This is a genomic window from Nakamurella aerolata, assembly GCF_013002705.1.
GTDB lineage: Bacteria > Actinomycetota > Actinomycetes > Mycobacteriales > Nakamurellaceae > Nakamurella > Nakamurella aerolata.
Genome location: NZ_JABEND010000001.1, coordinates 403,701 through 461,371 on the forward strand (window position 1 = coordinate 403,701; position 57,671 = coordinate 461,371).

Annotated in this window: 45 protein-coding genes and 1 pseudogene (2 of these 46 cut by a window edge); 12 read left to right on the forward strand and 34 right to left on the reverse strand. The window is 69.3% G+C overall.

Features of this window, described 5'->3' with window-relative positions; translation table 11 throughout:
• The 13 genes from HKD39_RS01785 to HKD39_RS01845 all read right to left on the reverse strand — a co-directional run.
• Nucleotides 1-531, reverse strand: partial view of a nitroreductase family protein gene (locus HKD39_RS01785; protein WP_212753775.1) — the 5' portion only. It extends 168 nt beyond the left edge of the window; 531 of the gene's 699 nt are visible here — the first part of the coding sequence; the start codon lies at nt 529-531; its stop codon lies beyond the left edge, outside the window.
• A 9-nt stretch (nt 532-540) separates the two neighbouring features.
• Complete coding sequence (locus HKD39_RS19905) at nt 541-1,275, reverse strand: DUF4333 domain-containing protein (RefSeq protein WP_212753776.1); 735 nt, start codon at nt 1,273-1,275, stop codon at nt 541-543.
• A 283-nt stretch (nt 1,276-1,558) separates the two neighbouring features.
• On the reverse strand, nt 1,559-4,444 hold the full coding sequence (locus HKD39_RS01795) for a DEAD/DEAH box helicase (protein WP_171198102.1): 2,886 nt from the start codon (nt 4,442-4,444) through the stop codon (nt 1,559-1,561).
• A 41-nt stretch (nt 4,445-4,485) separates the two neighbouring features.
• A complete protein-coding gene (gene tatC / locus HKD39_RS01800; protein WP_343074522.1) occupies nt 4,486-5,787 on the reverse strand; it encodes a twin-arginine translocase subunit TatC in 1,302 nt (433 codons plus the stop codon).
• A gap of 177 nt (nt 5,788-5,964) precedes the next feature.
• The gene (locus HKD39_RS01805; RefSeq protein ID WP_171198103.1) at nt 5,965-6,972 is read right to left on the reverse strand and encodes a helix-turn-helix transcriptional regulator; all 1,008 of its coding nucleotides are present in this window, start codon (nt 6,970-6,972) and stop codon (nt 5,965-5,967) included.
• On the reverse strand, nt 6,969-8,261 hold the full coding sequence (locus tag HKD39_RS20225) for a helix-turn-helix transcriptional regulator (protein ID WP_212753777.1): 1,293 nt from the start codon (nt 8,259-8,261) through the stop codon (nt 6,969-6,971). The genes HKD39_RS01805 and HKD39_RS20225 overlap by 4 nt, the downstream gene beginning before the upstream one ends.
• A gap of 100 nt (nt 8,262-8,361) precedes the next feature.
• On the reverse strand, nt 8,362-9,720 hold the full coding sequence (pafA, locus tag HKD39_RS01815; protein ID WP_171198104.1) for a Pup--protein ligase: 1,359 nt from the start codon (nt 9,718-9,720) through the stop codon (nt 8,362-8,364).
• A 51-nt stretch (nt 9,721-9,771) separates the two neighbouring features.
• Nucleotides 9,772-10,866, reverse strand: a complete 1,095-nt coding sequence (locus HKD39_RS01820) for a hemolysin family protein (protein ID WP_171198105.1) — start codon at nt 10,864-10,866, stop codon at nt 9,772-9,774.
• On the reverse strand, nt 10,863-12,281 hold the full coding sequence (locus HKD39_RS01825) for a hemolysin family protein (protein ID WP_171198106.1): 1,419 nt from the start codon (nt 12,279-12,281) through the stop codon (nt 10,863-10,865). The genes HKD39_RS01820 and HKD39_RS01825 overlap by 4 nt, the downstream gene beginning before the upstream one ends.
• Nucleotides 12,282-12,398: 117 nt before the next feature.
• Entirely contained in the window at nt 12,399-13,334 is a 936-nt protein-coding gene (gene prcA, locus HKD39_RS01830; RefSeq protein ID WP_171198107.1) for a proteasome subunit alpha, read from the reverse strand.
• Between the two features lie 70 nt (nt 13,335-13,404).
• On the reverse strand, nt 13,405-14,289 hold the full coding sequence (prcB, locus tag HKD39_RS01835) for a proteasome subunit beta (protein WP_171198108.1): 885 nt from the start codon (nt 14,287-14,289) through the stop codon (nt 13,405-13,407).
• A gap of 8 nt (nt 14,290-14,297) precedes the next feature.
• Nucleotides 14,298-14,492 (reverse strand): ubiquitin-like protein Pup, encoded by a 195-nt coding sequence (locus HKD39_RS01840; RefSeq protein ID WP_171198109.1) that lies wholly within the window; start codon nt 14,490-14,492, stop codon nt 14,298-14,300.
• 204 nt (nt 14,493-14,696) lie between these two features.
• The gene (locus HKD39_RS01845) at nt 14,697-15,032 is read right to left on the reverse strand and encodes a MerR family transcriptional regulator (RefSeq protein ID WP_171198110.1); all 336 of its coding nucleotides are present in this window, start codon (nt 15,030-15,032) and stop codon (nt 14,697-14,699) included.
• Nucleotides 15,033-15,173: 141 nt separating this feature from the next.
• On the opposite strand from HKD39_RS01845, the gene HKD39_RS01850 reads away from it, so the two are divergent.
• The gene (locus tag HKD39_RS01850; RefSeq protein ID WP_171198111.1) at nt 15,174-16,121 is read left to right on the forward strand and encodes an aldo/keto reductase; all 948 of its coding nucleotides are present in this window, start codon (nt 15,174-15,176) and stop codon (nt 16,119-16,121) included.
• 33 nt (nt 16,122-16,154) lie between these two features.
• Here the strand turns inward: HKD39_RS01850 and dop are convergent, their stop codons facing one another.
• Both dop and HKD39_RS01860 read right to left on the reverse strand, forming a co-directional pair.
• Complete coding sequence (gene dop, locus HKD39_RS01855) at nt 16,155-17,663, reverse strand: depupylase/deamidase Dop (RefSeq protein ID WP_171198405.1); 1,509 nt, start codon at nt 17,661-17,663, stop codon at nt 16,155-16,157.
• 605 nt (nt 17,664-18,268) lie between these two features.
• Nucleotides 18,269-19,096, reverse strand: coding sequence for a hypothetical protein (locus HKD39_RS01860; RefSeq protein ID WP_212753779.1), 828 nt, complete (start codon nt 19,094-19,096; stop codon nt 18,269-18,271).
• A gap of 7 nt (nt 19,097-19,103) precedes the next feature.
• On the opposite strand from HKD39_RS01860, the gene HKD39_RS01865 reads away from it, so the two are divergent.
• A complete protein-coding gene (locus HKD39_RS01865) occupies nt 19,104-19,577 on the forward strand; it encodes a hypothetical protein (protein ID WP_171198113.1) in 474 nt (157 codons plus the stop codon).
• 130 nt (nt 19,578-19,707) lie between these two features.
• Here the strand turns inward: HKD39_RS01865 and HKD39_RS01870 are convergent, their stop codons facing one another.
• From HKD39_RS01870 to arc, 8 genes are all read right to left on the reverse strand, one after another.
• Nucleotides 19,708-20,304, reverse strand: a complete 597-nt coding sequence (locus HKD39_RS01870) for a SigE family RNA polymerase sigma factor (protein ID WP_171198114.1) — start codon at nt 20,302-20,304, stop codon at nt 19,708-19,710.
• Between the two features lie 196 nt (nt 20,305-20,500).
• The gene (locus tag HKD39_RS01875) at nt 20,501-21,256 is read right to left on the reverse strand and encodes an SDR family oxidoreductase (RefSeq protein WP_171198115.1); all 756 of its coding nucleotides are present in this window, start codon (nt 21,254-21,256) and stop codon (nt 20,501-20,503) included.
• A 136-nt stretch (nt 21,257-21,392) separates the two neighbouring features.
• Nucleotides 21,393-22,502: an ABC transporter ATP-binding protein gene (locus HKD39_RS01880; RefSeq protein WP_171198116.1), complete on the reverse strand. Its 1,110-nt coding sequence runs from the start codon at nt 22,500-22,502 to the stop codon at nt 21,393-21,395.
• Nucleotides 22,502-23,329, reverse strand: coding sequence for an ABC transporter permease subunit (locus HKD39_RS01885; protein WP_171198406.1), 828 nt, complete (start codon nt 23,327-23,329; stop codon nt 22,502-22,504). Before HKD39_RS01885 ends, HKD39_RS01880 begins: the two co-directional genes overlap by 1 nt.
• 47 nt (nt 23,330-23,376) lie before the next feature.
• Nucleotides 23,377-24,408, reverse strand: a complete 1,032-nt coding sequence (locus HKD39_RS19165) for a carbohydrate ABC transporter permease (RefSeq protein ID WP_212753781.1) — start codon at nt 24,406-24,408, stop codon at nt 23,377-23,379.
• The gene (locus HKD39_RS01895) at nt 24,401-26,020 is read right to left on the reverse strand and encodes an extracellular solute-binding protein (RefSeq protein WP_212753782.1); all 1,620 of its coding nucleotides are present in this window, start codon (nt 26,018-26,020) and stop codon (nt 24,401-24,403) included. Before HKD39_RS01895 ends, HKD39_RS19165 begins: the two co-directional genes overlap by 8 nt.
• Nucleotides 26,021-26,178: 158 nt before the next feature.
• Nucleotides 26,179-26,937: a hypothetical protein gene (locus HKD39_RS01900; RefSeq protein ID WP_171198117.1), complete on the reverse strand. Its 759-nt coding sequence runs from the start codon at nt 26,935-26,937 to the stop codon at nt 26,179-26,181.
• 101 nt (nt 26,938-27,038) lie between these two features.
• The gene (gene arc / locus HKD39_RS01905) at nt 27,039-28,883 is read right to left on the reverse strand and encodes a proteasome ATPase (RefSeq protein ID WP_171198118.1); all 1,845 of its coding nucleotides are present in this window, start codon (nt 28,881-28,883) and stop codon (nt 27,039-27,041) included.
• Between the two features lie 221 nt (nt 28,884-29,104).
• Between arc and HKD39_RS01910 the strand changes: the two genes are divergently transcribed.
• On the forward strand, nt 29,105-29,599 hold the full coding sequence (locus HKD39_RS01910) for a hypothetical protein (protein WP_171198119.1): 495 nt from the start codon (nt 29,105-29,107) through the stop codon (nt 29,597-29,599).
• Between the two features lie 60 nt (nt 29,600-29,659).
• On the opposite strand, the gene HKD39_RS01915 is transcribed toward HKD39_RS01910, so the two are convergent.
• Entirely contained in the window at nt 29,660-30,463 is an 804-nt protein-coding gene (locus tag HKD39_RS01915) for a tRNA (adenine-N1)-methyltransferase (protein ID WP_425488409.1), read from the reverse strand.
• 348 nt (nt 30,464-30,811) lie between these two features.
• Nucleotides 30,812-31,825, reverse strand: coding sequence for a M50 family metallopeptidase (locus tag HKD39_RS01920; RefSeq protein ID WP_171198120.1), 1,014 nt, complete (start codon nt 31,823-31,825; stop codon nt 30,812-30,814).
• A 133-nt stretch (nt 31,826-31,958) separates the two neighbouring features.
• Between HKD39_RS01920 and HKD39_RS19910 the strand changes: the two genes are divergently transcribed.
• Complete coding sequence (locus HKD39_RS19910; protein ID WP_212753783.1) at nt 31,959-32,999, forward strand: thioesterase family protein; 1,041 nt, start codon at nt 31,959-31,961, stop codon at nt 32,997-32,999.
• Nucleotides 33,000-33,168: 169 nt separating this feature from the next.
• Here the strand turns inward: HKD39_RS19910 and hisG are convergent, their stop codons facing one another.
• The 4 genes and pseudogenes from hisG to uvrA form a co-directional block, all read right to left on the reverse strand.
• Nucleotides 33,169-34,017 carry an ATP phosphoribosyltransferase gene (gene hisG, locus HKD39_RS01930; protein WP_171198121.1) on the reverse strand — a complete coding sequence of 283 codons (849 nt, stop codon included), beginning with the start codon at nt 34,015-34,017 and terminating at the stop codon, nt 33,169-33,171.
• A gap of 77 nt (nt 34,018-34,094) precedes the next feature.
• A complete protein-coding gene (locus tag HKD39_RS01935) occupies nt 34,095-34,358 on the reverse strand; it encodes a phosphoribosyl-ATP diphosphatase (protein WP_171198122.1) in 264 nt (87 codons plus the stop codon).
• Nucleotides 34,359-34,372: 14 nt separating this feature from the next.
• Nucleotides 34,373-35,212: a HEAT repeat domain-containing protein gene (locus HKD39_RS01940; RefSeq protein WP_171198123.1), complete on the reverse strand. Its 840-nt coding sequence runs from the start codon at nt 35,210-35,212 to the stop codon at nt 34,373-34,375.
• 666 nt (nt 35,213-35,878) lie between these two features.
• A pseudogene (gene uvrA / locus HKD39_RS01945) lies at nt 35,879-38,809 on the reverse strand (excinuclease ABC subunit UvrA); the annotation flags it as partial.
• Between the two features lie 204 nt (nt 38,810-39,013).
• Here uvrA and HKD39_RS01950 point away from each other — a divergent pair.
• From HKD39_RS01950 to HKD39_RS01970, 5 genes are all read left to right on the forward strand, one after another.
• Nucleotides 39,014-39,850 carry a maleylpyruvate isomerase family mycothiol-dependent enzyme gene (locus HKD39_RS01950; protein ID WP_171198125.1) on the forward strand — a complete coding sequence of 279 codons (837 nt, stop codon included), beginning with the start codon at nt 39,014-39,016 and terminating at the stop codon, nt 39,848-39,850.
• Between the two features lie 73 nt (nt 39,851-39,923).
• Entirely contained in the window at nt 39,924-40,604 is a 681-nt protein-coding gene (locus HKD39_RS01955) for an MBL fold metallo-hydrolase (protein WP_171198126.1), read from the forward strand.
• Nucleotides 40,605-40,668: 64 nt separating this feature from the next.
• Nucleotides 40,669-41,931, forward strand: coding sequence for a metal-dependent hydrolase family protein (locus HKD39_RS01960; protein ID WP_171198127.1), 1,263 nt, complete (start codon nt 40,669-40,671; stop codon nt 41,929-41,931).
• 314 nt (nt 41,932-42,245) lie between these two features.
• Nucleotides 42,246-43,883 (forward strand): DHA2 family efflux MFS transporter permease subunit, encoded by a 1,638-nt coding sequence (locus tag HKD39_RS01965; RefSeq protein ID WP_171198128.1) that lies wholly within the window; start codon nt 42,246-42,248, stop codon nt 43,881-43,883.
• Between the two features lie 170 nt (nt 43,884-44,053).
• On the forward strand, nt 44,054-44,653 hold the full coding sequence (locus tag HKD39_RS01970; RefSeq protein WP_171198129.1) for a DEAD/DEAH box helicase family protein: 600 nt from the start codon (nt 44,054-44,056) through the stop codon (nt 44,651-44,653).
• Here HKD39_RS01970 and HKD39_RS19915 read toward each other — a convergent pair.
• A complete protein-coding gene (locus HKD39_RS19915) occupies nt 44,636-46,834 on the reverse strand; it encodes an alpha/beta fold hydrolase (RefSeq protein ID WP_171198130.1) in 2,199 nt (732 codons plus the stop codon). The genes HKD39_RS01970 and HKD39_RS19915 overlap by 18 nt on opposite strands.
• Before the next feature lie 889 nt (nt 46,835-47,723).
• Between HKD39_RS19915 and HKD39_RS01980 the strand changes: the two genes are divergently transcribed.
• The 3 genes from HKD39_RS01980 (at nt 47,724) to HKD39_RS01995 (ending at nt 53,933) form a co-directional block, all read left to right on the forward strand.
• Nucleotides 47,724-49,028: a DUF222 domain-containing protein gene (locus HKD39_RS01980; protein WP_171198131.1), complete on the forward strand. Its 1,305-nt coding sequence runs from the start codon at nt 47,724-47,726 to the stop codon at nt 49,026-49,028.
• 241 nt (nt 49,029-49,269) lie between these two features.
• Nucleotides 49,270-52,992: an alpha/beta fold hydrolase gene (locus tag HKD39_RS18590; protein WP_212753785.1), complete on the forward strand. Its 3,723-nt coding sequence runs from the start codon at nt 49,270-49,272 to the stop codon at nt 52,990-52,992.
• Nucleotides 52,989-53,933 (forward strand): ABC transporter permease, encoded by a 945-nt coding sequence (locus tag HKD39_RS01995; RefSeq protein ID WP_171198132.1) that lies wholly within the window; start codon nt 52,989-52,991, stop codon nt 53,931-53,933. The genes HKD39_RS18590 and HKD39_RS01995 overlap by 4 nt, the downstream gene beginning before the upstream one ends.
• 57 nt (nt 53,934-53,990) lie before the next feature.
• Here the strand turns inward: HKD39_RS01995 and HKD39_RS02000 are convergent, their stop codons facing one another.
• The 4 genes from HKD39_RS02000 to uvrB form a co-directional block, all read right to left on the reverse strand.
• Nucleotides 53,991-54,851, reverse strand: a complete 861-nt coding sequence (locus HKD39_RS02000; protein ID WP_171198133.1) for an alpha/beta fold hydrolase — start codon at nt 54,849-54,851, stop codon at nt 53,991-53,993.
• Nucleotides 54,852-54,895: 44 nt separating this feature from the next.
• Nucleotides 54,896-55,552 (reverse strand): sialidase/neuraminidase family protein, encoded by a 657-nt coding sequence (locus HKD39_RS02005; RefSeq protein ID WP_171198134.1) that lies wholly within the window; start codon nt 55,550-55,552, stop codon nt 54,896-54,898.
• Complete coding sequence (locus HKD39_RS02010; protein ID WP_171198135.1) at nt 55,518-56,399, reverse strand: beta propeller repeat protein; 882 nt, start codon at nt 56,397-56,399, stop codon at nt 55,518-55,520. Before HKD39_RS02010 ends, HKD39_RS02005 begins: the two co-directional genes overlap by 35 nt.
• Nucleotides 56,400-56,540: 141 nt before the next feature.
• Nucleotides 56,541-57,671 carry the 3' portion of an excinuclease ABC subunit UvrB gene (gene uvrB / locus HKD39_RS02015; protein WP_171198136.1) on the reverse strand. 1,086 nt of this gene lie beyond the right edge of the window, so only the last 1,131 of its 2,217 coding nucleotides appear in the window; its start codon lies beyond the right edge, outside the window; the stop codon is at nt 56,541-56,543.

Sequence of the window (57,671 nt, forward strand, 5' to 3'; positions counted from 1 at the left end):
TTCCACCGGCACTCCGAAGAACAGCGCGCCAAGGCCGGCGTCCTGCGCGGCCAGCAGCATGATCATCGCCGCCATGCCGGTATCGACGTCCCAATAGGGCACCGGCCAGTGCGACTCCGAGCCGTCCTGGAAGGGTTTGTCCGGCTCGGTGTAGCGCTGCAGGTAGACGTTCTTGTCCGAGCAGCAGACGATCAGCACCGGTGCCGCCATCACGCCGGCCAGCCAGTCCGTCGGTACCGGCGCATGCTCGGCCGCGTCATCGGCATCGCGCGCGTCGCCGCCCGGTTTGGTCAGGCTGGCGTCCCAGAAGCGTTGCCGGGCGGCCGGTTCGTCCAGCACCACAAAATCCCAGCCCTGGCTGAACCCGGCGCTCGGAGCCCGTAATCCGAGCTCGACGATGGTGCGCACGGTGCCCGGGTCGACGGGACGGTCGGTGTACCGCCTGATCATCCGCCGCCGGCGCACGATGTCGGCGAACCGGCCACGTTCGGCGGCGGCCGCTGAACCGGCCGCCGCCGCGGGTGTCGTCACGGTGGGCGGTTACGGTGCGGAGACCTGGTAGGTGCCGTTGTCGTCGCCGACCACATGCACCTTGACCTGCTGCTGTTGGCCGTCGATGGTGGCGGTGCAGGTGAAGTCGTTGGCCTCGTTGGCCTTCTTGCCGCTGGGGCAGGACACGTTGCTCGCGGTGATGCCCTGATCGCCGAGCACCTTCACCACGCCGTCCTGCACGGCGGCCGGGTCGAGAGTCTTGCTGCGCAGGAACCCTGGCCAGGCGAACAGCAGCACCGCGACCACCGCGATCACCACCGCGGCGCCGATCACCGAGAAGATCAGAGCCTTGTTGTTCTTCGGCTGCGGCTGGTCGTAGTTGTTGTAGCCACCCTGCTGGCCCCACTGGCCGGCGCCGTACTGCTGTTGCTGGCCCCAGCCCTGCTGGCCCTGTTGACCCCAACCCTGCTGCTGGCCGTAGTCGGGCTGGCCCTGTTGGCCCCAGTCCTGCTGACCCTGTTGGCCCTGTTGGCCCCAACCCTGTTGGCCCTGTTGGCCCCAGGCCTGCTGGCCCTGGCTGCCCTGGGCCGGCTGGTTCCACTGCTGGGTGGGCGCGGCCGGCTGACCCCAGCCCTGCTGGCCGCCCTGCTGTCCATATCCGGCTGCCGATCCCGACTCAGCTCCCTGCCCGTAGCCCTGCCATTGGCCGGCGTCGGGCTGGGACCCCTGCCCAGGGTTGTAGTTGGGGTTCGAATCTCCACCCGAACCGAACGGCGTGCTCATCCGTGCCTCCCATGTCCCGTGCGGCGGCCGCGCGGGTTCTGCGAACCGTGTGTGCTGATCCAATCATGACCGCTGGTACCCGCCCCGACGTCTGGTGACTCACGCTGCCACCACCGTCACCTTGACCGTTACGGACGGTACGCCAACAGGTCTGCAGCAGCAGGGTATCCGGTGCAACTGGGCTGCAGCGGCATGAACAGCCGAATCAACGGCGCATGTCGGGCGGCTGGTCCGGGGCTTCGCTGCGGCGTCGGCACTCGCTGACCAGCCCGCCGATGGCCGCTCACACCGCCTCGAGCGCGACGACGCCGTGCCGTACCGCGTCGATGCCGGCCCGGCAGGCATCGGCCAGGTCGGGGTGCGCGAGCGGTACCAGTTGGTCGAGCAGGTCGACCACCTGGCGGCACCACCGCACGAAGTCGCCGGCGGACAGCTCCTGCCCCGCCGCCGTCGCGGCGTCCAGCGCCTGACCCAGCGTGCCGCCCTCGGCCCACTCGCGGACCGCGGTGGCGAACCCGACGTCCGGCTCCCGGCTCACCCGCAGGTCGCGGTCGCGTTCCGCACCGGCCAGCTCAGCCCACAGCCGCATGGTTTTGCCGATGGCCCCGCCGGCCGGACCGCGCACCGGTCGGTTCGGGCCGGCCTGTTCCCGGCGTGACTCGTAGACCAGCGCGGACACCGCGGCCACCAGTTCGGCGGGCGGCAGGTTGTCCCACACCCCGGTCCGCAGGCACTCGGCGGCCAGCAGGTCGCTCTCGGACCAGATGCGCGCCAACGTTTTTCCGTCCGCGGTCAGCTTGTCGCCGTCAAGAAACCCGCGTTCGGTGAGCAGCCCGGCGATCCGGTCCAGTTGATCGGCCAGCGAATGTCTTGCCCCGTCGACCTTTCGCCGCATCTGCTCGATCTCGTCCTGCAGCCGGCGAATCCGCCTGGCCCACTGCAGGTGCCCATCCCGGTCGGCGCAGCCGTGCACGGGGTGGGCCCGTACCGCGGCGCGCAGCGCGGTGAGCTCGGCCTCGGCGGCGCTGGTGCTGCTGTCGGCCCGGCGCCGGCTCAGCGGCTGGATGCCGGCGTTGCGGATCGATGCCGCGATGTCCTTACGGACCTGCGGCGAGCGGTAGTTGACGTGCTTGGCGAGCCGGATCCGGCCCAGTGCCGGTACCGGCCCGCGGAAGTCGGCCTCGCTGAGCCGTCCGGCCCAACGAGCAGCGGTCACCACCAGGGGGCGGATGGTCGGTTCGGCGGGGTTGACGCCAGGGTCGAGTACAACGGCCAGACCCGCGCGCCGGCCGTGGGCCACCTCGACCACGTCCCCGCGCCGCAGCCGGCTGAGGTCGATGGCGGTGGCTGCCCGACGTTCGGCTGCCTCGGCCTCGGCGCCCGCCTTCTCGGCGGTGGACAGCCGGGTCAGCAGATCCAGGTATTCGAAGGTGTCGCCGCGGTCGCAGTCGGCCTTGCCGATGTCGCTGGCCATGGTGCGCTCGCTGCGCTGCACCTGGCGGGCCATCCCGACCACGGACGCGTCGGCCTGGTACTGGGCAAAAGACTGCTGCAGCAACTCCTTTGCCGCCTGACGACCAAGGTGTTCGGTGAGGTTGACCGCCATGTTGTAGGTCGGCGCGAACGACGACCGCAGCGGGTAGGTCCGCTTGGAGGCCAGCCCGCCGACCTGCCGCGGGTCGACGCCGGGCGACCACAACACCACGGCGTGACCCTCGATGTCGATGCCGCGCCGGCCGGCGCGCCCGGTGAGCTGGGTGTACTCCCCCGGCGTCAGGTCGACGTGGCCTTCGCCGTTGTACTTGACCAGCTTCTCCAGCACCACCGTCCTGGCCGGCATGTTGATGCCGAGGGCCAGCGTCTCGGTGGCGAAGACTGCCTTCACCAGCCCCGCGACGAACAGTTCTTCTACGGTCTGTTTGAACAGCGGGAGCATGCCGGCGTGGTGGGCGGCGACGCCGCGCTCCAGCGCTTCCCGCCACTCCCAGAAACCCAGCACGCCGAGGTCGGCCTCCGGAAGCTCGGCGGCCCGCCGGTCGACGACCGCGCGAATGCGCTGCCGCTCCTCGTCGGTCACCAACCGCAGGCGCGAGCGCAGGCACTGGGCGACGGCGGCATCACAGCCGGCCCTGGAGAAGATGAACGTGATGGCCGGCAGCAGCCCGGCCGAGTCCAGCCGCTCGATCACCTCGACCCGGCTCGGCGGCCGCCACTGCGGGGTGTGGTAGCCACGGCCCCCTCTCGGGACGCCGCGGCCGCGCCCGCCGCCGCGCCGCCGGTCGTCCCGGCCGCTGGTCCAGCGGGCATCCGCCTCGGCGACGGCCCTGGTCAGGCTGGGGTCGATGCGGACGTGCGCCGCCGGCTCGCGGCGGCCGGTGCCGGCGCCGGGCTGGGAATCGGCACTGAACAGGTCGTACAGTCGCCGGCCCACCATCATCTGCTGCCACAGCGGCACCGGCCGGTGTTCGTCCACCACCACCGTGGTGTCGCCACGGACCTGTTGCAGCCAGCCGCCGAACTCCTCGGCGTTGGATACCGTCGCCGACAGCCCGGCCAGCTGCACGTCCTCCGGCAGGTGCAGGATCACCTCCTCCCACACCGGACCGCGGAACTTGTCGGCCAGGTAGTGGATCTCGTCCATCACCACGGCGGTGAGCCCGGCCAGATCCGGCGAACCGGCGTACAGCATGTTCCGCAACACCTCGGTGGTCATCACCACGACGGGGGCGTGCGAATTGATCGAGGTGTCGCCGGTCAACAGACCGACGTTCTCGGCGCCGTGGGCGGCGCACAGATCGTTGTACTTCTGGTTGGACAGCGCCTTGATCGGCGTGGTGTAGAAGCACTTCCCACCGGTGGCCAGCGCGCGATGAACGGCGAACTCCCCCACCACCGTCTTGCCGGCGCCGGTCGGCGCGCAGGCCAGCACGCTGCGGCCTTCCTCGAGGGCGCGGCAACCGTCGATCTGGAACTCGTCGAGGACGAACGGCCGGGTCACGGAGAAGTCCGCGAGCAGCGGGTGCGCGGCAACGTCCCTGGAGCGCTGGTAGCGCTCGGCCGGCGAAAGATGCTCGTCCGGGTAGGTGATCTCGCCGTCGGCGGCAACTCCTGCGGCTGCCGGTTCGCCTGCCGGAACTGACGGAGCTGACCGAACTCGGGACCGTGCCATGCCGCCAGGTTATGCGTTGGCGGCCCGGCGGGCTCCCGATGTCAGGTTGCGTCGATGTCCCACAGCTGCCCCGACACCGGGTGGGCAGGTGGGGGCGATGCCGGTTGGGCGGGTGGGGGCGGTGCCGACTGGGCGGGTGGGGGCGGTGCCGACTGGGCTGGTGGGGGCGGCGCCGGCTGGGCGGGCGGTGTCGCACCCGGCGCGGCCGGAGCCGGCAACGGGGCGGCTGGTGTCGGCAGCGGCTCGGCGCTCGGTACCGGTGCACTGCTCGGCGCCGGTTCCGGTCCGGCGGCTGGCTCGGGGCTCGCCTGCGGTCGGCGACTCGGGATCGGCTGGGGTGCGGGGATCGGGGTGGCGCCGACCTCGGGAGCGAACGGGTCGGCGGCGATCGGTTGCTGGTCGGCGGTGACGGCGGCTCCGGCCATCGGGGTCGGGGACGCCTCGTCGTCGGCCAGGTTCGCCATGCCCTCCGCGCCCAGGCGCTTGGCCTTGCGGCGGTCGTGCAGCAGCGACACCTGGACGGCCATCTCGTACAGCACGCATAGCGCCACCGCGAGCACCAGCATGGTGATCGGGTCGTTGCCCGGCACCGTCAGCCCGGCGAACACCACGAGGGCGAACATCGAGTAGCGCCGCGACTTGGCCAGCCTGCGCCCGGAGAGCACCCCGATGAAGTTCAGCATCACCAGCAGCAGCGGCACCAGGAACGACACCCCGAAGATCAGCATGACGCCGATCAGGAAGCCGAAGTAGCTGTCGGGTGTCAGCGCCGAAACGGTGACGTCGCCGCCGAACCCGAGCAGGATAGCCAGGCCGTGCTGGATGACGATGTAGGCGAGCACCGCACCGGCCATCAGCAGCACGAAGGCGGCGCCGACAAAGCTACGGGCGTAACGCTTTTCCTTGGCGTACAGCGCCGGGGTGACGAATCCCCAGAGTTGCAGCAGCCATACCGGGCTGGAGATCAACGCACCGGCGAGCAGTGCGGCCTTCAACCGGATCTGCAGCGGCGAGAACGGGGTGGTGGCCAGCAGCCGGCACTGTTCGCCGCTGGCTCCGCTCAGCGCGAAGTCGACCCGCACATCCTGGGTGACGGAGCAGTACGGCGCCTTGAGCAAATCGCCCAGCGACGGCAGGCCAAGCGGCGGGATCGCCACCGACCACCAGATGAACCCGAGAATGGTGCCGGCCAGCAGCCCGAGTACCGCGAAGAACAGGCGGCGGCGGAGCTCCCGCAGGTGCTCCATCAGACTCATGGTGCCGTCGGCGGACTTCCCGGCTTTTTTCGCCTTCTTGCCGTTGGGGAGCGAGGGGTCGGAGCCGGAGCGGCGCAACAGCGTCACCAGCAGCCTCCTGCTCTCCGCGGACCGCCGAGCGCGGGCCGTCTGTCTGCCGAACCGGGATCCTGCTTTCCGATGTTCGGAGCGGGCGAGCGGTCGGACGGCCGACCCGCCAGGATTCATCGTAGAGCGGCGCCGGTCGGCGCACCGCCCCGCGCCTTCCCGGTGTCGCCCGGTCGGTCAGCTGCCTGCCGGGTCGGCGTCGGGCGCTGAGTACTCGGCCAGCGCCTGTTCTGCGAGTTCGGTGACCCTGGCGGCCAGATCGGGCCGGTCGACGATCTCGGCGGCGTCGCCGAGCGAGAGCACCAGCCGGGCCAGCCACTCGTCGTGTTGAGCCGGCATGGTGACCCGGAGCCGGCCGGTCGGTTGGCCGTCGCTGCCCGACTCCAGCGCAACGTCCGTCACCAGGTAGTAGTCGGCCACCCACTGCGCGCCGGGCCCCAGCAGCAGCACCACCGTCGAGGCGTCGGCTCCCGGGGTGTACATCCGATCCGGCACCTCGGTCTCCTGCCACAGCGGCGGCTGTGCCGGTTCGTCCAGCAGGCTGGCGTCGTCGATCCGGTCAACCCGGAAGTTCCGGGTGGCGCCGGCGGTGTGGCAGTACGCCTCGAGGTAGGTGTGGCCGTCGGTGAGCAGCAGCCGCAACGGGTCGACGACCCGCTCGGAGACGGTGTCCCTCGACGCGGTGTAGTAGCGGATGGACAGCCGCCGGTTCTGCTGCACCGCCTGACCGACGATGCTCAGCGTCCGTGCGGTCGCCGGATCGTCCGTCGGATCGCCGGCCACCACCCTGACCGCGTCGCCGGTTCCGGCGCCGGCCCCCTCCAGCTTCGCCAGCGCCGATCGAACCGCGGCGTCGTCGACGACGCCGGGCAGGTCGGCCAGCGCCCGCAGCGCCGCGGTCAGCGCGACCGCTTCGTCGCCGGTCAGCCGAACCGGGCGTTCCAGCCCGGCCTGGAATCCCATCGAGACGGTGCCGCCCTCCTCGTCCAGCACCACGTCGATCAGGTCGTCCGGGTAGTAGCCGGGCAACCCGCACACCATCAGCAGGTTCAGGTCTGCGGAGATCTGCTCGACGCCGACGCCGTACTCGGCGGCCAGGGTGGTCATGCTGACTCCAGGGCGCCTGGCGATGAACGGCACCATCGACATCACCCTGGACAGCTGTTGCGCGGCGGTTTCGCTCATCCGGAGGCCTCCGCGTTGTCACTGCCCTGGTTGTCACTGCCCTGGTTGTCACTGCCCTGGTTGTCACTGCCCTGGTTGTCACTGCCCGGGTTATCACTGCGCGGGATGTCGCTGCCCGCGCCCTGCCCGGCGGCGCCGCGCAGCAAGTGCAGCACCGCGTCGCGCAGATCGTCCGGTTCCACTACCAGCACATCGGGGCCGCTCGCGGTGATGCGCCGTGCGGTGTCCCACAGCCACGGCATCGGGATTCGCAGCACGTCGGCGGCCTGCCAGCCGGTTCCGTCCGCGTCACCCGCGGTGATCAGCTCGGCGTCCCTGCGCAGGCCCACCGCCCGTCCCGGCAATGCCCTGATCGTCGCCCAGCGGCGGACCACAGGGGTGGCCTGACGGCGCACCTGCTCCAACAGGTCGACGTCGGTGGGCACCTCGTAGGCGCCCGACTTGCCGGTGCCGCTGACCGGCCCGACGATCCGGGACAGCCGGAAGGTGCGCTGGGCCCCCCGTTGCAGATCGTTGCCGATCACGTACCAGCGCCCCCGGAACGAGACAAGCCCCCACGGCTGCAGCGAGCGCCGCTGCGGGTTGTCGCCCGGCTCTTTCGCGTAGTTGAAGCGCACTTGACGGCGGGCCAGCACCGCGGCCTGCAGCGGCGCGAACGCCGGGTCGGCGGTACGCACCCGCGGCTGCAGCACCGTCTCCGGGGGGATCATCGGGCCGGCGTCGGCGCCGTCAGGGTTGTCTGCGCCAGTTGACTTGTGTTGGCCTGCAACGGTTTTCGAGACGGCGCCGGTGGAGTCGGCGTTCTGGGCGCCGGCCTCCCTGATCTTGCGCAGCGCCTGCTGCCCGGCACCGGCCAGGCTGGTGGTGGTCCACAGCCGGGCGGCAAGGCCGACCGCGGCGGTCTCCTCTGGGGTGAAGCTGAGCGGCGGCAGCGAGAACTCGGTCGGCGGGATTCGGTAGCCGTCGACGCCATCGGTTTCCAGCGGCACCTGCAGCATCCGCAGCTCGTTCTTGTCCCGCTCGAACATTCGGCCGAACGCCTCGTCCGACGGGGCCTCCGCGTAGCCGGCCACGTTGGCCCTGATCCAGCTCGCCGACCGGTACCGCCGGCTGTTCAGCAGCGCGATCACCAGGTTCAGCAGGCGCTCGGTCTTCGCCGCGGTGGTGCCGCCCGAGGCTGCGCCGCCGGCGCCGGTCTCAGCCGAGTCGGCGGGGCGACGCCCGGCTCCGGCCGCCGGGTCGCCGGCGCCGCCCGAACGGCCTGGGGTGTCCGATGTGGAGGTAGCCACGCGCGAAACTCTATTCGATCACGTGATCGAACACGAGCCGCGCCGCCGCGCGCCGGTCCGACCCGGCAGCGCTGTCGCTGTGGCATGCATGGATCAGCACTCACATGCTCGCGATCAGTCGGTCCACCCGCTCATCGCTGCTGCGGAACGGGTCTTTCAGCAGCACCGTGCGCTGCGCCTGGTCGTTGAGCTTCAGATGCACCCAGTCGACGGTGTAGTCGCGGCCGGCCTGCTGCGCCGCGGTGACGAACTCGCCGCGCAGCTTTGCCCTCGTAGTCTGCGGCGGTGCGCTTTCGGCCGCGGCGATCTGCTCGTCGGTGACGACCCTCGCCGCCCTGCCCTTGGCCTGCAGCAACGAGAACAGCCCACGTCCCGGACGCACGTCGTGGTAGGTCAGGTCCAGCTGTGCGATCCGGGGATGCGACAGCTCTAGGCCGTTCTTGGCGGCGTAGCCGTCGATCAGCTTCTTCTTGATCACCCAGTCGATCTCGGTGTCGACGCCGGAGAGGTCGTCGGACTCGACGGCCTTGAGGGTGCGTCCCCACAGGTCGAGCACCCGCTCGCTGACCGGGTCGGTGCCGCGGCCGGCGACGTAGTCGGCAGCCTTGCTGTAGTACTCCAGCTGGGCGTCGAGCGCGGAGATCTCACCGCCGTTGGCCAACCGGACCGGGCGCCGCCCCGTCAGGTCGTGCGAGATCTCTCTGATCGCCCTGATCGGATTCTCAAAGGTGAAGTCGCGCAAGGTGACTCCGGCTTCGATCATCTCCAGCACCAGCGCCGCGGAGCCGACCTTCAGCAGCGTGGTTGTCTCGCTCATGGTGGAGTCGCCGACGATCACGTGCAGCCGGCGGTACTTCTCGGCGTCGGCATGCGGCTCGTCGCGGGTGTTGATGATCGGCCGCGACCTGGTGGTTGCGCTGGAGACGCCTTCCCAGATGTGGTCGGCGCGCTGCGACAGGCAGTAGCTGGCGCCGCGCGGCGACTGCACCACCTTGCCGGCGCCGCAGATCAGCTGCCGGGTCACCAGGAAAGGGATCAGCCCGTCGGAGATTCGGGAGAACTCCCCCGACCGCGAGATGAGGAAGTTTTCGTGGCAGCCGTAGGAGTTGCCGGCCGAGTCGGTGTTGTTCTTGAACAGGAAGATATCGCCGCCGATGCCCTCCTCGGCCAGCCGGTTCTCGGCGTCGACCACCAGGTCCTGCAGGATCCGCTCGCCGGCCTTGTCGTGCGCGATCAGGGTGGCAAGGTCGTCGCACTCGGCGGTGGCGTACTCCGGGTGGCTGCCGACATCGAGGTAGAGCCGGGATCCATTGCGCAGGAACACGTTCGACGAGCGACCCCAGGCCACCACCCGACGGAACAGGTAGCGGGCCACCTCGTCCGGCGAGAGCCGCCGTTGCCCGTGGAAGGTGCAGGTGATGCCGTACTCGGTCTCCAGGCCCATGATCCGCCGCTGCATGGGTTTCAGCGTAGGCCCCGGCCGGATCGAGCCAGGTCGGCACCGGCAGGCTCAGCCGCGCCGGGTGGCGTCGCCGATCTCGCCGATGAGCTGCTCGATGACGTCCTCCAGCATCACCAGGCCGCGGCGTTGCTCCGGGGCAGGACGGGCCAGCGGTCGGCCGGCGAGCCGCTGCGCCTGTGCCCTGGTCGGGTCGGCGGCGACCTGGGCAAGGTGCGCCCCGGCCCGGCGCATCCGGTCAAGTGCCGCCCGCAGGTCGGTGCCCTCGGCGAAGGCGGGCAGCGCCCTGATCGACTCCGGCGGCAGCGGTTCGTCCCGCCGCTCCGGATCGATGGCGACGACGTCACGGATGTGCACGTAGCCGCGGTAGCGCCCCTGCGCGTCCTTGATCGGGAACCGGGAGAAGCCGGTGCGCGCGCACAGCCGCTCAACCTCGGCCGGGGTGGCGTCCTGGTCGAGAGCCACCACCTGGTCGTCCGGCAGCAGCACGGTGGCGAGGGTGTTGCCCTCGAAGTCCAGCGCCGAGGTGATCAGCTGGTGTTCGTCCTCGTCCAGCAGCCCTTCGGCGCGGGATTCGGCGACAAGGTCGGCGACCTCCTCGCGGGTGAACGCCGACGCCACCTCGTCTTTCGGCTCCTTGCCGAGCTTGCGCACCACCTCGTTGGCCACGTGGTTGAGGCCGCGCACCACCGGCCCGATGGCGGTCGCGACGGCCATCAGCGCCGGCGCCAGCAACATCGCCGTCCGCTCCGGGCCGGCCAGCGCGATGTTCTTCGGGACCATCTCGCCGAGCGCAACGTGGGCCGAAACCACCAGCAGCAGCGCTACCACCAGCGCCACCGGGTGCAGCGCCGCGTCCGGCACGCCGAGCGCGTGGAACACCGGCTCGAGCAACGTGGCCACCGCGGGTTCGCCGAGCGCGCCGAGCAGCACCCCGCACAGCGTGATGCCGAGCTGCGCCGTCGCCATCATCACCGAGATGTCTTCCATGGCCTTCAAGGTGACCCTGGCCCGCGCCGAGTTGACGGCAAGCGGTTCCACCACGGTGCGGCGCGCGGAGACCAGCGCGAATTCGGCGGCGACGAAGAACGCCGAGGCCAGCAGCAGCAGGATCACCACGCCGACCAACAGCCATTGGGTTGTCATCGGTCGCTCACCTCGCCGTTGTCGCGCACCCCGACGCTGGACATCCGCACCGCCGCGATCCGGTGGCCGTCCATCTGCTCGGCGTCCAACCGCACCTGCACCCGGCGCGGCAGGTCGCTGTCGGTCTCCGGCTCCAGCCGGTGGCCGCCCGGCAGTGCGCCGAGGGCCGCGTCCGCGGCGGCGATCGCGTCGCCGACCACGTGGTCGCCCTTGGCGGCGAGCCGGCCGAGCTCGGCGATCAGCAGCCCGGCAACGGTTTCGTACGTTCCGGCCTCGGGCAGCGCGATGCCGGAGAACTCCTCGATCTCGTCAGGGCGCAGCGTGCCGTCCAGCACCCAGGTGCCGTCGGCCATCAGCTCCATCCGCCCGGACACCGGGTCGTGCTCGTCGGTGATCTCGCCGACCAGCTCCTCCACCACGTCCTCCAGCGTGATGATGCCGGCGGTGCCGCCGTACTCGTCGACCACGACGGCCATCTGCAGGCCGCGCTCGCGGAGCTGGTCGAGCAGCTCGTCCAACGGCAGCGTCTCGGGGATCACCGGCACGTCGACCATCAGCTGCCCAGCGGTGACCTTGGCGCGCTCGTCAGGGGGGATGGCGACGGCGCGTTTGAGGTGCACCAGCCCGACAACGTCGTCCGAGTCGGCGCCGGTCACCGGGAATCGGGCGTGCCCGGTCTGCACCGCCGCCTCGATGATCGCATCGGCCGGGTCGGTGGCCTTGACGAACCGCACCTTGGTGCGCGGCGTCAGCACGTCGTCGGCGGTCTTGTCGGAGAACGAGATCGACCTGGCGAGCAGCCCGGCGGTGGGCTCCTCCAGGGTGCCCTGCTGGGCGGACCGACGGACCAGCGAGCCGAGCTCGGTGCTGCTGCGCGCCGACCGCAGCTCTTCCTGCGGTTCGACGCCGAACAGCCGGAGCACCCCGTTCGCGGTGCCGTTCAGCGCCCAGATCAGCGGACGGAACAGCATGGTGGACAACAACATCGGCCGGACGACGCCCTTGGCGGTGTTCAGCGGCTCTGCCAGCGCGATGTTCTTGGGCACCAGCTCGCCGAACACCATCGACAGCGCGGTCGCGATGATCAGCGCCAGCGGCACGGTGATCGAGTTGCCGACGCCCTCGGGTATCCCGAAAAGACCGAGGAACCGGGTCAGCAGGCTGGCCAGCGACGGCTCCATCACGAAGCCGAGAGCCAGTGTGGTGACGGTGATGCCGACCTGTGCCCCGGACAGTTGGGTGGACAGCGACCGGAGCGCGGTGAGCACCGATTTGGCGCGACCGTCGCCGTTCGCCGCCTCCCGGTTGACGGTGGCGCGGTCGACGGTGACGAAGCTGAACTCCGACGCCACGTACAGGAACGTGCCGGCGATCAGCAGGAAACCGACCAGCAGCAGGATGAACTCGACGATCATCGCGGCCGTCCCGTGCCGGCCGGACGGTCACCGGTGCTGCCGGTGCCGAAGCTGCGGCCTCGCGGCCGCCTGGGTAACGGAGGGGGAATGCTCATCATGGGAAATCGCGTCTCCGGATCAACTGGTCGGCGCGGGCGGGTCGCCATCGGTGGCTGTGCTGTCGTTGGCCCTGTCGGCGGTGCCCGTGACGGGTGGGCCTTCCGGCGCCGGGTCGTCGTCGCGTTGCCGGACGTTCGGCTCGCGTCGGGTTTCCGGCGCCGACTCGACGGCGGTGTCGTCCAGGGTGGCCGGCGGTGCGTCGGCGGTACCGCCGAGCAGGGCGGTGAGCTGCGGCGTCTCGATCCGCCGGAAGGTGCGGCCCATGACGTTGCGGTCGAGCACGGCCACCTCGACCTGGTTGGCGCCGAGTTCGCGGCCCTGCCCCGCGGCTGTCCCGCTGCCGCCCGCGGTGCCGCTGCCGTTGCCGGACGGGGCGGCGCCAAGTGCGGCGACGCAGGCGCGGAGCGCGGTGGGCAGGTCCCAGCCGTCGGTGTAGCTGGCGTCGAGCGCCGCCACCACCGGTTCGGTGACGCCGCCCATCACCGCGAAGTGCGGCTCGTCGGCGATGGAACCGTCGTAGCTGATCCGGTAGAGCTGGTCGGCGGAGCCGTCGGCCGCGCTGCCGGGCCAGCCGACCTCGGCGACGCACAGCTCCACCTCAAGGGGCTTGGAGTGCTCGGAGAAGATCGAGCCGAGGGTCTGGGCGTAGGCGTTGGCCAGCCAGCGGCCGGTGACGTCGCGCCTGTCGTAGGAGAAGCCGCGGACGTCGGCCAGCCGGATCCCCGCGGTGCGCAGGTTCTCGTACTCGTTGTAGCGACCGGTGGCGGCAAACCCGATGCGGTCGTAGATCTCCGACACCTTGTGCAGTGTCGGCGACGGGTTCTCGGCGACGAACAGCACCCCGCCGGCGTAGATGGTGACCACGACGGTGCGGCCGCGGGCGATGCCCTTGCGGGCGTAATCGGAGCGGTCCCGCATGAACTGCTCGGGTGAGGCATAGATCGGCAAGGTCACGGCCGCTGTCCTGACTGGCGTGCTGCTCGGGGTGCGCCCGCGCGGGCGGCACCTGGAACGGCTGGGGTGTTCATCCGCCCGGGTTCTCCATCCGGCCGGCGATGACCTGTTCGGCGATCTGCCCGACGGCGTCGTCGCTCCAGCGGGTGGCGCCGACGGCGTTCACCGAGACGATGACGGGGAAGATCTTTCTGGTGAGGTCCGGCCCGCCGGTGGCGGTGTCGTCGTCGGCGGCGTCGTAGAGCGCTTCGATCGCGGTGCGGACCGCCTCGTCCGGGGCAAGGCCGGGCCGGAACCGCTTCTTCAGGGCCGATTTGGCGAAGATCGAGCCGGAGCCGATGCCGTAGTAGTCGTGCTCCTCGTAGCGGCCGCCGGTGACGTCGTAGGAGTAGATCCGGCCGCTCTTGGCCGGTTCGGGCACGTTGAGGTCGACGCCGGCGAAAATCGGCACGACGGCCATGCCCTGCAGCGCGGCTCCGAGGTTGCCGCGGATCATGCTGGCCAGCCGGTTCGCCTTGCCGTCCAACGAGAGTCGAACGCCCTCGATCTTTTCGTAGTGCTCCAGTTCCAGCCGGAACATCCGCACCAGCTCGACCGCGAGGCCGGCGGCTCCGGCGATGCCGACCACCGAGTGCGAGTCGGCGACGAAGACCTTCTCGATGTCGCGTTGGGCGATCACGTTGCCCTGGGTGGCGCGGCGGTCGCCGGCCATCACCACGCCGTCGGCGGTGGTGAGCGCCACCACGGTGGTGCCGTGCGGAAAGTCGACCGCCGGGGCGGCGTGCAGTGACGGGTTGGCTCCCGCCAGGTGCCCGACGGCGACTCCGTTACCGGGCAACAGCTGCGGCTCGGCGCGGCGCAGGAAGTCGGCGAAGGAGCCGGTGCCGGGGGTGAGGTAGGCGGCTGGGATGGCCTGGGTCGGCCAGTTGCGGGGTGCAGCGGTGCTGTCGGCCATACCGGCTGTCACTGACCACCCTTCTGCACATACGCCCTGACGAAGTCTTCCGCGTTGCTCTCCAGCACGTCGTCGATCTCGTCCAAAATGTCGTCGGTGTCGGAGGCGAGCTGCTCGCGGCGCTCCTGGCCTGCGGGTTCGCCGCCGACGGCGTCGTCGTCTCCGCCGCCACCACCCTGCCGACGGGTCTGCTCCTGCGCCATGTCGCTCTCCTCGCGGTCTGCCGTTGTCGAGTAACAGAACTACGGCGCTGTGGTCGACAACGCTGCAGCTACCCGGTGTGCCGGCTGGTGTGCTCCAACCTTACCGAGCGGTGCCGACGCTGCCCCACTGCGGCACCGCGTGTGACGGGCCGGCCCGCACCCCGCCGCGGCCTCCCGGTCGGGTCGGCGCGGTCGAGGCGTTCATCACGAACCCAACAGGGCGGCGAGGTTGCTGCGCTGCCACAGCCGGTGCGCAAGGTCGGCGTCGATGCGATCAAGGTGTGCGCGCACGGCCGGCGTCAGGCATGGCTCAACGTCCTGATCCGAACCGCAGGCACAGGCGAGGATCAGCCCGATCAGCCGGATCGACAGGCCGGAATCCTGCAGCCTCCGGATCCGGGCAACAACACCGGCAGCCGCCGCGTCGTACAGCCGCTGGCCGGTCGCACTGCGGGCGCTGGTCAGCAGTCCGTTGTCCTCGTAGTAGCGCAACATCCGCGGGCTGACCCCGGACACTGTCGCCAGTTCGCCGATCCGCACCGAACTCCTCCTTGCTGTCCCCGCTGCTGCTCCGACGGTGCTGCCCCGATCGTTGTGTCCGGCGACCTCCGGAGTGAGGTCGGCCACTGGGCCGAAGCGACGCTTGCCCCTGACACGGTGTCAGCACCAACGATCGATGGCATGGAACGACGACCAACACCGGACCGCACCAACACCAGCACCAACAGTTCTGATCGGACGACATTCCCGTTGGCGGGCAACGGGCCGATCCATCGGATCGGTCTCGGCACCATGCGGTTCGCCGACGACCCGGACCGCCGGCGCGGCCCGGACGCGCCGATCTGGGCCTCCGCCAGCGACTGGGACGCCTCCGTCGCGACGTTGCGGCGAGCAGCCGAGTTAGGGGTGACGCTGTTCGACACGGCCGCGGCGTACGCGCTCGGCGACGGCGAACGACTGGTGGCGCGGGCCCTGCGGCCGTACCGCGACGAGGTGGTGATCGCCACCAAGATCGGCCTCACCCGGCCGGGCCCCGGCGAGTGGCGCGTGCTCGGGCGTCCGGACTACCTCAGACAGCAGATCGAGCAGAGCCGGCGGGCGCTCGACGACCGCCCGATCGACCTGCTGTACCTGCATGCAGTGGACGGCCAGGTGCCGCTGGCCGACCAGCTGGAGGTACTGGCCAATGCCGTACAACACGGCGACGCGAAAGCCATTGGGCTGTCACAGGTTTCACTGACGCAGCTGAACGAGGCCGCGAGCCTGCTGTCTGCCGCCGCGGTACAGGTGGCCTACAACCTGGCCGACCGCGCCAACCACAGCGTGCTCGTCAGGTCCGGCGAGCTGGGCATGGCTTTCGTCCCGTTCTTCCCGCTGGCGATGGGCGGGCCGGACGCAATGGCGCCGGCAGTCGCCGAGGTAGCGGCCGAATCGGGGGCCACCGCCGGCCAAGTGGCGCTGGCGTGGTTACTCCACCAGGGCCGGCACGTGGTGCCGATCCCGGGAACCACCTCGGCCGACCGGGTGGCCGAGAACCTCGGTGCCGCTGAGCTACTGCTGACCCCTGCGCAACTGGCGAGGTTACAAGCTCCGACGCCGCGCGGCGACTCAGGCGCAACCGGCCAATGATCGACGTCCCCTTCAGGGCCCTGGCGTTGGCAGCTATCTGGAGGTCAGCGAATCCACCAGTGCCGCGGCGTCCTCGGCCTGCTCGAAGAGCTGATCGACGTGCTTCTTGGTGCCGCGGGTCGGTTCCATGGTCGGGATGCGGACCAGCGAATCGCGGCCGACGTCGAAGATCACCGAATCCCACGACGCCGCGGCCAGCGCCTCCGGGAACTGCGAGACACAGCGCCCCCGGAAGTAGGCGCGGGTGTCCTCCGGCGGCTCCGTCATCGCAGCCCTGACGGCATCCTCGCTGAGCAGCCGCTGCATGGAGCCGCGCATCACCAGCCGGTTGTACAGGCCCTTGTCCAGCCGCACGTCGGAGTACTGCAGGTCGACAAGGGCCAGCCGGGGGGCGCCCCAACCGAGGCCGTCGCGGGAGCGAAACCCCTCCAGCAGGCGGAGTTTGGCCGGCCAGTCCAGCTCGCCGGCGAGATCCATCGGGTCGTTCGCCAGCCTGTCGAGCACGTCGATCCAGCGGGCCAGTACGTCGGCGGTCTGCTCGTCGACATCGGAGCCGTATCGGTCTTCGATGAATCTCGCCGCCTTCTCGTGGAAGGCGCGCTGCACATCGACCGCGGTCATCCGGCGGCCGTCGGCCATCGGCACGGTGGTCTGCAGCGACGGGTCGTGCGAGATGGCATGCACGGCCGGGACCGCACTCTCCAACTCAAGATCGTCCAGCGGAACCCCGGCTTCGATCATCGACAGCACCAACGAGGTGGTGCCGAGCTTGAGATAGGTGGCAATCTCGGCGAGGTTGGCGTCGCCGATGATCACATGCAGCCGGCGGTACTTCTCGGCGTCGGCGTGCGGCTCGTCGCGGGTGTTGATGATGCCGCGTTTGAGGGTGGTCTCCAGCCCGACCTCGACCTCGATGTAGTCGGCCCGCTGGGTGAGCTGGTAGCCGTCCTCCTGGCCGGTGCGGCCGATGCCGACGCGGCCGGAGCCGGTGAACACCTGCCGGGTGGCGAAGAACGGCAGCAGCCCCGAGATCAGCTGCGGGAAGCCGGTTTCCCGGCTGCACAGGTAGTTCTCGTGGGTGCCGTACGAGGCGCCCTTGCCGTCGACGTTGTTCTTGTACAGCTGCAGCGCCGGGGTGCCCGGCACCTGCCCGGCGAGCAGCGCGGCCTGTTCCATCACTCGCTCCCCCGCCTTGTCGTACAGCACGGCGTCCAGCGGATTGGTGACCTCGGGTGCGGAGAACTCGGGGTGGGCATGGTCGACGTACAGCCTGGCGCCGTCGGACAGGATGACGTTGGCGGCGCCGAGGTCGTCGACGTCGGGCTCCACCATGGCTCCGAACAGGCTGGACAGGTCGTAGCCACGGGCATCGCGGAGCGGCGACTCCACCTCGTAGTCCCACCGCGGACGCCTGGCCCGCGGCGCCGCCACCGACGCGGCGTAGGCCAGCACCACCTGGGTCGACGTCATCACCGGGTTGACGGTGGGGTCGCCCGGCACCGAGATGCCGTACTCGACTTCGGTTCCCATGATGCGGCGCACGCTCATGGTTGCCACGCTAGCCAGCCGCGCCGGCCGGTGACGCATCGGGGAGGTCGCTGTCCGGTGCCGGTCGGCTCAGGGAATGTGCGCCTCGAAATGCGTTTCCGCAGCTCACATTTCGGAAAGTCGCATCGAGGCGCCGATTCTTCGTCTGGGCGCTTCCCCTGGCCCTTCTTCCTGGCGCCTGCCGGACCGATGGTGGGTAACGCGTCGCCGGATCGGCTGCGAGCCCGCGGCCGTTGGCAGGTGGCCGTTGGCAGGCACCGCGGCGCCACGGGAAATATCAGCGTCTCGCCATGCTCTCCTGAAATCTCACCTGGGCAAACTCTGGTCGAGACGCACATTTTTCAGCTGAACGGGCCGGGATGCCCCCGCTGCTCCCCCAGACAGTTGCTGACGTCCAGGGGTCAAGAAGGCCCGCGACACCGGCTCTCGGAGGAGACCTCGGAGAAGACGATGCCGCGGGCCGGCGGAACAGTGAACCCTCGGGGCGCGGGGCGGGGGTCACTGCACCGGTCTCGATCACCGCACCGTGTTTGCCAAAGCACCGTGTTGGCCAGAACAGTGTTGGCCAAAGCGCCGTGTTGGTCACAGCGCCGTCTTGATCAATGGACGGAGTCGCTCACCTTGAACCAGCTGCTGGGGTCGTTCACGTCGGCGAACTCGATGTTCTCGGCGAACTTCGTCACGTCGGCGACGGAGCCTTTCCCAGAGATCAGTGCGGTGTACCCGCCGCCCAGATCAATTCGGATCTGCACCGAATTGGCCGCACCCTCAAAAGAAGACACCTTGGCTGGGCGACCGTTGATGGTTGTCGGCTGATCTCCAGGATCGCTTCCCATCGGATCGGGATTGGTCACCGAGATGTTGGCCGTACCCACGGAGGCGTCGTCGATCAGGTACCCGTAAGTCAAGCCCAGATCTGAGGTGGGTGACGCAGCATCGGACATCCAGTACCCCCCAACCTCACTCATCGGCGCTCGATCCAGCGGGAGCAGCGGCTTGGTGACCTTGAAGGGCAAGGTGCGGGGGGTGTTCGAGAACTGCAGCGCTGTTGCCATCTTGATGCCCTGCTGCTGGGTGACGTTGACAACCACGGACCACTTGCCCGGACTCCACTGCCAGGCGAGGGTGCCGGAGCCGCACAGTTTGGCAAAGTAGGCGTCACGGCCTTCGACAGACAGCTTCACCGCGTCCGCCGGTACGGTCAGCTCACTGCTTTCAGTGAACGTTGCTCTGGCGTACTCGGTACCAAGGCCGGACAGCCGCACCGCGAACTGCGATCTCACACTGTATCGATTCTCGATCTTAACCCCGCTGTCCCTGGCAGCAACGACGAACATGCTTGTCAGGTCGAACGAGCCAGAAACCGCGATCCGCTCGCCGTCGAGCGACAACAGGCATACCGAGGCGTTCAAGTCGCGCAGCTTCATCCGATCGGTGCCAGCGGCAACGGTTTTCACCCTCGCCGAACCGGCGGCGGAGCTCGCCTTCACGGTGCCGGCGCCGGTCGGGGCCGGCTTCGCCGCGGACGGTTTCGTCTCGGCGGGCGGTTCCGTTGCGGGCGGCGGCGGTTTCACCGGCAGGCTGCGCGGTGGTGCGGCAGCGCTCTTCCGCCCTGTTGTGTCGTCCGGTGACGCGGTGGCCGAGGCGGTGGTGCCCGACGGCGGGTTGACTCCGATCGCGGTCGCGTCGGCCGAGCCGGACCCGGCGGGGGCGACGGCGGCCGGCTGGTGCGGGCGCGATTGGTTGACGACCACCGGGATGGCGACGGCAGCGGCGACCACGGCGGCGGCTACCCCGGCTATCGCCCAGGATCGGGAGCGGGTGGCCGTGGTGGCGTGCCGAGTGTCGGTCAGCTTGGCGGCGAAGTCCGGGGTGTGCTCTTTGGCAAGACCGGCGCGCTCGCGGTAGAGGCGACGCAGGTCGTCTTCGGAAGGCATGGTGGCTCCTGAAAGTTGTGGTCACGTGCCGGCCGTGCCGGCGAAAGCTGTTGGGGCGTAATACCTGTGGTCCGCTGAGGCGAGCAAGGCGATCGACTGCGTCAGGCCGGGTCGGGTGGCGGCACCGCCAGCAGGGTCGGCGATAACAGCGCAGGTGTGTCCGGCCCGGAACCGCCGTCACCCAACTCGATGCGGAGCGCGGCCAGCCCGCGCGAGATGTAGCCGCGCACGCTGGCCGGTTTGCAGCCCAGCTCGGCGGCGATGGCGTCGTCGGACAGGTCGAGGTAGTAGCGCAGTGCCAATGCGGCCTGTTGTTGTTTCGGCAGGCTCGCCAGTTGCTGAGCGAGCTCGTCGTGCTCGGCAATGCGCTGGGCACTGTCGCCGGCCGGGTCGCGCTCGGCAACCGTGCTGACCAGCTCGGGGTCGCGGGGCGCCTGAACAACGGTGCGGCGTCTGGTGTTTCGCAGAAACTTGTTCAGCAGCATGCGCCGGACATAAGCCAACGGAAACTCGGCGGTGCTCACCCGCGGCCAGTTCGCGTAGGCATCTCCGACTACATCGGCGGTCAGCTTCTCGGCGGCAGATCGGTCTCCGGTCAGCGCGACCGCGAAGCCGAACAACGCCGATTGGTGCGCACGAACGAAGGCAACGAAGTCGTTCCGGTCCGACGGGTCCGGTACGGACGACTGGGTGCTCATGACGCGCGTTCAGGCACAACGCTGTGCAGGGACGTCATATCCCCTCCTGTGGTTCGGTGGCCGCCACCGACGCGGCCCTCACCGACTACAAGTCACCACCGCGCCCGATTGTTGCGGTGGCTACGGCGGATTTCACCGCCGATGCGCGGTGCGCCGCACAGTCGGGCAGACGGGCGGACGGGCAGGCGGCACCGGCTCAGGATTCCCGGTGAATGGCCAGCGGCCCCGAACTCTGCGCCACCGGCATCAGCTCGATCAGGTTGATGTTGACGTGGGCCGGCTGGTTGGTGGCCCAGTAGACCGACTCGGCGACGTCGTCGGCGGTGAGCGGATCGACGCCGGCGTACACCTGGTTCGCCTTGCGCTGGTCGCCGTCGAAACGCACAACGGAGAACTCGGTGCCGCCGACCATGCCGGGTTCGATGCAGGTAACGCGGACGCCGGTGCCGGGCAGATCGGCGCGCAGGTTCAGGCTGAACTGGTGCACGAAAGCCTTGGTGGCGCCGTAAACGTTGCCGCCGGGATACGGGTAGCTCGCTGCCGTTGAACCGATGTTGATCACGTGGCCGCGGCCGCGCTGCACCATGCCGGGCAGCACCGCCCTTGTCACATGCACCAGGCCGGTGACGTTGGTGTCGATCATGGTGTCCCAGTCGCCGAGGTCGGCTTCCTGCGCCGGGCCGAGGCCGAGGGCGAGGCCGGCATTGTTGACCAGCACGTCGATCTGGGCGAACTCCGGTGGCAACTCAGCCAGCAGCGCCGGGATGGCATCGGAGTCGCGGACGTCGAGCGCGGCGACGTACACCGCATCGCCGAGCTGATCCTTCAGCTCGGCCAGCCGATCCGCGCGGCGGGCGGTTGCGATCACCTTCCAGCCTTCGCGGGCGAAGCGCCTGGCGATGGCGGCGCCGAATCCGGCGCTGGCGCCGGTGACGAAGACCGTTCCGGACATGGTGTTCTCCTCGCTTCCGGTGGTCGCCTCAGCGGTGGTTACCCACCGCGGTGGTCGCCTCAGAGGTAGTGGCCCACAGCGGTAGTTGCCCCAGCCTAGTGCCGAGTCGCGACCGCAGCCGCGCCGCGGATCCGGCTCACGCGCTCAGCAGCCGGCCCGGCTGGTCCCCGTCGTCTCCGGCGTAGAGCAGCGCGCGGCCCGGCGCCGGCGCGACCGTCAGCTCGGTGCCAGGCTCCGGTTCCACGTCTTCGGCGACGGTGGCCCGGATCAGCCGATCGCCGACCTGCAGGCCGACCAGCAGCTGCACGCCGAGGTTCTCGACGGTGGTGACGACGCCGGTCACCGCCGCACCGGGGTCGGTCTTGGACAGCGCGCCGCCACCTGTCGTTGCGGTGAGGTACTCGGGGCGCAGCCCGTAGGTCACAGCGGTGCCGTCCGCCGGCGGCTCCCCCGCAAGCTGCGGCAGCGGCAGGGTGAATCCGCCGAAATCCAACCGGCCGCCGGACACCCTGGCGGGCAACAGGTTCATCGGGGTGGCACCGATGAAGTTCGCGACGAAGGTGTCCGCCGGGCGGTGAAAGACCTCTCGCGGGGTGCCGATCTGGCGAATCCGCCCGGCGTCCATCACCGCCATCCGGTCCGACATCGCCAACGCCTCGGCCTGATCGTGGGTGACGAACACGGTTGTCACCCCGAGCTCACCCTGCAGCCGCTTCAGGAAGGTGCGGGCCTCCAACCGCAGCCGGGCGTCAAGGTTGGACAGCGGCTCGTCGAACAGGAACAGCTGCGGGCGACTGGCGATGGCGCGAGCCAACGCGACTCGTTGTTGCTGCCCACCGGACAACTGCGAAGGGCGCCGGTCCAGCAGCGTCCCCAGGCTCAGGTGTTCCGCGGTCTCGGCGGCCCTGGCATTGCGTTCGGCACGCCCGGTCTTCTTGATACGCAACGGATACGCGATGTTGTCGGTCACCGACATGTGAGGGAACAACGCATAGTCCTGGAACACCATCGCAATGTCCCGTTCGCCCGGCGGCATCCTGGTGACGTCGGAGCCGCCGATGCCGATGTTGCCCTCGGTGGCGCTCTCCAGCCCGGCCAGGGTGCGCAACAGCGTGGTCTTGCCGCAGCCGGACGGTCCCAGCAGGGCGAAGAACTCGCCATCCGCGATCGACAGATCGACGCCGTTCACCCCCCGGACGCCGTTCGGGTACTCCTTGACCAGACCGCTCAGTTCGACACCGGCCATCAGCCTTTGATTCCTCCTTGAAAGGCGAAGCCGTAGCGGCGATTCACCAGCAGGTACAGCACGACCACCGGCACCGAGTAGACCAGCGCGAAGGTGGAGATCAGGGCGAAATTGGGTTGCCCACCAGAGTCGTAGAAGGTGTACATGGCCACTGCCGCAGGCTGTTTCGACTCCGAGGTGAACAGCACGTACGGAACCAGGAAGTTCCCCCACACCTGCACCAGCGCCCACACGCCGACCGTCGCCATGCCCGGACGGATCAACGGCAGGGCGATATGGCGCAGAATCTGGCTCGGCTTGGCGCCGTAACCCCTTGCCGACTCCTCGTACGAGCGCGGAATGGCGTCGACGAAGTCCTTGAGCATGAAGATGGCCGCCGGCAGCAGGCCGCCGGTGAGCACCAGAACGACCCCTGTGTAGCTGTCCAACATGTTGAGCTGGAACAACATCAGGAAGATCGGCACCATCGCGGCGGTCCCGGTGACGATGGACGACAGCAACAGCAGCCCGTACAGCAACTGGTCCCGGCCGGGGACTCTGACCCTGGACAGCGCGTACGAGGCCAGCGCCGACAGGGCCACCACCACCACCGCGGTGGCGATCGACAGGATCAGCGAATTCCTGATGGACGGCCAGGTTTGCGGGTTGTCCAGCAGTTCCCGGAAGTTGTCGAGGGTCACCCCGCCGCGCAGGCTGGCCCGGAAGTTCGGCTCCTTGGCGAACGGTGTCAGCGCCAACCACACCAGCGGCAGCGCGAAGAACACCGTCGCGACGCAGACCACCAGATAGGTGGCTACCCGGCCGAGCAGGTGCCGGACCCGGCCCATCGCCGCCTGGTGACTGTCGGCGGTGCGCACACCCTCATGCGTGCTCGTCATGCCGCCGCCTTCGCGGCGTTCCGCTTGCGGCGCTTGGTGTCTCTGGCCAACGCCGAGTCGTCGTCGGCGGTGCGCAGGAACCTGATGTACACCACCGCGATCACCAGGTTGACCAGCAGCAGCAAGAGCGACACCGCCGAGCCGTAGCCGAGATTGCCCTCGACGATGGCGGTTTTGTAGATGTACACCGGCAGCGTGGTGGACGCCCCGTTCGGTCCGCCGCCGGTCAGCAGGTACGGACTGAAGTCGTTGAAGGTCCACAACGTGATCAGCAGCGTGTTGGTGAGGATGTTGCGCCGCACCGTCGGGATCGCCACGTCGCGCAGCTGCTGCCAGCTGGACGCACCCGACATCTTCGCCACCTCCAGCTGCGACTTCGGCACCGTCGACAACGCGGCCGCGTACAGCAGCATGGAAAAGGCGGTGCCGCGCCAGATGTTGAAGATCACGATCACCGCCATCGGGTGCTCGATCACCCACGGCACCTCGGTGCCGAGCAGGCCGTTCAACGTGCCGGCACGCCGGTCGAGCAGGGCCTGCCACAGGAACGCGACAACCGATCCTGGCAGGATCCAGGCGAGCAGTACCAGCACCGTCAACACGTTGCGGACCACCCGGTTGGCACCGCGGAAGAACCAGGCAAGCGCGAACCCCAGAATGTTCTGCCCGAACACCGCGGAGAGCGCCACGAAAACCAGGGTCAGCCACAGCGCCCGGGTGAACGCCGAGTCGCCGATGGCTTCCGAGTAGTTGTCGAGACCGACGAAAGTCGGTGCGGCGGCAGAACTTCCGGTCAGCGCATAGTCGAGCAGCCCGAGGTACAGCGTCCAGACCGCGGGGAACACCAGGAAGACCCCGACCACCACCAGCGCGGGCGCGACGAACCCTGCGGCCCGCCACCGGCCCAGACCGACGACGTCCGGATCACGCCGGGCACGACCGGCGCGCCGCTGCGGATCCGGCCCGTCGGCCTGATCGGGGTCGCCTGCGCTGGTGCTGATCGCCGGGTCGACTGGGGCGCTACTCACTGCTCACTTTGTCGGCGCCGACGATCTTCTCCAGGCTCTTGGCGTAGGTCGCTGCGGCCTCGTCCGGCGAGGTGCCGGTGACGACGTCGAGGGTGGCCTGCTGGATGGCGGTGGAGACCGCGTTGTACTTCTCGTCAGACGGGCGGTAGGTGGTGATCGGCAGCACGTCCTTGGCGATGAAGCTGAGCAGCGGGTCGTTGGCGAGAGTGGCGGCGTTGACGTCATCGCGCGCCGAGATGCGCACCTGCAGTTTGCTCATCGCTTCCTGGGCCTTGGCACTCAGCATGTACTGCATCAGTTCCCAGGCCTGCTGCGGGTACTGCGACTTCGGGTTCAGGAACAACCCGGAGCCACCGGAGACCGACACGAAGTCTTGGCCGTTCACCCCGGAACCCGGCTTCTCCGCGGGGATCTTGGCCCAGCCGACGGTGCTGTTCCGATCGGCCATCGAGGTGGCGCCGCAGGTCTTTTTGTCCGGGCAGATCACCGACCGCCAGAAGTAGTCGCCCTCGGCGAGAATGCCGATCTGGCCCTTGGCGAACAGTTCGAAGCTCTGGTCCCTGCCGCTGTTGTCCTGTTGCAGGGTGGCATCGCCGAGACCGCCGTCGCCGTACAGCTTGCCGTAGAAGCCAAGAACACTCTTGACGTTGGGGGTGGCACCCTGCCAGGTGCCGGCCTTGTCGTCGAACAGCGGCTTACCGGTGCCGACCAGCAATGGTAGAAAGCCTTGCGCCGTTGTCGCTTCGGTCATTGCGGTGCCGGCGTTGATCTGGATCGGGGTGACGCCATCAACGCCCTTGAGCTTCTCCCCCGCGGCGAGGATGTCGTCCCAGGACGTGGGTTGCCAGTCGGCCGGCAACCCGGCCTGCTGGAAGACCTTCTTGTTGAAGTAGAGCACCCGGCCGTCGGTGCCGTTCGGGAGGCCGTACACCTGACCTTGGTAGGTGACGCTCTGCCGCACCGAGTCGGAGATCTGCTTCCAGCCGTCCCAGCTGTCGATGCCGGTGGCCACCTGGTTGAGCGGCTTCACGTAGCCGGCGCCGGCGAGCTCCCCCAGCCAGATGCCGTCGGCGGCGAACACGTCCGCCGCGCCACCGGCTTTCAGGCCGAGCTGCAGCTTGGTCTTGTACTCGGGATCGTCGACGCCGGAACCGTTGAAGGTGACCTTGGCGTTGACGCCCTTGGCCTTCTGCTCGGCGATGAAGCCGGGGATCACGGTCTCGGTGATCCACGTGGCCTCTGCGTCGTTCTTGCCGCCCTTGACCGCGTTGGTGGCGATGGTGAGGGTGACGTCCTTGGCATCGGCGTTGACCGGGTTGGCGTTGCCGCCGCCACCGGGCGCCGCAGCACCGGAACCGGCCGCACCGGAACCGTCAGCCGCTCCCGAGCCGGAAGCCGCTGAGCCGGACGCTGCCTGGTCACCCGCCGCGCTGGAGCCGCCGTTGCCAGCGGCCGCGCTGCCGTCCGCCGCGGCCCCGGCGCTCTGCTGCTGGCCGGTCGTCCCCGCCGCCGGCGGAGCTTCGGCGCTCGAGGTCGACGAGTCGTTCTTGGCGCCGACACAGCCGGCGGTCAAGATAGCGACGGCCGCCAGTACCACAGCACTCTTGGTCACACTTGAAACTGAACGCACGGGCCTCATTGCCATTGTCTCCCAGTTGGTTGCGCCCCAGACGTCACCCGGTCGGGAAGAACTGTAACCACACAACCGCCGCGACAACACCAAGGGTGGCCGCCCGGTTGGCGAAGAGTAGGGGGCCAGTTGGCGAAGTTTCAGACGATGATGGCGATAACGCCGGCGACGAGCAGACCGATGCCGGCCAGTGCGGTCAGCAGCGACCGCTGCGCCAGCACACTCTGCTGCCGCTGGGCCGTCCGCACCGCGGTGCCGCGGGTGCCGCCGGTGACCAGGAACGGCACACCGGCGCCGGCCGGTACCAGCACCACGCGGCTGCCGGAGATCTTGGCCCGGCCGGCCACCGTGAGCGGCTGGCCCGGCTGGATGAACTGTTCGGTGATGATTTCCTCGTCGTCGCGGCCGATCAACCCTGCCAGCATGTTCAGCTCACTGACCGCGCTGGTGCGGCGGGTCGGCACGTCCTGTACCTGGGCCCCTGTCATCTGCACCACCACGCTCGCGCCGGACGGCTCGGCCGGGTCGACCAGCCGGAAACCGCCGCCGCTGTGGTAGCTCTGCTTCTCGGTGAGGGTCTCGTCGCCGTCGGAGTTGACCGACCGGAGCTGACGCAGGAACGAGAACCAGATGCACGGCTCGTCGGAGACGGGCGTGCGGGTCAGTTTCGCGCCGTCGTCCAGCTGCGCGACGCCGGTGACGGCGACGTCACGCTGGAACAGGCTGCGGTCGGGCAGTTCCGCGCGCACCGCTTCGGCCATGCCCACCACCTCCGCCACCGGCGTCGGGTCGGTGCTGAGCGCTGCGGTCCAGCTGGCCCGCTGGTGTCCGGCGGACCGCGAGCTGCGCCTGGCCTCGAGCAGCAACGCCACCCCGGCGACCAGCAGCAGGAACTCCATGGCCAACGCTAACGCGCGCCGTCGCGTCCGCGGGCGAAGACGCGTGGACGCGCATGGACCGGCGGCCCGGGGGCGCCAGCCCGTGCACCGGGCGCCGACAGTTACAGGTACTGCCCGGTGCTTGGCGCGGTGTCGATGGAACGCGAGCCTTCGGACTGCTTGCCGGACACCAGCGTGCGGATGTACACGATCCGCTCACCCTTCTTGCCGGAGATCCGTGCCCAGTCGTCCGGGTTGGTGGTGTTCGGCAGGTCCTCGTTCTCGGCGAACTCGTCGACGATCGCGTCCTGCAGGTGCGCGACCCGCAGACCTGTTGCGCCGGAATCGATCCGGGCCTTGATGGCCGACTTCTTCGCCCGGTCGACGATGTTCTGGATCATCGCCCCGGAGTTGAAATCTTTGAAGTACAGGATCTCTTTGTCGCCGTTGGCGTAGGTGACCTCGAGGAAGCGGTTGTCGTCCGACTCTGAGTACATCCGCTCGACGGTGGTCTGGATCATCGCCGAAACGGTTTCCGCGCGGTTGCCGCCGAACTCGGCAAGATCGTCCTCGTGGATCGGCAGGTCGGCGGTCAGGTACTTGCCGAAGATGTCCTTGGCCGACTCGGCATCCGGCCGCTCGATCTTGATCTTGACGTCCAACCGGCCGGGCCGCAGGATCGCCGGGTCGATCATGTCTTCCCGGTTGCTCGCCCCGATCACGATGACGTTCTCCAGGCCCTCGACGCCGTCGATCTCGCTCAGCAACTGCGGGACGATGGTGGTCTCGACGTCGGACGACACGCCGCTGCCCCTGGTGCGGAACACCGAGTCCATCTCGTCGAAGAAGACGATCACCGGGGTGCCGTCCGACGCCTTTTCCCTGGCCCGCTGGAAGATCAGCCTGATGGTGCGCTCGGTCTCGCCGACGTACTTGTTGAGCAGCTCGGGGCCCTTGATGTTGAGGAAGTAGCTTGTCACCTTCTCCTCGCCGCGGGCGGCGGCCACCTGCTTGGCCAGCGAGTTCGCGACGGCCTTGGCGATCAACGTCTTTCCGCAGCCGGGAGGCCCGTACAGCAGCACCCCCTTGGGCGGGCGCAGTTGATACTCGGCGAACAGTTCGGCATGCAGGAAGGGCAGTTCGACGGCGTCGCGGATCTGTTCGATCTGCCGGCCGAGGCCGCCGATGTCTGAGTACGAGACGTCCGGAACCTCCTCCAGCACCAGGTCTTCCACCTCGGCCTTCGGCACCCGCTCGTAGGCGTACCCGGCCTTGGTGTCGACCAGCAGCGAATCACCCGGCTTGAGCGGCGCGTCCTGCAGCGGAGCGGCCAACTGCACCACCCGCTCCTCGTCGGCGTGACCGACCACGAGCGCCCGGTCGGCCCCGAGCACCTCGCGCAGCGTCGACACCTCGCCAGTGGCTTCGAAGCCGGCCGCCTCGACAACCGTGAGGGCCTCGTTGAGACGCAGCTGCTGGCCGCGCCGCAGGTCGGTGAGCTGGATGTTGGGCGACAACATCAGTCGCATCTTGCGGCCAGCGGTGTACACCTCGACGCTGGACTCGGGGCCGGGGCCGAGGTAGGTGCCGTAGCCACTGGGCGGCTGCGCCAGCCGATCAACCTCTTCCTTGAGCTGCAGCAGCTGGGTGCGGGCGTCGCGCAACGTGATGACCAGCTTGTCGTTGCGCTCGGTGAGGGTGCGCACGCGTTCCTGGGTGTCGGCGAGCTGCCGCTGCAGCGGCCGCACGTCGGTCGGTGCGACGGCGAGCCGGCGACGCAGCGCGGCGATCTCCTCGTTCAGGTCTCTGACCTTGGCGGCCAGTTCCGGACCGGACTGCTGGCCCGACTCCGGATTCGACGCGGACCCTGGCGTCCCGGCCGAGCCCGGTGCGCCGGACCCGGCTGAGGCGGCGGGCTCGGGCTGCTGCTCGGACCGGCCGGACCCTGGCGCTGAAAACTCCGTCACGGTTACTCCCCACTGCTTGTGGCAATCTCCCTCGACCCTACTCGGGGGCGCCTGCGAATCTCCGCTCCGGAAGCCGCGCGGCGTTCGCATCCGGCGCGACGGCTGCGCTGCCGCTGGCCGGTCTGCAAGACTGCCCTTGACGACAGCACCGGTACCGGCCGGAGCAACCCAGACCAGACACAGCGCAGCACCGGGCAACACCACGCAGAAACGGAACGTCGATGAACAACCCGGCACCGCAGGGATATCAATCGCAGGCGCCAGCCACCCCGCCGACCGGCCCGGCCGGTGGCGCACCGACGCGATCGGCCGGCCGGACCATGCTGGCCACCGTCATCGCGGTTGTGGTGGTGACGGGGGCGATCTCCGCGTGGCTGCTGATGGGCAAGTCGTACGACATCAGCACCCCACGCGGTGCCGCCGAGCAGTTCGCGGCAGCGGTCAACGACCGCAATTACGACCAAGTCAACGAGCTGTCCTGCTCACGGCTGACCCGCGGCATGGGCGACTCCGGCAGCAGCGCCTTGGGTGACGACTTGCTCGGCAAGGTCACCCTCGAGGTGCAGGACGCCAAGGAGACCGGCAACCGCGAGGGCGAAGCCACCTTCAAGGTCAACTCGCCGATGGGGGCGACGACGTTCAGGTCGCAGATGCGGCAGGACGAGAGCAACGAGCGCTGGCAGGTCTGCCCCGATCTGAACAGCATCGGCGGCTGATCTCCGGGCGGGACCGCCCCTGAGCAACCGGCTCAAGGACGAGGCGCGGCGATGGTTCGGCTACCGGCCGGTGCTGGTGGGCCGACGCTGCGGCCGCGGCGGCTCCACCCCCGGCGCCAGCTTCCTGGCGCTGAGCAGAAACGCGGTGTGGCCGATCATCCGGTGCTCGGGACGCACCGCCAGCCCCACCAAATGCCATGGCCGGTGCAGACTTTCCCACGCCTGCGGCTCGGTGAATCCACCGAATCCGCGCAGTTCTTCGGCCATCCGGGACAGCTGGGTGGTGCTGGCGACGTAGACCATCAGCACCCCACCTGGAGTCAGCGTCGTGGCCACCGTCGGCAGCATGGTCCACGGTTCCAGCATGTCCAGCACGATCCGGTCGACCTGCCGGTCGCGGTCGGCGAACTCGGCCATGTCGCCGACGATCAGCTCCCAGTTGGCCGGGTGCTCGCCGAAGAACCGCCGCACGTTGCGTTCGGCGTGCTCGGCATGGTCGTCGCGCACCTCGTAGGAGATCACCCGCCCGCTCGGGCCGACTGCACGCAGCAGCGAACAGGTCAGCGCCCCGGAGCCGGCCCCGGCCTCCAGCACCGTTGCACCGGGGAAAATGTCGCCCCAGTGGATGATCTGGGCGGCGTCCTTCGGGTAGATCACGGCGGCACCGCGCGGCATGCTCAGCACGTAGTCGGTGAGCAGCGGGCGCAGCGCCAGGTATGCGGTGCTCGACGTCGAGTACACCAGGCTGCCCTCGGGCCGGCCGATCAGATCGTCGTGGGCGATGGCGCCGCGGTGGGTGTGGAAGGTCTCCCCCGCCGCCAGATGCACGGTGTACTTGCGCCCCTTGGCGTCCGACAGCTGCACCCGGTCGCCGACCTGGAACGGCCCGCTCGGGCGGTCGGCGGTACCGGCACGGTCGGTTGCGGCCGGTTCTCCGGGGCTGGTTCCAGCGGATTCGGTTGCGCCCGGTTCTCCGGCGCTGGTTCCGGCGGATTCGCCGGCGCCGGTCGCGCTCTCCGGCAGGGTCGGTGGTTGCTCACCGCTGCTCGGCCCGGGGACGGACGCTGGGATCTCGCCGGCGGGTTGACCGGCTGACGCCTGCTCGGCCGGCTCCGGCTGATCGGTCGGGTGCATCATTCTCGTTTCGGTATGCGCCCTGCTGATGGCGGAAGCGCCGGCCAGGGCCGCACCATCGTAGGGTCTCCGCGGCGGTCAGGGTCGCGCCGACCGCAGCTCCAGCTCGCGCCGACTCACCCTGCCAACCGCGCGACCCTCGTCGTCCACCACCACGAAGCTGCTGGAACCGTTGCGCCGCAACAGTTCCGCCAGCTCTTCGGCGCCGTCACCGGTCAGCACGACGGCCCCTGCAGGGTCGGCGTCACCCGATCCGGGTGCAGAGGCCGCGCCTCGACGGGCGGCAACCACAGCGGCGAGCCGCGCGTACGCCAGCTCGCGGCGCGCCTCGAGCACCGCGATCACCGCGAGATGCACTGCCATCGCCACCAGCACAACGGTCACCAGCCAGCGACCGGGGCCCGCCGTCATCCGGAGCCAGCCGAGCACCGCAAGCAGCAGCAGGCCGCCGCAGACCAGCGTTGTCCCGAGGTAGCCGGCGATGGTTCCCGCCGATTGCTTCCCGGTGATCCGCCAGACGATGCTGCGCATCAACTCGCCGCCGTCCATCGGCACCGCCGGCAATAGGTTGAACACCGCAAGCAGCAGGTTCACCACGCCGACCGTCATGAACAGCAGCCACGGTCCGGTGTCCGGGCGCACCAGGTGTGCGGCCAGCAGGCCGGCGCCGCCGACCACACCGGAGACCAGCGGCCCGGCAACGGCGACGATGGCATCGGCCGACGCCCGGCTGCGATCCGGACGAGTCCCTGCGCCGGAGTCGGCTCCGGAGCCGGGCATGGAGTCCCGTTCGTCGAGGATGTCGGTCTGGCCGCCGAGCACGTCGAAGCTGATCCGCACCGGCCGCTGCCCGACCGCCTTGGCAGCAAACAGATGTCCACACTCGTGCAGCAGCACACTGACCAGCAACAGCACGGTGAGCACCACGCCGGCCACCACCGCGCCGAGCGTCGAATCGTCCGGCAACAGTCGCCGGGCCAGCAGCACCACAACCGCCAGCACGATCGCCAGCGACGCCGGCCAGCTCGCGTTCAACAACACCGGCACACCGGCGATCCGGCCGAGCCGGGTCCCGCGCCGCGCCGAGGTCATGGCCTCAGGGTACGGTTCGCCCGGTCCGTGCGGTTGGCGACGAACCAAAGGCTGGACCAGCACCGGACCAGGACAGGGCACAGCCGGGCTACCGGCCGGTAACCATTCGTGGCCGGCTGGCTATCCTCGGCCGGTGGTCAGTGATTCAGGCAGTGCCCAGCCGCAGACGCCAACCGGCCCCACCGGCACCCCGACCGCTCCGACCCCCGACCGGTCGGTGCCCGTCGACCCGGTGCCCGACAACTCGGCCCGCACCGATCCGGTCCCCAGTGATCCGGTCCCCAGCGCTTCGGCCCGGGCCGCTGTGGCAGCGGGCGATGCGGTGGCAGCGGGAGGTGCGGTGGCAGCGGGCGATGCGGTGGGAGCGGGTGATGCCTCCAGTCAGCTTGCGTATTACCGGCAAGTGTCCGAGTCCAGCGCCGACGGTGTGCTGACCGCCAGCTATCAGCCCACCGCCGTCACCGAGGGCGCCTGGGCCAGCCACGAACAGCACATGGCACCGGCGTCCGGCCTGTTGGCCGCGGTGGTGGAGCGGTGTTCGGGCCGTGACGACCTGATCACCTCCCGGCTCAGCTTCGACATTCTCGGCGTGATCCACCGCCGACCGTTCGACGTCACCGCGAGGGTGGTGCGGCCGGGGCGCACCATCGAGTTGGTGCAGGCCGAGATGACCTCGCAGGGGCGGACTCTGGTCAGGGTCAACGCCTGGCGGCTGGTCCGCAGCGACACCGCCGACCTGGCCGGAGACGACTTTCCCGCCTTGCCGGGTCCGGACGAGGGCGGGCCGTGGACCGGCGCCGACTACTGGGGCGGCGGCTTCATCAACTCACTGGAGTTGCGCACGCTGCCCGGTTGGCGCCCAGGGCGCGGCCGCGCCTGGATTCGCAGCGACCACCCGCTGATCGAGGGTGTTGCGGTGTCGCCGCTGGCTAACCTGATCAGGATGACCGACAGCGCCAACGGCATGGCAGTTCGCGCCGATCCGCGAGAGTTGTTGTTCCCCAACACGGATCTCACCGTGCACGTGTTCCGCGAGCCGAGCGGCGAGTGGCTCGGTCTCGACGTCTCGGTGACGTTCGGCCCGTCCGGCATTGGGCTGACCTCGTCCGTGCTGCACGACGTCGACGGGCCGTTCGGCACCGCAGCACAGTCGCTGACCCTGCGGCGGCGTTAGGCGCCCGCTGGGCGGCGGCGGCCGGCGCCGGACAACTTCGCCCGCGTAGACCTGCTGCCAGCGATCGCCGGGAGCCAACCCGGCCGACCGTTCTGCTGTTGTCGAGTTGCCCGTTCTCGCTCGTTACCGCGACGTGCTGGCACGGCCGTGCCGGGACGGGCCGTGTCGGTCAGAGCCGGATGGTGCGGATGTCCGACGCCAGAATCGCTTTCGCCCCGAGGTCGGCGAGCGCATCCATGACGGCGTTGGCTTCCTTGCGCGACACCATGGCGCGCACAGCGACCCATTCCGGGTCGGCCATCGGCGCCACGGTCGGCGATTCCAGGCCTGGCGTGACGGCGGTCGCCGCCTCCAGCAGGTGCCGCGGGCAGTCGTAGTCGAGCATCAGATACTGCTGGGCGAAGACCACCCCGCGCAGCCGGTTGGCCAGCTGCCGTGCGGCCGGTCCCGGATCGGAGTCGGCGCGGGTGATCAGCACTGCCTCCGACGTCAGGATGGGCTCGCCGAAGGTCGCCAATCCGTTCTGTCGCAACGTTCTTCCGGAGTCGACGACGTCGGCGATCACGTCAGCCAGGCCCAGCTGGATGGAGATCTCGACGGCGCCGTCGAGCCGGATCACCGTGCTGCCGGTGATCCCGCGACGCTGCAGATCGGCCTGCACCAGGTGCGGGTATGCGGACGCGATTCGCTTGCCGCCCAACGCTTCGACGGTCCAGCTCTGGTCGGCCGGCCCTGCGTAGCGGAAGGTGGAGTGGCCGAAGCCGAGTTCGGCCAGCTCGGTGACGTTGATGTCGGTGTTGATCGCCAGGTCGCGGCCGGTGATGCCGAGATCGAGGTCGCCGGAGCCGACGTAGGTGGCAATGTCCTTGGGGCGCAGGTAGAAGAACTCGACGTCGTTGCCGGAGTCGAGCACCGTCAGATCGCGCGATTCGCCTCGTTGCCGGTAGCCGGCCTCCCTGAGCATTGCCGAGGCCGGCTCGGCCAGGGTGCCCTTGTTCGGAACGGCAACGCGCAGCATGGGCCTACTCCTGTCGCTGGGAGCTGACGGTTCGACGACCACGGGGTGACGCCGGGCATCGGGTGCGGTGCGGCGGATCACAGGTGCTTGTAGACCTGGTCGAGGCCGATGCCGCGGCCGAGCAGAATCACCTGGGCCCGGTACAGCAGCTGCGAAACCTCAAGTGCAACGGCGTCGTCGCTCTCGTGCTCGGCGGCCAGCCACACCTCGCCGGCCTCCTCGAGCAGCTTCTTGCCTTGGGCATGCACGCCGGCGTCCAGGGCGGCGACCGTCCCGGAATCGGCGGGACGGGTGCGCGCCTTCTCGCTGAGCTCGGCGAACAACTCGTCGAATGTCTTCACAGACGCTTATTCTCTCAGGTCACTCGGGACGGCCCAGCGTCGCCCGCAGCGCGTCCGTTCGCGCTGGCCGCGATGGCTCGGTTCAGGTCCGCCCACATGTCGGCGTCGGCGTCGGCTGCGTTGTCGTCGGCTGCTTCGGCGTCGTCAGCTGTTTCGTCCGGCACACCGTCGTCGGACACACTGCCGGTCTCGCCGGCGCCGGCCGTCCCGGTGTTGTCGGTTTCTTCGGCACGCCAGGCGGTTTCGATCCGGCGCAGGCCGGGGAGCAGGCTGGGATCGGCGTATTTCTCCGCCGCCTGCAGCTCCAGTCGAAAGATCTCGAATGGATCGGCGGTTTCCAGCCGGTCGCGCAGGAGCGGGAGCGCGGCACGATCGCCCAGCTGGGCCAGCCCGAGCAGGGCGCCGCACCTGGTGTCGTCATGGGCGTCATCAAGGCGTCCCCGAAACGCCGCAACGGTTTCCGGCGACGCGTCCTGCGAGGCCGCCAATGATGCGCAGGCCCTATCGCGCACGTCGTCGTCGATGTCGGCGGAGAGCGCCCGCAGCACCTCGGCCACCTGCCCCACCAGCTCGCCCTCCGGATCGACCGAACCGAGCGCCGTCGCCAGCTCGCGCCGCACCCGCACGTCGTCGTCCTCGAGCCCTCGGCCGAGCAGCAGCTGGATGCCGTCGTCGGTCCAGGTGTCGCCGACGGCGCGCACCGCCGCGGCGCGAACCTCGGCGTTGGCGGCTTCGTCGAGCAGTTCACGCAGGGCCGGTAGGGCACCGGGGACGCGTTCCGGGAAACCGTCGACCAGAGTGCTCAACCGTTCGGCGCGGTCGATCTGAGCGGCGGGATCGGCGGGCAATGGCATGCGGTGTCGGTCTTTCGATCGGGTCGGGTTGCGCAACCACGGATGGTGGAAGCGCAGGCGGCGCGCCATGGCACGGCGCGATGCAGGGATGGCTGGTTGCTGCGCTTCCATCGTCGCAGCCCCGGGCGCCGCTTGTCACACGCGGTAGGCGAGAACGACACCGGCCGCGCCACCAGCGCCTTCCACCAGCAGGGGACGTTCGCCGGTCCCCGCCGGATCGCGCCGCTTTCGGCACGTCGCACACCGTCCGTCCGGCAGCGGGTGTGCGACGTGCCGAAGGGTGCGCGATCGGGCAGTCCCCGACGGCCCGCCGCCCGCACCAGCTCAGGCGCTGGCGCGCCGCCCGCGAGTCGAGCTGGCAACGGCCTCGCCGTTGACGCCGGCGGATTGTGCCGCCGCACGCGAACCGGTCCGTCCGGACTTTGCGGCGCCGGACTTGCCATCGGAATCCGCGGTGGCAGCCTTCGCGGCCGCGGACTTGCCGCCCGCCCCACCGGCCTTGCCGCCCGCCCCACCGGCCTTGCCGCCGGCGGCCCCGCCGCCTGACGCCCCGGCTGACTTCCCGGTGACCTTGCCAGCGGCTTTCCCGGTCGCGGACTTCGGCGCGCTGGACTTGGTCCCGGCGCCCGACGCGGCGCCGGCCTGCGCAGCAGCGGCTTGGGTGCCGCTCCTCCCAGCTCCCGAACGCGACGCTCCCCCGCCCTTGGCCGAGCCGCGGCGTTGTTGTTGCACCGCACGGCCTTCCAGGATCGGCGCAAGGAACTGGCCGGTGTACGACTCCGGTACCGCGGCGACCTCTTCCGGTGTGCCCTGCGCGATCACCGTGCCGCCGCCGGAACCGCCCTCGGGGCCCATGTCGATCACGTGGTCGGCGGTCTTGATCACGTCAAGGTTGTGCTCGATCACCACAACCGTGTTGCCCTTGTCGACCAGACCGTTGATCACCAGCAGCAGCTTCTCAACGTCAGCGAAATGCAGGCCGGTGGTCGGCTCGTCGAGCACATAGACGGTGCGGCCGGTCGAGCGCTTCTGCAACTCGGCGGCCAGCTTCACCCGCTGCGCCTCACCGCCGGACAGCGTCGGTGCCGGCTGCCCCAGCCGGACGTACCCGAGGCCGACATCGACCAGCGTCTTGAGGTGGCGGTGGATGGCGCCGATCGGCTCGAAGAACTCGGCGGCCTCTTCGATCGGGGTATCGAGCACCTCGGCAATGGTCTTGCCCTTGTAGTGCACCTCAAGGGTTTCCCGGTTGTACCGTGCGCCCTTGCACACCTCACACGGCACGTAAATGTCCGGCAGGAAGTTCATCTCGATCTTGATGGTTCCGTCGCCGGCGCAGGCCTCGCAGCGCCCGCCCTTGACGTTGAACGAGAATCGGCCCTGTTGATAGCCGCGGACCTTCGCCTCCTGGGTGGAGGCGAACAGCTTGCGGATGTGATCGAAGACCCCGGTGTAGGTGGCGGGATTGGAGCGGGGCGTCCGGCCGATCGGTGACTGGTCGACACCGACCACCTTGTCCACGTGCTCCAGCCCGGTGACGCGGGTGTGCCGGCCGGGCACCAGCCTGGCGCCGTTGATCCGGTTCGCCAGCACCGCATGCAGGATGTCGTTGACCAGGGTCGACTTTCCCGAACCGGATACGCCGGTGACAGCGATCAGCTGGCCGAGCGGAAAGTCGACCGTGATGTCTTTCAGGTTGTGCTCGCGGGCACCGACCACCGTCAGCTTGCGCTTGGGCTGCACCGGACGGCGGGTCAGCGGGACCGGGATCTCCCGCCGGCCCGAGATGTAGGCACCCGTCACCGACTCGTCGGAAGTCTCCAGTTCGGCGACCGGACCGGACACCACCACCTTGCCGCCGTGCTCCCCCGCACCGGGCCCGATGTCGACCACCCAGTCGGCGGTGCGGATGGTGTCTTCGTCGTGTTCGACGACGATCAGAGTGTTGCCGAGGTCGCGCAGCCGCTCCAGCGTCTGGATCAAGCGGTGATTGTCGCGCTGGTGCAGGCCGATGGACGGCTCGTCGAGCACGTACAGCACCCCGACCAGACCGGAACCGATCTGGGTGGCCAGCCGGATTCGCTGGGCCTCGCCGCCGGACAGGGTCGCGGCGCCGCGGTCGAGCGAGAGGTAGTCGAGGCCGACGTCGAGTAGGAAACCGAGCCGGGCGTCCACCTCTTTCAGTACCCGTTCGGCGATCATCCGGTCGCGTTCGGACAGCACCAGCCCTGGGAAGAACGCTGCCGCCTCCCGTACCGACATCGCGGAGATCTCGGCGATGTTGCGTCCCTGCGGAAAGTCCTTGTGCGCCAAGGTGACCGCCAGAATCTCCGGCTTCAACCTGGTGCCGTGGCAGGCCGGGCAGGGCACCTCGCGCATGTACCCCTCGTACTTCTCCCTTGCGTAGTCGGAGTCGGTCTGGGCGGCCCGCCGCTCCAGGAACGGGATGACGCCCTCGTACTCGGCGTAGTACGAGCGCTGCCGCCCGTACCGGTTGCGGTAGCTGACGTGCACCTGGTCTTTGCTGCCGTTCAAGATCGCGCGCTGGGCCTTGACCGGCAGCTCGCTGAACGGGGTGTCGAGGTCGAAACCCATCGCGTCGGCCAAACCGCCCAGCAGCCGGGTGAAGTACTCGTTGGTCTGACCGCCGCTCCACGGTTGGATGGCGCCGTCCGCCAGCGACAGGTCAGGGTCGGGAATGACGAGCTCGGGGTCGACCTCTTTGCGGGTGCCGAGTCCGGTGCAGACGCTGCAGGCGCCGAACGGCGAGTTGAACGAGAACGAGCGTGGTTCCAGCTCGTCGATGGCGAGCGGGTGATCGTTCGGGCAGGCCAGCCGCTCGGAAAAGCGGCGCTCGCGGTTCTCGTCGTCCTCGTCCAGGTCGACGAACTCGAGGATGACGACACCGTCGGCCAGCCGCAGCGCTGTCTCGACCGAGTCGGTGATCCGCTGTTTGGCGCTCGGGCGGTTGACCAGCCGGTCGACCACCACCTCGATGGAGTGCTTCTCCTGCTTCTTCAGCGTCGGCGGCTCACCGAGTTGATAGACGACGCCGTCGATGCGAGCCCGGGCAAAACCCTTGGACTGCAACTCTTCCAGCAGGTCGACGTACTCGCCCTTGCGCTCCCGCACCACCGGCGCCAAGACCTGGAAACGGGTGCCCTCCGCCATGGCAAGCACCCGGTCGACGATCTGTTGCGGCGTCTGCTTGGCGATGGGCTGGCCGCAGATCGGGCAGTGCGGATGACCGATCCGGGCGAACAGCAACCGCAGATAGTCGTAGATCTCGGTGATGGTGCCGACCGTCGACCTGGGGTTGCGTGATGTTGACTTCTGGTCGATGGAGACCGCGGGCGAGAGTCCCTCGATGAAGTCGACGTCCGGCTTGTCCATCTGCCCGAGGAACTGCCGGGCGTACGACGACAGCGACTCAACGTACCGGCGCTGGCCCTCGGCGAAAATGGTGTCGAAGGCCAGCGACGACTTGCCGGACCCGGACAGCCCGGTGAACACCACCAGTGCATCGCGCGGCAGTGATACGTCGACATTGCGCAGGTTGTGCTCGCGGGCACCCCGGACGACTAGCTCTTCGGTCACGGTGTCCCATGCTATGACCAGCCTCCGACAGTGCCCCTCCATCGCCCGCCGTTGCCGGTTCGCTCTCGGCGGAGCCCGCCCGCCTCTCCACCCGAGCCGGACAGGTGGGGCGCCCGCGAAGCCGGACCACGTACCAAGCCGGGCGAGGCCAGTAGGACGCCGGCGGGCTGTGCGGCCGCCACCGCGGTGCGCGATGATCGAGCGATGGACTCCGGCACTCCCGACATTGCGCCCCTCCCCGGTCCCGGCTCCCGCTCGGTTCCGGGTGCCGGTTCCGATTCCCACTCAGCTGACGGCTCCAACGACGCGCTGGTCCGCGTCGTCCAGCAACTGGAGTGGCTCCGGCGGGCCGACGACCGGCTGCGCGAGACGGTGCAGGACGCGGCCTGGGCCGCGCAGCCGACCAGGGCGCTGGGCTGGACGGTCGGGCATGTGCTCACCCACCTGGCCCGCAATGCCGACGGGCTGCGGAATCTGTTGCTGTGGGCGCGCAGTGGAGTCGAATTGTCGATGTATCCGTCGCCGGAGAGCCGGGACGCCGACGTCAACATCGGCGCCACCCGCCCTGACCAGGTGATCCTCGCCGACGTCGAGGTGACCTCCCGAGCGTTTCTCGCCGATGCGGCGGGCATGCCGGCGGCGGCCTGGTTCGCGCAGGTCCAGACCAGAGGCGGCGGCGTCGCCCCGGCGACCGTTGTGCCCTCCCATCGACTGACAGAGGTGCTGCTGCACACCCATGATCTCGGCATCGGGCGCGGGCTGAACGGGCTCGACCCTGAGCTGGCCGGCGGCCTGCTTGATGCCATGCGCGACACCTATCTGCGCACCCATGCGCTGCCGGACATGGTGCTGCAGGCCACCGACAGCGACGTCACCGTCGTCGTCGACAACGATGCGGCCGGCGCTGCCGATGCACCGGAAGCGGAGGTCGCGCTGCGGATCAGCGGGCCGGCCTGGGCGCTCGCCGGATGGCTGACCGGCCGACACGACGGAGCGGCGCTGGAGGCCACCGGGCCACTGCCGCAGCCGCCACCCTGGTGACCGGCGGCGCCACGGGCGGTCCGGGTAAGGGTCGCCTGACCACGACGAGAAGACTCGGGCCACAATAGGTCTCATGGTTTCCGTCAGCAGCGAGTACACCGGGCACGTCGAACCGCACGGCGACGCAGCGATCCGCGACTTGCCCGACATCACCATCACCAAGATGTCGGTGGGCGACATGGACAACAACACCTATCTGCTGGTGTGCAAGCACACCGGCGATGCGCTGTTGATCGATGCGGCGGCCGACAACGAGCGGATCGCGGATCTGCTCGGCGACGGGCCGGATCGGCCGCGGTTGCGCAGCATCGTCACCACCCACCGGCACGGCGATCATTGGCAGGCGCTGCCGTCGGTCGCCGGGATGACGGGGGCCAACCTGTATGCCGGTGCCGACGACGCCGCTGCGCTCCCGGTGCCCACCGATGTGCTGCTGGAGCAGGGGTCGACGGTGCCGTTGGGCGACAGCGAATTGCAGGTGATCGCGCTGCGCGGACACACCCCGGGCTCGGTGGCGCTGCTCTACCGCGACCCAAAGGGCGTTGCTCACCTCTTCACCGGGGACTCGCTGTTTCCCGGCGGTCCGGGGAAAACCGGCTCACCCCAAGACTTCACGTCGTTGCTGGACGATCTCGAGCAGCGAGTGTTCGACACGCTGCCGGACGACACCTGGGTCTACCCCGGTCACGGCGACGACACCACTCTCGGCACCGAGCGTCCGCAGCTGGCGCAATGGCGCGCCCGCGGCTGGTAGCGCAGGACCGGCAGGCGCGGCGGCCCGTGGACGTCATCCGAGGAGTTGTTTAGGCTCACGAACCATGAGCCCCGACGCCGACCCCGCCGCGCCCCGCACCGTCTTCACCGGCGGCACCGTCTACGACGGGACGACGGCCGCACCATCGGCCGCTGACATTGCCGTGCAGAACGGCCGCATCGTCGAGGTCGGGACCGGACTCGACGGTGACGAGCAGATCGACTGCACCGGTCGGTGGATCTCCCCCGGCTTCTTCGACAGCCACGTTCACGTGATGTTCGACGGTGTCGACTATCTGCGCATGATCGGCACCCCGTTCAGCCTGAATTTCTATTACGCCGCAGTGAATCTCAAGAACACACTGGATGCCGGCATCACCAGCGTCCGGGACGCCGGCGGCGCCGACCTTGGCGTCAAGGAGGCGGTCCGCAGGGGCGTCATCCCTGGGCCGCGGATGCAGATCGCCATTGGCATGCTGAGCCAAACCGGCGGCCACGGCGACGACTGGGAGGCCTGCGGCGTCGAGATCCCGCTGTTTCCCGAGCATCCGGGACGGCCGTCGACCGTCGTCGACGGGCCGGAACAGGTGCGGCACAAGGTACGCGAGCTGATCCGGAACGGCGCCGACGTCATCAAGGTGGCAACCTCCGGCGGCGTCCTGAGCCCGCGCGACGATCCGCGGCACGCCCACTTCCGGGACGACGAGATCGCCATGATGGTGACCGAGGCCGCCGCCGCCGGCATCTTCGTGATGTCCCACGCCCAGGCCACCGACGGCATCAAGGCGGCCATCCGCAACGGGGTGCGGTCCATCGAGCACGGCATCTACCTCGACGACGAAGCCATTCAGATGATGCTGGACGCCGGCGCCTGGTTGGTGCCGACCCTGCACGCCCCGCGCGCGGTGATCGCGGCGGCCGCCGCCGGCGCCTCCATCCCGCCGGCATCGGTGGACAAGGCCAAGATGGTGGCGGAGGCCCACCTGGACAGCGTCCGGCGGGCCCACCAGGCCGGCGTGAAGATCGCCATGGGCACCGACTGCGGCGTCGGCTCGCACGGCACCAACCTCGACGAGCTCGCCTTCATGATGGGGGCCGGGCTGAGTTCGTTGGACGCGCTGCACGCCACCACCGCGAGCGCCGCGGAACTGTTCGGCGTGGCGGACGATCGCGGCCGCATCGCGCCTGGCCTGCGCGCCGACCTTGTGGTGCTGGACGGCCCGGCCGGCGAGGTCGGGGCACCGGGCGAACTGCGCCGCCGGGTGCGCGGCGTCTATCAGGACGGCGCCTTGGTGTCGACCGGAACCACCGCAAGGCAACTGGCCTGAAAAGAACTGAAAAGAATTTACCGGCTGTCGGGTTTGGCCGTTAATATCACGGCTTGTGCCGCCTTGTGACGGCGCAGCTCAAGCAGACCAGTCCCGCACCCCTGCACCTCGACTCCGCTCCGCACCGTCGCGGACCTGTCGGCCGCCCGATCGCCCCACGCAGCCTGGCAGCGGCTTGTCGGTCGCGACCATTACCGTTCACCTGCAGCCCTGGAGCCGACGGCCCAGTTGGTCCCGACCGGACGGCCGCAGCTGCGCCGGCAATGCGCCGCACCGAACCACCAACTCCCCTCCAGCAGAACGGAATCACCGGTATGACTACCACCGATCCGGCCGTCCCACCGCCCTTGGATAAGGGCGGAGCGGCCGGTGCCACCCGCGCTCCGAAAGACAAGCTCGACGCGGGCGTGCTGAAGATCGCCGGCGTGGTGGTGCTCGGCTCCATCATGTCGATCCTCGATGTGACAGTGGTTGGCGTTGCCCAGAACCAGTTCCAGGCGCAGTGGGGAGCCAGCCCGGCGCTGGTGGCCTGGACGATGACCGCGTACACGCTCGCCCTCGCGGCCGTGATTCCGGTCACTGGTTGGGCCGCCGACCGCTTCGGCACCAAGCGCCTCTACATGACGTCGATCCTGTTGTTCGTGCTCGGATCGGTGCTCTGCGCCACCGCATGGGACATCGGCCCACTGATCGCCTTCCGCGCCATCCAGGGGCTGGGCGGCGGCATGTTGATGCCGCTCGGCATGACGATTCTGACCAGGGCCGCCGGCCCCGAGCGGATCGGCCGGGTGATGGCGGTGCTCGGCATCCCGATGATGCTCGGCCCCATCGGCGGCCCGATCCTCGGCGGCTGGCTGATCGACGTGGTGTCGTGGCACTGGATCTTCCTGATCAACCTGCCGATCGGTCTGATCGCGCTGGCCTACGCGTTCATGGCGTTGCCGAAGGACGCCCCGACTCCGTCGGAGACGTTCGACATCACCGGTTTCCTGCTGCTGTCCCCGGGTCTGGCGATGTTCCTGTTCGGTGTCTCGTCGATTCCGGAGACCGGCACCATCTGGTCGTTCCGGGTGCTGTTCTGGGCGCTGCTCGGACTGGCGTTGTGCGTGGTGTTCGTGTTCCACGCGCTGCACCGTGCCGATCACCCGCTGATCGACCTGCACCTGTTCAAGAACCGGGATCTCACCGTCGCAATCATCACCATGGCGATCTTCGCGATCGCGTTCTTCGGTGTGATGCTGATCTTCCCGCAGTACTTCATCGGAATCCGCGGGAAGACCCCGATGCAGGCCGGCCTGCTGGGCGCGGCGATGGGTGTTGGTTCGATGATCACCATGCCGGTCGCCGGCGCGCTCACCGACAAGTTCGGTCCAGGCAAGTTCGTGATGTCCGGCCTTGTGCTGATCTGCGTCGGTCTCGTCCCGCTCACCATGCTGGATGCGAACACCTCGTTCTGGATCACCACCATCTCGTTCCTGGTGATGGGCCTCGGCATGGGCATGACGATGATGCCCACCTTCACCGCCGCACTGCGGACGCTGAAGGACTACCAGATCGCCCGCGGCTCAACGATGATGAACATCACCCAGCAGGTCGCGGCGTCCATCGGCACCGCGGTGATCTCGGTGTTGCTGACCAACTTCCTGAAGCGGGACCCGATGAGCCAGTTGGCCTACATGGTCAACCCGATCCTGTCGAATCCCGATCCGGCCAAGGTCGATCCGGCCCTGTTGGCCCAGGCAAAGGGCGCCGTCGCCGGCGCTGCCCAGCAGGCCGGGATTACCCCGGAACAGCTGATGGCGGGCGGGCTGTCGTCGGCGGCGGACTCGTTCGCCAAGACGGTGACGATCGCGCTGATCCTGACCGCGTGCACGCTGATCCCGGCGTTCTTCCTGCCGCGCAAGGCTCCCGACCGTGGCAAGCAGGCTGCCGCACCGGTCGCCATGCATTGATAGGTCTGATGGTCGCGGCTCGGCGTTCGCCGAGACCCGCTCGACAGCCCCGATCCGCGCCGCGGGTCGGGGCTGTCGGGCAGCTGTGGTGCTGGCAGCGCTGAACCGCCGGAACCAGCACTGCGGGAAACCCGCTGTACCGGACGGATTCCGGCTGTCATCCTGATCGGATGTTGTTGTTGGTGACCGGTTCCAGCTGCGCTGGCAAGACCACCGCGGCCGAGGGTTGCCGTGATCTCCCTGGCGTGCACGTGCACGACAGCGACGAGCACGGCGTGCCGAGCGGAGCCGACACCGCCTGGCGGCAGGGCGATCTGCGGAGCTGGGTAGGCCGTGCCGTTGAGCTGCAGGGCACCGGTGAGCATCTGTTGCTGACCAGCCAGTCGCCGCTCGGTGAGCTGCTCGCCGTGCCCGAGGCCGACCAGTTGCCGGTTGCCGTCTGTCTGCTGGATGTCGACGACGCGGTGCGTGCGCACCGGCTCGAGTCCCGCGACCCGGGGCAGTGGTCGGACGAGGTCAAGGCAGCGTTCGCGTCCTGGGGTCGCTGGCACCGCCGGCACGCGGCCGACCCGCAGTACCAGCCCCAGGTGATCACCGACGGTGGCGCCCCGGCAATGCGCTGGGACCGGTGGACCGACTGGCCAGCGCAGCACCCGGACTGGTCGACGCACGTCATCGACACCACCAACAGCGCACCCGCCGAAACTCGAGAAGCGCTGCGGCGCTGGGCGATCGAGGCGATGCGGCAGGCGCTACCGATCGACCGGTAGGTGCTTGTTCCACCAGTTCAGGATCGCGTCGAAGCGCTGCAGCCGATGCCGCGGCTTACCCGACCTGGACAGCTCGTGACCCTCACCGGGGAACACCAGCATTGCGGTTTCCGGGGCGTTGGGTGCCGGGGTGGCGGGATCGGCACCGTCGGCGTTGCCACGTTGCTTGAGCGCGACGAACATCCGCTGGCCCTGTTCGATCGGGCAGCGCCAGTCCTCTTCGGAGTGAATCACCAAGAACGGCATGCTGATCTGGTCCGCGTACGCCAGCGGGGAATCGGCCCACAGCTTGTCGCGCCCGGCCGGCTCTTCACCCTCGGGCGTGCAGTATTCACGGGCAAAGAAGTAGCCGATGTCCGACGAGCCGGCGAAGGAGTCCCACGCATTCACCGCCCGCTCGGAGATGCCTGCGGCGAAACGATCGCCGGCGTGCGAGGCCAGCCAGCTGGTCATGAAGCCGCCGTAGGAGCCGCCCATCACTCCGACCCGGTCCGGGTCGAGATCGTCGCGCTGCAGCGCAGTGTCCAGCAGCGCCAACACATCCGCGGCGTCGACCGTGCCCAGCCTGCCCTTGACCGACCGGCCGTGCGCGAACCCGTAGCCGGACGATCCGCGCGGATTGCCCATCACCACGGCATACCCGGCGCCGGCGTACACCTGCGCCTCGTCGAACAGCCCCCAGGCGTACTGGGCGTGCGGGCCGCCGTGCACGTTGAGGATCACCGGGTGCGGACCGTCGCCCTTGGGCAGCACCAGCCAACCGTGCACCGGGTAACCGTCCTCGCCCTGGCCGGTCAGCTCGATCATCTCTGCGATGCCACTGGCGGTGAGCTCGGCGCCCAGGTCGGTGAGCTGCCGCTCGTTGGTGATGGTGGTGCCGTTCAGCTCGGCGGTGATCACCTCGCAGAACGACTCGGGTGTTCCGATGGTGGCGGCGAGAGTCGTTGTGCTGCTGGTGTTCTCAGTGGTTGCCCCACTGCCGGCATTGCCGTTGTCGGGGACGGCGACGCTGAAGGCGCGCACCACGCGTTGCCCGCCGAGCAGCACCGGAAGGGTGTCGAGCGCGGCCCGGTCGGCGGTGCGCGGCACCGAGAGCAGCTCGACGGCACCGCGGTGCTCGGCCAGCACGAGGATGCCGTCGGCGGTCGGCACCAGCGGAGCGTCCTCCAGCTCAACGGTTTCCGGGTCGGTCAGCCGCTTCGGTTTCCCGGCCGAGCGACCGTCGGCGGACAGCGTCGCGGCGAACAGGCCGGCGGTGGCGCCGACGAAGTCCTGGTTCTCGAACTCCTGCGCCAGGAAGTAGAGGATGCCGTCGTCGACCAGGAGCTGACTGTAACCGCGCCCCTCCTCCACCACCACAACAGACTCCGGCACCGTGGGTGACGTCGTCTCCGGGTCCGACGATCCCACCGCCTTGGTTGGTGTTGGTGCTGCGGAGGCCGGCGTTGCGTTCGGGTCCGTGGATTCGGTTGCGGGAGTGGGCAACTCGGCGATGTCGATCCGGACGATCTCGGCGGCCATGCTGTCCGGCCGGGCGTCGCGTACGTAGAGCAGCCCAGTTCCGTCGGCGCTGAATACCGCGGAGCCGACGCCTGCCGGAAGGTCGGTCAGCTGAACTGCTGCGGGTTGGGACGGCCCGCTGGCCGAGTCCGAGCGATCCAGGTCCGAGTGATCCAGATCGATGAGGAACAGCTGCTCGGGGCGATCGAGCAGAAAACCCTTGCCGTCACGGCGATATGACAGCTGGGTGAGCATCCGTGGAGCCTCGGCATCCGGCTTGGTCTTGTCGTCGGTGCCGTACCGGCCAGCCTCCGGGACGGCGGCCTGGTACGCCAACCGACGCCCGTCCGGCGAGAACACCGGTGAGCCGGCTCCGAGCTTGTGATCGGTGAGCTGGCGCGCCTCGCCGCCGTCGACGGCCATCGCGAACAGTTGCGGCGCACCGGATTCGCTGCCGCGGTTGAACACCAGCGTGCGCCCGTCGGGCGACAACACCGGCCTGGAGTCCTTGGGGCCGTTGGTGAAATTACGCCGGCTGCCGTCCGGGGCGATCTGCACCAGTCTGGAGACCGTGCTGTTGGTCTCGAGGTCGGGACGAGAAGCGGTGACGACGATGTCGCCGGACGGCAACACGATCGGGCGGCCGGCAGCGACGAGCGACGAGAGATCGGAGGGTTTCACCCGGTTGACTCTATCGACGCCCCGGATGGTCGGGCGCGTGGGATGACCTCTCTTGGCGGGACGTCCGCGAGTAACGAGCTGAGCTCCACCGGCCGTCCGGCGCCCGGCCGCCGCCCGCCCTGTTCGCCGCTGTCCGCCGCTGTTCACCCGCCGCACGCCCACCGGCCCGTGCGGGGCCTACCTGGCCGTCCGCCGCCCGCTGTTCACCCGTCCTTCGGCCGCTGCCGCTCGCCGACTCACGAGCCGGCGAGCGGTAGGGCATCCGTCCACTATCGAACGCACGCACGTGCCCCGCCCGATGTTCTTCCGTCGCCACACCCGAACCTCGGGGTTCGATCGGCTCGGTGGCGATGATCCGTTGCCAACCAGGGCCGGCATCCCGTGGACGGAGCGACAACAGACGGAGCGACAACAGAGGTCTCTGTCACTTCGTTCATTTGGGCCTATCGCACATGTGTTCGGTATTTAGTAGACTTGGTGCATGGGGAACGGGGAACATAACAACGACGGTGGAGCCGTGTGGGGGCCGGCCCGCGCCTCGGCGATCCGAACACCTCCGCCGCCAACTCCGCTCGCCAACTGGTCAGCGGAGTTGGCGGCAGCCGCCGTCGGCGTCACGTTGGCCGAGCATTTGGCCCGGCGCCCCGCACTGCCGGCCGATCGCTGCCGTGGCGGCGCCGCCGATCCCGATGGTCAGCGCACTTCCCATCGATCTCACGGTTCCGATCGATCTCACGGTTCCGATCGATCGGACGGTCCCGGGAGTCCGCGCGGTCCCCGGAGTCCGCGCGATCCTGATAGTGCGCATAGTGCCGCAGGCGTCGACAGCCGGCCCGGTGCCGACGGCCCGGCTGAAGCGGTCACCCAACTGCAGCAAGCCAACGCACTGGTGGATTCGCTGGCGGCCCGGCAGCGGTTGATCAACCATCTGCAGGCCCAGCAGTCTGCCGATATGGCGCTGCTGGCCGGGAACTACCCCGGCCTACGGGAGTTCCTGTCGATGGAAGTCGCTGCCGCACTCAGCATCAGCGAGCAAGCGGTCGACGGCCAGCTCGAAACAGCCGAGTCCGTCGCGCGTCGCTTGCCGGCCACCTGGCGTGCCTGGGATCGCGGCGAACTCGACATCGCCAAGGTCCGGTACTTGGACGAGCACACCCAACACCTCTCGGTTGCGGAGCTTGCAGCTGTGGAAGAACGGGTACTGCCCCGGGCGAGTGGCCAGCGGATGCCCGCATTCCGCACCGCGGTCAGGCGTGCGGTGCTGTCGATCAATCCCGAGAGCGCGGAGGAGCATCACCAGCAGGCCGTCGAGAAGCGGCACATCGCGGTGGAGGGTTGTGCGCACGGCATGGCGCTGCTCACCTACTACGCGCCCGCCCAAGACGTCACGATGGTGTGGGAAGTACTGACCGGTGTGGCAGCGGCGGCTCGCACCCCAGAAGACGATCGCACGCTTGCCCAGCGGCGGGCAGATGCGTTGGCGGCCTTGTGTTCCGGTGTTCTCGACCACGGCCTGCCGGACGGGTCGCGGCTGAGCAAGCGGCGCTGTCAGCGCGCCCGGCTGGTGGTCACCATGCCGGTCTCGGTGCTGACCGGCTCGAGCGATGTGTGCGATCTGGGCCGGTACGGTCCGATCACCGCGTTGCAGGCGCTGCAGATCGCCGACGCCGACGCGAACCTGCAGCGCCTGGTATGCGATCCGGTATCCGGTGTTCTCGTCGATGCCTCACCGGTCGACAAGTACCGGCCGCCCGGCTGGCTGGCCGAGCAGATCGAGGCAAGAGACCAGACCTGCATGGCGCCGGGCTGCTCGCAACCGGCATTCCGTACCGAGGTCGATCACTGCGTGCCGTTCAGCAAGGGAGGTAAGACCGACGCAGCCAACCTCGGTCTGCTCTGCAAGCACCATCACCGCAGCAAGGACGGCGGCGGTTGGTTTCTGGAACGCTTGCCGGACGGCACTTTTCGGTGGACGTCGCCGCTCGGCCGCGTGCACGACCGGGCGCCGACGCGGTGGTGGCACCAGCCCGAGGCCGACGCCGGCGCGACACAGTTCATCGATGCGACCCCCGGCGACGGGAACCTGCGCTGCCCGCCCGCTGCCACCGGCGAGCCGTCCGTTGCGGCACAGGCACAGGCACAGGCACAGGACGAAGACTCCCGACCGTCGGATTCAGACGACCCACCGTTCTAGCGTCGCCGTAGCAGCCTGGTGCCAGCACCCGAACGGCGAGGTCCGAAACCAACACTGTGGCGAGCGCTCGCGACCAGCCGTCGGCGCCCGCCGGCGAACGCTCGCCCTTGGCGCCCGCCCGCGAGCGGCCCGTGGCGAGCGCCTGCGATCCGGTGGCCGCGGGCGCCTTGGCGCCGGACCTTCGTGCCCGCCACCAACGCGCCCACCACCGACAACGCCGCCTTCTGGCAGGCTGGCGGGCATGTCAGCACCGCCGCCAGCTGCCGCGTCCGGACCCGACGGGCCTCCGGCCGCCCAGCGTCCGGGCGGTGCCACCCGTCGCTCGTCCCGCAGATCACTCGGAGCCGGTCGGCGCGGAACCCGCCGCTGGATCGCCGCGGCGCTCGCCCTGCTCGTCGTCGCCGGCGCTGCGGTGATCTTCTGGCCCCGTACCCCGGCACCGGCCGTCAGCACCCAACAGCTCAGCATTACCGGAGCCCGCGCTCCCTGGGATGCCGGCCCGGTACAACTCGACGCCACCATCTATCTGCCGGAGCGCACCCCGGCGCCAGCCGTCATCGTGGCGCACGGGTTCGGCGGCAGCAAAGACAGCGTCGCGCCGCAAGCCCGCCGGTTGGCCGAGCAAGGCTTCGTCGCACTCGCCTACTCCGCCAGGGGTTTTGGCCGGTCCACCGGAACCATCTCACTGGACTCGCTCGACGCCGAGATCCCCGACGGCCGCGCCGTTGTCGACTATCTCGCCACCCGCACGGACGTCCAGCAGGACGCCAACAACGACCCACTCGTCGGCGTCACCGGGGGCAGCTACGGCGGTGCGCTGGCGCTGATGCTCGCGGGAACAGACCAGCGGGTCGACACCACGGTGCCGGTGATCACCTGGAACAACCTGCAAACAGCGCTGTTTCCCAACGCCTTCACACCGACAACAGCCTCCGGCGCCGCAACACCCGGCAGCACCAACGGATCTGCAGGCACCGACGCCGCCGACAACGGCACTGCCACTGACACTGCTGCCGCCGGCGCACCGCGCACCCCGGCCGCCATGGCTGCCGCTCCCGACGGCGTGTTCAAGAAGTATTGGGCGTCGGCGTTGATCAGCTCCGTCGTCAGCGGGCAAAGTCTGGACAGTTCCGCCGCCGTCGACCCCGGAACCGGCAGCGGCTCAGGCAGTTCCGACTCGAGCGGCGGTGATTCGAGCGGCGGTGACTCGAGCGGCGGAGGCTCGAGCGGCGGTGATCCGGGTGAAGGCGGCGCAGCGTCCGGCAATGCGTCGACGAGTTCGGCCAGCAGCTCCGCGTCCGGCGCCCCGGGAAGCAACGCCGGTCCAGCCAACAACGCGACCCCACCAAGCAACACCGACACCACCGGCGTGCTCGGTTGCGGACGGCTCCGGCCCGAGGTGTGCGCCGCCTACGCCGATGCTGCCGACACCGGCCGGATCAGCACGGCGATGAGCGACCTGCTGGCGAGATCCAGCCCGGCGCTAGTGGTCGGTGACATCACGGCCCCAACCCTGTTGGTGCAGGGCGAGCAGGACACGCTGTTCGGGCTTGATCAGGCCGACGCGAACGCCAGGGCTATCGCGGCCAACGGCACCGAGGTCGCCGTCGACTGGTACCGCGGCGGACACGACGCCGGCGCGCCCGACTCCGCCACCGAAGACCGCATCACCGGTTGGCTGCGCTACTACCTCGGCCTCGCGCCAGCGGACAGCGCCGCTCCGAGCGCCGCCTTCCGCTACTCCGTCGACGGCGGGCTCACCGACAGCGGCCGCCCGCGCACCAGAGTGCTGCAGACCCCCAACTACCCTGGCCTCACCGCCGGATCGGTGCCGCGCCAAGACATTTCGCTCACCGGCTCCGATCAGGTCGTGCTGAACCCGCCCGGTGGTAGCCCCGCTGCGATCACCTCCCTTCCCGGGCTGGGGCAGCTGAATCAGCTCAGCGCTTTCCTCGCCAACGGGCTGCCGGGACAGAGTGCTCAGTTCCGATCCGGACCGCTCCCCCAGTTGCAGGTTGTCACCGGCAGCGCCCGGGTGCGCGTCACCGTCACCGCGCTACCCACCCCGGCAACCGGCAGTGCCAGCGGCGAGACCGGCACCGGCGACCAAACGCAGGGCGGCAACGCCCCGACCGGACCGGTGCTGTTCGCCGCCATCGGCTCGCAGGCCTCGAACGGCCGGGTGACGTTGGGCGGCAACGCGGTTGCCCCGGTGCGACTGGCCCCGCTCGCCCCCGGCGCCAGCACAACGGTCGACATCGATCTGCCGGCCGTCAGCCTTCAGGTCGCCGAGGGCGACGCTTTGGTCGTCCGGCTGGCCACCACCGACCAGGCCTACTCAGGGCCGACAGCCCCTGCTGCCTACCGGATTTCGGGGGTATCGGCGGTGTCGGTCCCCCTTGTCGGCGGGGTTCAGGTTTCCGCCGGGGAGCTGCCGATCGGCACCCTGATCGCGCTTGTGGTGCTGGCGCTGTTGGCCGGGATCGCGCTGTGGTGGATCGGTCGGACCTCGCGCCGTCCCGCCTTCGCGGGGACGCCGAACCCCGGTGCGGGGACACCGAATGCCCGCGCGGGGACGCCGAACTCCGTCGGCGTCGACAAACCGTCCGACGTCGCACCAGCCCGCGGACAGACACCTCCGCCGGACGACCCGGCGACGCCGACCCCACCAGCGCCCGCCCCGGCGCGCGCAGCCACGCTCCCGTCGTCGGCGAACCCGGATCCGGCACCGACGCGCGGTGCTTCGCCGGACCGCCCCGCACCCGTTCTGCCGCTGCGGATCAGCCATCTCGCCAAGAGCTACCCGGGCGGAGTTCATGCCGTCCAGGATGTTTCGATGCAGGTCCTGCCAGGTCAGGTGCTCGGCCTGTTGGGCCCGAACGGGGCCGGCAAGACCACCACCCTGCGCATGGTGATGGGGCTGATCCATCCGACCGGCGGCGAGATCGAGGTGTTCGGCGAGCCCATCCACCCCGGCACGCCGGTGCTTTCCCGGATCGGAAGCTTTGTCGAGGGTTCGGGTTTCCTTCCGCACCTGTCAGGGCGACGCAATCTTGAGCTGTACTGGCAGGCCACCGGCCGGCCGCTCGACGACGCTCATCTTGAGCAGGTGTTGGCCATCGCCGATCTCGGAAAAGCCGTGCAGCGCAAGGTGAAAACCTACTCGCAGGGCATGCGTCAACGTCTGGCCATCGCCCAGGCGATGCTTGGCCTTCCGGACCTGCTGATCCTGGACGAGCCCACCAATGGGCTGGACCCACCGCAGATTCACGCCATGCGCGAGGTGCTCAGGCGCTACGCCGGCACCGGCCGCACCGTGGTTGTCTCCAGCCACCTGCTGGCCGAGGTCGAACAGACCTGCACCGATGTGGTGGTGATCAACAACGGCAGGACCATCGCCGCCGGATCGGTGGCGGAGATGATCCAGAGCTCCGGCGAGATGAGCTTCACCGTGGACCAGCCGGAGCGCGCCGCTGCGGTGCTGCGCGGCATCGACGGCGTCGCCGACGTTGAAGTGCTTGCCGCAGAGCCGGGCACGGCCCGCGCCGAGGGCACAGTTGACGCCGAGAAACCCGACACCGACGGCACCACCGGCACCGTTGACGCCGAGAACCCCGACAACGGCGGCACCGTTGACGCCGAGAACCCCGACACCGCCGGCACCGTTGACGCCGAGAATCCCGACACCGCCAGCCCCGTTGACCCCGCCGACACCGCCGACGGCACGGTGCAGGCCGACCTGGGGCGGGTGCCGGCCGCCACCGCGGTGGAGGCGTTGGTGCGAGCCGGCATCGCCGTCTCCGCCGCGGCGCCGCGGAACCGTTTGGAGGACGTCTTTCTCGATCTCGTCGGGCGCACCGACGCGGACGCCAAGACCGGGAGTTCGCCGACGTCGACGCCGGTCGCCCCCACCGACCGCCCCGACCATCCCGGAACAGCAACCGACTCGGAGGGCACCCGATGAGCCCCGTCCACCGCGACCATTCCGCGGACACCGCCGTCGATGTGATGGAGCACCTGCCGCGCAGCGGCAGCGCCAGTGCCGGCGGGTTGGCCAGCGGATTCTCGCCGAAGCACACCCTGCCCGTGCGAGTGGAGTTGCGCCGGCAGTTGCACCGGCGCCGCACCCAGCTGGCGCTGGCGTTCATGGTGCTGCTGCCGGTCATTCTGGCGATCGCCTTCGCTTTCGACTCGGGGCAACCCGACAGCGGCTCCCGCGAAAGCACCTCCCCCGGTTCGTCATTCGTCGATCTGGCGAAGCAGGGCGCCACCAACTTTGCGATTGTGGCGATGTTCTTCGCCGCCAGCTTCCTGCTGGTGGTTGTGGTCTCGCTATTCTTCGGCGACACCGTGGCGAGTGAAGCCTCATGGTCGTCGCTGCGCTACCTGCTGGCGATGCCGGTACCCCGAAATCGCCTGCTACGGCAGAAGTTTCTGGTCGCGGCGCTGCTGTCGCTGGTGGCCGTGGTGCTGCTGCCGGTGGCGGCGTGGGTGTTGGGTGCGATCGTCTACGGCACCGGGCCGGTCACCACCCCGCTGGGCCTGACGTTCGGCGGTTGGTCGGCGTTGGGCCGGCTCGCGATCGTCGTCGGGTACGTGGCGATCAGCCTGCTCTGGGTGGCGGGCCTGGCGTTCCTGCTCAGCGTGTGCACGGACGCGCCGCTGGGTGCGGTCGGCGGGTCCGTGCTGCTGGCCATCCTGTCGCAGATCCTCAACCAGATCGAGGCGCTCGGCGGTATCCGTGATTGGCTGCCGACGCACTACGCCTTCGCCTGGACCGGCGCCATGGTCGACCCGATCCGCTGGGACGACATGGTGCGCGGCAGCTTCTCGTCGCTGCTCTACGGCACCATCTTCACCGCGCTGGCCTTCTGGCGTTTCAACCGCAAAGACATCACCAGCTGACCGGCTCGGCAGCGCGGTCAACACCATCGGCCGGACCGGATCTGCTGATTTCTCGCATCAACTGGACAGCTCGTGCAGGAACTGCACGAGTACCTCGCGCACCATGGCCGGCTGCTCCACCCACGGTAGGTGGCCGGCCTCCGGCAACAGCACCCACTGATGGTCGTGGGCCAGCTCGACCAAGGCCTGCGCGTTTTGGTGCGGGCGTGGGTCTTTGGCTCCGTGGACGCCGAGGGTCGGTACCCGCAACCCCCGTGCCGCACGAGCGACATCGTCGTCGCCGCCGCCGCCGAGGTCGGCCACGATGCGCCGGTTGGCCGTCCAGTTGATCGAGTACGGAGCGGCGGCGAACTCGGCAGCCGCCACCCGGCCAACCTCAGGGTCGGCGTAGTCGGTGAACCACTGCAGCACCCGGAACTCGCGCTCCTGCTTGGCATTCCGGTCGCGCAGGCCCGCAAGCTGGTCGATCCGCGCGGCGACGTCGGGGGCGCGCCGCCGGGCCAGCTCGGCCCGGAACGGCGTGCGCCAGTCACCGATGCCCACGCCGCTGAGATAGCCGACCCCGGCCGTCCGGTGCGGGAACCGGGCTGCGTACCCAAGTGCGACGCCGGCGCCGAACGAATGCCCGGCCACCATCCAGCGTTCGTGTCCCCAGTGTAGCCGCAGCGCCTCAAGGTCCAGGATCGTCTGCTCGAACGACTGCACGGCGGCCGGATCGGAAGCCCCGCACCCGCGCTGGTGATAGCTGTGCACCACGGTGTGCGGGGCCAGCATCTCGGCCACCGGACCCAGGTAGTCCCACAGACCCGGGCCACCATGGATCAGCACCACCGGGGGCAGACCGCCAGCGACCTCCCCGCGGGTGGTGGCGGCGATCGCCGTGTCCGGCAACGGGATCCGTTCGGTCCGGGTCGGCATCGCCCCATCACACCAGACCTCGCACTCCCGGACGCGGCGCCGGCTCAGGCCGGGCCGAGGGACCGCTGGAACCAGGTGGCGCCGTTGTCGGTCGTCCACCGCAGCTGCGCGGGCGCGGCACTGATCTTGCCGCGTGGCCCGCTCTGGGTGAGGCCAACGAACAGGCCGGGCACGTTGGAGAAGGCGCGGTCGGCGCCGCTGTCGGGTGCGGTCGCACAGAAGGCGTCGGGAAACTGTCGAGGTGGTGACCAGGTGGCACCGCCGTCTTCAGAGCGGGTCCATGCGCATGTCGTCGCCGCGCCGGCGACGGGCTGCATCATTCCGATCTGCTCAGCACTGGTGATGACCAGCGCGCCATTACCGAGGTACCTGCCCGTTCGAGGATCAAGCGGCGGGACCGGAAGCCTGCGGGCAGTGCCGAACTCGCCGCCAGGGGGACGAATCCGCACCGAACTGACCGCTAGCCCCTTGTCATCCGGTTCGCCTGAGCAAGCAAGTGCCAGCGTTCCGTCAGGACCGCCGATCGCGACGGACAATATCGTGACGCCCGCGGCGGGTCGTTGACCACTCGGGCAAGCCGTTTCGTCGAGCGCCTCCCGGGTTGTGCTGCGACCGTTCGACAACGCAAAGAGATTGACCCTGCTGGCAGCGGGATACGTCACGGCGTCAACGCCGCGACCGACCTGGATGATGCCGCCCATCGTTTCGTTGGGTCCGAGAGCAGGCTGGAGTGTCACGGCCGAGAAGTCGGTGCTGCCAGTGGCGGCGTAGGACAAGGTGCTGAGCCCTGGCGTAGCTCGATCCTGACTCACCTGAAACCGGTAAGTCGTACCTCCTGCCGGTCGGAATCAGACTGACTGCAGCCGACGCCGGCTCGCGGGTTGGCGTCCAGGTGGCACCGGCGTTCTGAGTTCCCCAGATCGGTTGGTTGTCGCGCGCCGTGACATAGCCGCGTCCGCCGCCGCCGTAGGACGCCGCCAGCGTGCCGCTGGTGACGAAATCACGCCCCGGACCGAACTCCTTCGGCAACGGCACCGTGCTGAACGAAGCGCCCTGGTCCGTTGTCGCCAGCAGCGTCGGGCACACCTTGGCCGCATCCGCCTCGCAGGGCGCCTGCCCGATCACCCAACCGTTGTTGGCGTCGCTGAAGCTCAGTGATTCGGCGCGGAACCCACGCGGCACACCGGTGGCAGCGGGAACCTGCCGCAGCAGCACCGGGTTCTTGACGCCGGGCTGCAGCGCCACCGACGACGTCACCGCGGACGGGGCGGTGCTGCTCGACGGCGCCACCGGCACCGCCGGCGGTAGGTTGCGCTGGTCGTCGGCGTTGAGCTTGGTGGTCACCACCACGACCGCCACCACACAGGCGGCAGCCAGCAGCGGGATGGTCCACCGCCGGCTCGTGGAGCGCGACCGCAGCGGCGTCACCGCCGGACGACCCGCCTCGGCGTTGGCGATGAGGCGATCGGCGAAGTCGTCGGCCGGTGGGTTCGCCACGGCGATGGTGCGCATGCCTTGTCGCAGTTGCTGTTCGGTGGGGTCGATCATGACTGTCCCTCCGCGAGGTCCGGCGTTGACGCCGGTTCGGCGGCCCGGCTCTTCATCGCCGCGAGGCCACGGCTCACCAGGCTGCGGGCGGTGCCGCGACGGCAGCCGAGCGCCTCGGCGATCTCTACCGGCGCGGCGCCGCTACTTCACCACCCGCAGGATCGGCTTGTCCTGCAGCCCGGCCGCGTCCATCTCGCGGATCTCCTTCTTCAGCTCGGCGATCTCGTCGCGCAGGCGACCGGCGAGCTCGAACTGCAGATCCCTTGCGGCGGCCATCATCTGCTCGGTCAACTGGTGCACCAGGTCGGCCATTTCCGACCGCGCCATACCCGCGGTGGTGTGGCCGGCGTACACCCCGGAGCTGCCGCCGATCTCGCCCTGTGCCCGGCGGCCGCGGGACGCGGCCCGGCCGGAACCCATCCCGGAGGCTCCCCGACGCTTGCCGCCCTGCTGCTCGGCGTCGACGTCGCCCGCCGACTCTGCTTCGGCGTACACCCGCTCGAGAATGTCGTTGATGCGCTTGCGCAACGGCTGCGGATCGATGCCCTTCTCCTTGTTGTAGGCAATCTGCTTGTCGCGCCGGCGGTTGGTCTCTTCGATGGCATTCTGCATCGACGGGGTGACCTGATCGGCATACATGTGCACCTGGCCGTTGACGTTGCGCGCCGCCCGCCCGATGGTCTGGATCAGCGAGGTCTCGCTGCGCAGGAACCCTTCCTTGTCCGCGTCGAGAATCGCCACCAGCGACACCTCGGGCAGGTCGAGACCCTCGCGCAGCAGGTTGATGCCGACCAACACGTCGTACTCACCCTGCCGCAGCTCGCGCAGCAACTCGACCCGGCGCAGCGTGTCGACCTCGGAGTGCAGATACCGCACCCTGATGCCCTGCTCCAACAGATAATCGGTGAGGTCTTCGGCCATCTTCTTGGTGAGCGTGGTGACCAGCACCCGCTCGTCCTTCTCGGTGCGCTCCCTGATCTCGCCGAGTAGGTCGTCGATCTGCCCCTTGGTCGGCTTCACCACCACCTCGGGATCGACCAGGCCGGTCGGCCGGATCACCTGTTCGACGAACTCGCCGTTGCTCTGCCCCAGCTCGTACCGGCCCGGGGTCGCCGACAGGTACACCGTCTGCCCGATGCGGCCGTCGAACTCCTCCCAGGTGAGCGGACGGTTGTCCAGGGCCGACGGCAGCCGGAAGCCGTGCTCCACCAGGGTGCGTTTACGCGAGGCGTCGCCCTCGTGCATCGCGCCGATCTGCGGCACGGTGACATG

Excerpts from the sequence above, each read along its gene's own strand:
- HKD39_RS19905 (WP_212753776.1), bottom strand. The coding sequence starts at position 1,275 with ATGAGCACGCCGTTCGGTTCGGGTGGAGATTCGAACCCCAACTACAAC.
- HKD39_RS01795 (WP_171198102.1), bottom strand. The coding sequence starts at position 4,444 with ATGGCACGGTCCCGAGTTCGGTCAGCTCCGTCAGTTCCGGCAGGCGAA.
- HKD39_RS01805 (WP_171198103.1), bottom strand. The coding sequence starts at position 6,972 with ATGAGCGAAACCGCCGCGCAACAGCTGTCCAGGGTGATGTCGATGGTG.
- pafA (WP_171198104.1), bottom strand. The coding sequence starts at position 9,720 with ATGCAGCGGCGGATCATGGGCCTGGAGACCGAGTACGGCATCACCTGC.
- HKD39_RS01820 (WP_171198105.1), bottom strand. The coding sequence starts at position 10,866 with ATGACAACCCAATGGCTGTTGGTCGGCGTGGTGATCCTGCTGCTGCTG.
- HKD39_RS01825 (WP_171198106.1), bottom strand. The coding sequence starts at position 12,281 with ATGATCGTCGAGTTCATCCTGCTGCTGGTCGGTTTCCTGCTGATCGCC.
- prcB (WP_171198108.1), bottom strand. The coding sequence starts at position 14,289 with ATGGCCGACAGCACCGCTGCACCCCGCAACTGGCCGACCCAGGCCATC.
- HKD39_RS01840 (WP_171198109.1), bottom strand. The coding sequence starts at position 14,492 with ATGGCGCAGGAGCAGACCCGTCGGCAGGGTGGTGGCGGCGGAGACGAC.
- HKD39_RS01850 (WP_171198111.1), top strand. The coding sequence starts at position 15,174 with ATGGAACGACGACCAACACCGGACCGCACCAACACCAGCACCAACAGT.
- HKD39_RS01860 (WP_212753779.1), bottom strand. The coding sequence starts at position 19,096 with ATGAAGCTGCGCGACTTGAACGCCTCGGTATGCCTGTTGTCGCTCGAC.
- HKD39_RS01870 (WP_171198114.1), bottom strand. The coding sequence starts at position 20,304 with ATGAGCACCCAGTCGTCCGTACCGGACCCGTCGGACCGGAACGACTTC.
- HKD39_RS01875 (WP_171198115.1), bottom strand. The coding sequence starts at position 21,256 with ATGTCCGGAACGGTCTTCGTCACCGGCGCCAGCGCCGGATTCGGCGCC.
- HKD39_RS01880 (WP_171198116.1), bottom strand. The coding sequence starts at position 22,502 with ATGGCCGGTGTCGAACTGAGCGGTCTGGTCAAGGAGTACCCGAACGGC.
- HKD39_RS01885 (WP_171198406.1), bottom strand. The coding sequence starts at position 23,329 with ATGGGCCGGGTCCGGCACCTGCTCGGCCGGGTAGCCACCTATCTGGTG.
- HKD39_RS01900 (WP_171198117.1), bottom strand. The coding sequence starts at position 26,937 with ATGGAGTTCCTGCTGCTGGTCGCCGGGGTGGCGTTGCTGCTCGAGGCC.
- HKD39_RS01910 (WP_171198119.1), top strand. The coding sequence starts at position 29,105 with ATGAACAACCCGGCACCGCAGGGATATCAATCGCAGGCGCCAGCCACC.
- HKD39_RS01920 (WP_171198120.1), bottom strand. The coding sequence starts at position 31,825 with ATGACCTCGGCGCGGCGCGGGACCCGGCTCGGCCGGATCGCCGGTGTG.
- hisG (WP_171198121.1), bottom strand. The coding sequence starts at position 34,017 with ATGCTGCGCGTTGCCGTTCCGAACAAGGGCACCCTGGCCGAGCCGGCC.
- HKD39_RS01940 (WP_171198123.1), bottom strand. The coding sequence starts at position 35,212 with ATGCCATTGCCCGCCGATCCCGCCGCTCAGATCGACCGCGCCGAACGG.
- HKD39_RS01950 (WP_171198125.1), top strand. The coding sequence starts at position 39,014 with ATGGACTCCGGCACTCCCGACATTGCGCCCCTCCCCGGTCCCGGCTCC.
- HKD39_RS01955 (WP_171198126.1), top strand. The coding sequence starts at position 39,924 with ATGGTTTCCGTCAGCAGCGAGTACACCGGGCACGTCGAACCGCACGGC.
- HKD39_RS01960 (WP_171198127.1), top strand. The coding sequence starts at position 40,669 with ATGAGCCCCGACGCCGACCCCGCCGCGCCCCGCACCGTCTTCACCGGC.
- HKD39_RS01965 (WP_171198128.1), top strand. The coding sequence starts at position 42,246 with ATGACTACCACCGATCCGGCCGTCCCACCGCCCTTGGATAAGGGCGGA.
- HKD39_RS01970 (WP_171198129.1), top strand. The coding sequence starts at position 44,054 with ATGTTGTTGTTGGTGACCGGTTCCAGCTGCGCTGGCAAGACCACCGCG.
- HKD39_RS18590 (WP_212753785.1), top strand. The coding sequence starts at position 49,270 with ATGTCAGCACCGCCGCCAGCTGCCGCGTCCGGACCCGACGGGCCTCCG.
- HKD39_RS01995 (WP_171198132.1), top strand. The coding sequence starts at position 52,989 with ATGAGCCCCGTCCACCGCGACCATTCCGCGGACACCGCCGTCGATGTG.
- HKD39_RS02000 (WP_171198133.1), bottom strand. The coding sequence starts at position 54,851 with ATGCCGACCCGGACCGAACGGATCCCGTTGCCGGACACGGCGATCGCC.
- HKD39_RS02005 (WP_171198134.1), bottom strand. The coding sequence starts at position 55,552 with ATGGGCGGCATCATCCAGGTCGGTCGCGGCGTTGACGCCGTGACGTAT.
- HKD39_RS02010 (WP_171198135.1), bottom strand. The coding sequence starts at position 56,399 with ATGATCGACCCCACCGAACAGCAACTGCGACAAGGCATGCGCACCATC.